The sequence below is a fragment of the Limnobacter humi genome (assembly GCF_024518835.1).
Taxonomy (GTDB): Bacteria; Pseudomonadota; Gammaproteobacteria; order Burkholderiales; family Burkholderiaceae_B; genus Limnobacter; species Limnobacter humi.
Map to the genome: position 1 here is coordinate 857626 of NZ_JANIGO010000001.1, position 57671 is coordinate 915296.

Below are 57671 nucleotides of genomic sequence, written 5' to 3' on the forward strand. Positions count from 1 at the left end.
GCGTTGCAATTTCTGAATGTGCTACTAACGCGATTTCCATAGGCATCCAATAAATAATCGGTTACCAAGCACTGCGAAGAGTCTCCGGGCTCAACGATTTCACGAGTCAGTAATCCGTCTAAATCGTAGACGAATGCACTGGACCTAATGATGGTTTCAGCCGATGCACTGGACGCATTTGCCAAACCAATGACCAACGTCAAGCCAATGGCCTTTAGGACATTTTTCATATGATAGTTCCCCGGCCTCAAGGTTTGGATTGCGTCACACTGCTGCGGATTAATCGGCCTTGCCGACTTCTCTCAGCATCTGGGTCATATAGGTTCTCGGTGGTTCTGCTGTATCCGCTTGCTGTGCCGTCTGCGTTTAAGATTTGCTCTGTAACTCGTAAAACGTTGCCATACGCGTCAACCGTGGTTTGAACTTGCTTACGGGGTAACTCCGTACCCTGCTGGGATGTTGTGGTTAACTCCCAGCGACGGATTATTTGCGACGTTGAAAACGGGATGGCAGTTTGACCGACAGGCAGGGGGGCTGTGCACGCAACAGAATTGGCATTAGATGGCGTGCGTGTCTTCCAAGTGGTATCAATTTGTTCAATCAGGACACCAGCAGGCGTTTTTCGCTGGGTTCTGTAGGGGTAACCAATACAGGGCCAATTTTGTAAATACTGCCCCTTCGAAATAACAGAACGTTCGGCACTTGCAGACAATTTTTGCTCGGTGCGCGATGCAAAACCAAGAAAACCCCGCCCATAGTATGCGTCGTAATATCCATCAGAAAATGAATAGTTTGTGGTGACAAAGCCACCCAAACCATCTGACTCCCTAACGGAAGTTGTAACGGGTGTGGCACTGGCCAATGGTCTATTGGGCCATGAGAAACCATAACGCCACGTATACCCAGCGGTTGCAGATAGCGGTTTGGACTCGGGAAATATTTGGTGGCCAGCAACAGAAATACTAGCCAGTGTCAGCCTATGGTCACTGGTTTGTAAAAAACAATTAAGCCCATTGCTGCGACGAAGACAAAAGTCAGGACGGCCGTCTCCATTCAAATCCACAAACCGCATGGTAGAGAAGGTCGATTCTTGATCGAGGTCGGAACCAAGTCCAAAAACAGGTCCATCGACCAAATTTTTTTTGCTTGTGATGGTTCCCAGATAGCATTTGATTCGATCGTCCTGTCGAAAACACAGATCAGGGAACTGATCATGATTGATATCTGCAAATCGTATTGTTGCAGATTTGGCCGGATTAGACCAACCCTCAGCATCAGTCAAACTGGGAAATCTTCCATACAGCTCATTTGAGTTTGACCAATTCACTCCAGATGCCAAAGTGCAATGAAAACCATTTGAAGCCCGGATACAAGCGTCTGTTGTGCCGTCGGTGTTCAAGTCGAGGTATTGCAGGGAGCCCATATAGAGGCCACTTGCAATCGGCCACGTAGGCCCGACTACTGAAGAGCCAAAAACCTTGATTGTTACGTTGCCCGCCGAATCAACATTTTTCTGAAAGTTTGCAGCAATTCCAAGATAGCAAACAGAATTAGATTGTATGGCGCAAAGATCCGGGATACCGTCGCCATTGATATCGGCGAATCGTATGGAACTGTAAGCTGAAATAGCACCCCAACCAGCAGCGTCTGAAAGCGCAGGCCCATCAATACGGTTGAAATCAAACCCACTTCCATTACCGTACCAACAAACAATTCCTGCAGTATCCCTCCCACAGACGTCGGCAAAACCATCTTGATTTAAATCCAGAAATGAAATGGTTGAATACCTGGATTCGAGATTCCACCCCGCAGAATCTGGCATTGAGGGTCCACGGATCTCCGATGTAAAACTGCTACCGTTACTTAGCCAACAAACAATTCCCTGTGCATCCTTGGCGCAAATGTCAGCTTTTCCATCTCTATTAATATCTACGTAGGTTATGGTCGCGTAGCGAAATTTTTGATCCCAGCCTGCCGCATCACTCAACAAGGGTCCGTCTATCGGAGCTAAGAAACCTGCACCGTCAAATAAACTGCATTTGATACCTTGCGCTGTGCGGTAACAAACATCTAATCGACCATCGCCATTAATATCTGGATATGCAATTGAATTGTAATATTTGGCGTTTGTAAAACCTGCTGTGTCAGAAAGATTTGCAAGAGCCCCCTGAGCCAGTCCTACATATTGGGCGTTTTGCGTTGCGTTACTCGAGTTCCAAGAAAAACTCAATGATGGCAAACAACTCGTGGCGGTACATTCTGTAACTGACGCTAAGAAGTAGTTATCGGTCGGTCGGTTCTGCGCATAACTTAATTTGTACTCTTGCAACTGTTGACCCGTAACAGACCAGTCAGGTAATCGCGCGGTGCCAACCGATGTGATGGTCGCATTTTGAACGATTCGGATCGCTCGAAGCAATGCATTGCCTGTGTATAGGCGCCCAAAATAGTTATAAAAGCGAATGCTATTGGGCTGGTATTCAATGCTGCTGTACGGACCAGTCAAGGGACCATAACCAAATTCAATACAGGTTGAGGGTTTTAATGCCAGTTTCGAATTTCCGGTATAACAAATCACTCTAGGCAGACGCGCCTCGACATAGGGGGCATAGTAAACCTGCCAAAAATTCCCCTTCGAATCAGACACGCTCTCAAGATCGAACGACCAAATGTAAGAAATCAACGTACCGCTAGGACCACCGGGAAATAATGCAATTCGCTTTTTATATCGGCGAATTTCACCTGTTTTGGTTTGCACTTCGAAATATTTCGATTCATCTATTGAGTCAAGCGAAACACCAATGACTTTGGTCCCATCATAGACTTCAGGTTCATAGATAGCGCCGTCTTGCCCTTGTGAACCAGAACGAAGCATCAATCTTGCACCGTCCAAGCAAAGAGGATCCGTGTTATCAAACGACACCCAACCTTTCACCCCATCGGTTGCAGGTGTTTTGGGGCAACGTGTTATTGAGCTCAAGCCAGTCAACGCAAAGCCCTGGCCCAAGGTACTAACGCCAGCGTTACTGTTGAAAGTTAGTGCGATATTGGGTTGAACTCCAGCGACGCCCGGTGGAATTCGAAGATCGTATCGATAGTTGAATGCACCAGACTGGTCAACGCTCCAACTACCACGTCGATCAATCGGCTCCGAATGCAATGCGCCGCTCATTGTAGCCAGTCCAAGACATAGCATGAAATATTTAATCAATTTGAAAAGTCCACGATTCGGAATAAGTGACCTCCCATCACAAATATTTGTTTGGGTGGGCTCATCGATTTAAATGGTCGATTCTCGTTTGGTGAAATTCAGTCCCTAAAAAGTTCACATATCGATCCGGGCTCACCTTTTAGAGAAGTTAGAGAACTCATTTTTAAAACTCAGACGTGACACCCAACCTTCTGAGGGTTGATTTCAAAATGAACCAAACCCCACTACAAGACACTCAACGGGTTCACAGCCTATCAATCTGCCATGCACCATGATTACTCCCGCTTCGTCGAATACCCGTGGTTTCACTTTGCTGGAGCTGTTGGTGGTATTGGTCATTCTCGGCTTGCTGGCGGCCTATGTTGGTCCACGCTATTTCAGCCAATTGGGCAAAGCGGAATCGAAGTCGGCACAAACACAAATTGCGGCTTTTGCCAAAGCACTCGATGCATATCGATTGGATACAGGTAGCTACCCAAGCACGGCCCAAGGCTTGAACGCCTTGTTCCAAAAGCCGCAGGAAACCAATCCGTGGTATGGCCCTTACCTCGACAAACCACCACCCGCTGACCCTTGGGGCAAGGCCTATGAATATCGCTTCCCCGGGCAGCACGGGGAATACGATTTGTTCACTCTAGGGAAGGACGCCAGTCCGGGTGGGGAAGCGGAAAATGCCGACATCACCAGTTGGGCGCCCGCAAGTCGTCGGTAATCGCCATGCCTCAATTTGTTGTGACTGCAATCGATTCAGCAGGTGGATTACACGTGCACCACTTCACTGCAGCGACACCACAACAGGCCCGAGAGCTTTGCAGTGAGCTGGGCTTGGAGGCCATCAAGATCAAATCTCCGTTGCTGCAAATTTCAATCCAGTCATCATCAAAATTCAAACTGATTCCATTTGCTCAAGAACTGCTCGCGCTTCAAAAAGCAGGCCTGTCAATCACTGAAAGCCTGCGGGGTTTACATAGCAAAGCCAATCCGTCTCAAAAGCCCGTCTTGCAGGGTTTGTTGCAAGCAATTCATGAAGGGCAATCACTTTCAAATGCATTGGCCGGATACCCAAAAGAATTTCCAAACTTAATGCGGACCTTGGTTCGCGCGGCAGAAAAAACATCTAACCTGCCGCAAGCGCTTGAAAAGTACCTGGAGTATGCGCAACAAGCCGAGTTGATTAAACGAAAAATTTCCAATGCTGCCCTGTACCCAAGTCTGCTACTCGTGGTGGGCGGCGGTGTTTTAGTGTTCTTACTGATGTATGTTGTTCCGCGCTTCGCCGGTGTATACGAGGGTTTGCAGGGTGATCTGCCATGGTTATCAAAAGTACTGCTGTGGTGGGGCCTTACCATGCGCGATCACGCGGCGTGGGTTTTATTGGGCTTGGCCGGATTAACTGGCTTTATCTTCGTCACCACTCGCAGTGCCAACAACCAACGCAGGGTGGGCCAGTTACTGTTGCGCAATGCTCATTTGGCCAATCTGTGGAAAAGCTACCGCTTAAGTCGGCTCTACCGTGCATTGGGGCTGCTACTGACTGGCGGCATACCCGTAAACGCTGCGTTGGTTCAGGTCGAAGAATTGTTGGGGCCTGATGAAATGCAGCAGCTCAGGCATGCGCGTCAAAAAATTTCTGAAGGCGAATCTCTGTCGTCTGCATTGTTCTCTTGCAATTTGACCACCGAAATCGCTTTTCAAATGCTCGCCGTGGGTGAACGAACTGGCTCAGTTGGAGACATGCTCACGAAAGCTGCTCAATTTTTAGAAAGCGACACGAGCAAAGCAGTAGAGGTGTTTTCAAGAATTTTCGAGCCAGCACTCATGGCCTTGATTGGCATCATCATTGGTACGGTGGTTGTGCTGATGTACATGCCCATCTTTGAACTGGCCAACAGTTTGCAATCGTGACGCCGTGGCTACCAAAGACATCACCATGAACAATCCTTTTGCATGGCCAATATTGAAAGCAGACTGTTTGCAAGCGCTAACGCCCGACTTCGATGCTTTGCCGATAGCTTTGGCACGGCAGTGGAATTGCGCTTTGGCTTTTTGCAAAAAGTCAGAGCGGCTTCTGTGGGTTGTTTGCAAGACGACTCAAGCTCATTTATTTGATTGGGCAATTGAATACATTCCGTTCGATGCACTGCACAGCCCGCGATTGGTTGATCCAGACAGCTTTTCAAGTTGGCTTAACTCTCATGAATCCACGATGCGGGCACTGGAGCAGACCAATCAATCCAACCAAAGAGAACTTAACATTTCAGAGGAAGGACTTGACCTTTCCATCGCGGGTATTTCACAGACAACCAATCCGGTGGTTCGGCTTGTGGACTCCACGTTGTTTGATGCACTTCAAGCAGGTACATCGGACATTCATTTGGAAACCACTTCAACTGGGCTACAAGTGAAATACCGGCTGGACGGCGCACTCACTCAAGTAGCAAACATTGATGGATTGGCCATGGCCGATCAAATGATTTCAAGAGTTAAGGTGCTTGCTGAGTTGGACATTGGCGAGCGGCGAATTCCCCAAGATGGTCGCTTCAAAGTGAACTGCCTGGGCAAAGCCATTGATTTGCGAGTGTCGATCATGCCCAGCGTCTACGGTGAGGATGCGGTGCTGCGTTTGCTGGATCGAAGCACTTTGGCTGGACATTCACAGCAACTCACTTTGGATGCCTTGGGCTTTGACAGGCAGACACTTCAGCATATTCGCAGATTGGCCAATGCACCCTATGGGATGTTGTTAGTGACGGGCCCGACAGGTTCAGGAAAAACAACCACCTTGTATGCTGCACTCACCGAATCTCGTACCGCCGAAGAAAAGGTAATCACGATTGAAGACCCGGTGGAATACAAACTGGAAGGTGTGTTGCAAATTCCGGTGAACGAAAAAAAGGGTCTTACATTTGCAAAAGGTTTGCGATCCATTCTTCGACACGACCCGGACAAAATCATGATTGGCGAAATACGCGACACAGAAACCGCGCAGGTTGCTGTTCAATCAGCGCTTACAGGGCACCTGGTGTTTACCTCGGTTCATGCCAATAACGCCTTTGATGTGGTGGGGCGTTTTTTGCACATGGGGTTGGACCCTTACACGTTTGTTTCCGCATTAAATGGTGTAGTGGCTCAGCGCTTGGTTCGGCGCCTATGTAATGACTGCAAGCAAACAATCCACATAGATGAATTGAGGCAAATTGTGCATCAGTGCGCAATTTTGGAGTTGGACGAATCGAACGCGCCAACAATATTTAAGCCTGTGGGTTGCCCGAATTGTCGAGGGACCGGTTTTAAAGGCAGAAAGGCCATCGCAGAGGTGTTACTAATCGACGATGAACTACGCGACAAAATTACCAATCGGGAATCAATTCAAGCCATTAAAACCCATGCCTGGAGCAACGGTACGGTGCCGCTCATCAACAACGCTATACAACTGATGAAAGCAGGCGAAACAAGCTGGGATGAGGTGCGCCGTGTGGCCTTTTTCAACTAAACAATTGTCGGCCTATTTGGGAAGCCATGGCTTGAGTGCATGGGAAATAGACCAAAAGAAAACAGTCGTAATAAACCGTCGTTTGGCGAATGAAGAAATTCAGGCCCTGAATGCATCCATTCGTGATGAAAGTAGGCTCCCGGACCCACTAAAAAGATCCCGATCAGTACTCCGCTTGTCACCCAGTTTGGGGCGCTTTTACATGCTGCCCGCAGTGCACATCAAGCTGGGATCCCTTGAACTGAATGCGCTAGCAACACACTGGGCCAAAACATTCATGGGTTCGAAACAAAGTTTGTGGCAATGGCAGGCTGTCCAAAGCTGCACCAGTGATCCGATCCTGTTGTGCGCTTGTAAAGTAGATATTGAGTATCGGCAAGCATTTAAGACGGTTACGCCTGAGGTAATCCATATTCTGTCAACGTTGGCTCATCATGATTCCGCTTGGGTGATTTGCCGTGATGACCTGCTTATACAAAGTGCGCTTGTCTTGAAAGGTAAAGTGGCTTCCGCACATGCATGGCCTGCTATGTACTCAGGCGGTTTCGTTGATGTCATCGAGAAGCATCTTCTTCTATCCGATCAGTTGTTAAAAGCAGAGGTTCCGCAGGTAATCGACTCACGATATGGGGAGGTGGAGACTCATGTCTGGCGACCGCATTAATTTCTCCAGTAATCAAGACATTTCGCAACGAGATCAGAAAGTCTTGGTTGCTCTGCTGTTTTTAACGATTTGTCTTCTTGGTGGTTTGTACGTCAGTCATCAAGCTTTAAATGAAGAGGTATCGCGACAGCTTGATTTACAGCGTTCATCCAATTCTCAACCGTATGAAGCAACAGTATTGGATAAAAAGCTTGATCGCTTTTTGATGGAATCCAAGGCCAACTGGGCAGGGCTATTTTCGAGTTTTGAAAATACCAAGACGTCGAATATTACCCTGCTGGGTATTGAGCCACAGCTTACTGAGCAACAGGTGCGTTTTTCAGGGCTTGCCAAAGACCAAGAGGCGTTGAATCTGTATTTAACCCGATTGGAAGCAACGCCAGCCCTAAAGCAAGTCGAATTGCAACGCTACCGAAACACGACACTCAGCCCGAATGGCCTGGAGTTCTTTGCAGTCGCGAAGTGGAGCATTTATGAATAATGTGCAGCGCCAATTGTATGGCCTGTTGCTTGCATCGCTGGTCAATTCAAAAAGACGTATGACTGCAATCGCACTAATCATTCTGCTGGACATGATTTTGATAGCAGCCATTGGGTTGAATATCAAACAAACCAGGGGGCTTCATCATACAAATATTCGGGCGCAGACAAACCTGCAAATTGAAATGGATGCTCAGCAGTCTAGCGAGGCCAATCAATCGGCTCGAGAAGAAAATATTCGAAACAGACTGGCCAATCGCAGTGACTTAAACGGTTTGATATTGGCTCTCGAAAGCACTGCTCGAGCTCATTCTGTGAGCCTTTCAGACGCGAATCAACAATTTGTAGGCAGCAATCATGACACCTTACCTCATTCAGTTATTGAATACACCGTTCAAGGAAGCTATCCGAATGTGCTTCAATTTGTTGCTGAAGCCATGAACCGGCACGACGCCTTGGTGCTCAGCAATCTCAGTTTTCGTCGCACAGACCCTTTGGTCAACACCCTTCAGACTCATCTTGAATGGGTGTATTACTACCGATGAGAAACCCGTTGATTCAGTCCAAGCTTCGTTTGACAGCATTATTTATTTTGCTGGGTGGTTTGTTGTTGCTTCATCTTCTAGCACCGAAGCTGACCAGCAATGATAGACCTCATCATGAGGTTGCTTCATCTATGGCTGTTACTCCAGAAAGCATCAATCAAAAAGGGTCTGCAATAGACCCCTATGCAATTTACGCCAGTCGACTCAAATGGGAACCCTCTGGCGAAGACGTGTTTGTTGATGAACCGTTAACAGCACCACCTGAACCATTGCAGAATTTGCCAGTAACAAACAATCCTATTTTGCCATCAATTCCAAAAGCAGAGATTCAACCTGTTCTTCCACCCTTGCCATATGTCGCCATGGCGAGGTTCAAGCAAGGTCAGCAATCCGTGCTCTATTTGCGTAGTGGTACACAGTCCATTCCTGTTTCTGAAGGTGATGTACTCGGTCAGGGCGACTACAGAATTGAACACATCTCCGAAACCATGGTGTCGATTCGATACCTACCCATGAACCATTTGTACGAATTGAGCTTGAGTGGTCTAGAGTGAGAAAAATATATCTGCTGATATTGGCCTTTCTTGTCGTCGCGCTAAGCAGTTGCGCTGCATCGAAAGCCTATCGTGAAGGCAATCAGTTACTCAAATCCGGTGATTCCATCTCTGGCTTGGGCAAACTTGAGGAGGCCATGTTGAAAGACCCGATGAATGCCGAGTACCGGGCGACGTATTTTCGGCAAAAGGAAGGTTTGATCAACCGGATATTGGCACGAGCAGAAAACAAAGCCAGCCTTGGCGCATTGGACGATGCACGAATAGACTTCAAGAAGGTACTGATCATCGACTCCGGAAATGTGAGGGCAAGCCGAGGTCTGGAGCAGCTGGACAGCGCGGTAAAGGCGGAACGCCTGGCTGACGAAACTACCGAATATTTACAACAAAAAAAATTTGCGGATGCCTTGTCGAGCTTGTCGCAAGCCATTGCACTGCAACCTGGCAATTCACGTCTTATGGCCTTGAAAGACGAGGTGGAGCAGCATATGGGTATTAAGCCCAAAAATGCAGCCACTGAGCTGGGGGCCCAGTTCAAAAAAGAGATTTCATTCAGCTTCCGGGATGCTCCGATCTCGGCTGTTTTTGACGCACTGGTGCATGCTACAGGCATCAACTTTATTTTCGACAAGGATGTTCGGGTAGATACTCACATCTCCATGAGTATTAAGCAAAAACCCATGCAGGATGTATTAAGGGTGGTTTTGTCAATGAATCAGCTCAATCACCGCGTGTTGGATGAAAGCACCATATTGATCTATCCAAATACCGTCGCGAAGGCTGATGAATATCAAGAGCTGATTATTCGAAATTTTTACCTGAGCCACTCAAATGTTCAACAAACAGCCAACATGCTGAAAGCCATGGTGAAAGCCAAGGATCTTTTTGTTGACGAGCGGTTGAACCTGATTGTGATGAAAGATACCCGTGACACCATTAATCTTGCTGAGCAGTTGATTGCTACTCAGGATCTACCTGAACCAGAAGTGATGCTGGAATTGGAGGTGTTGGAAATTGCAAGCAATAAGATGCGCGACTTGGGCATTCGTTGGCCAGACCAAATCTCTGGTTCAGTCACAGGTTCAGCGGGTGTTCGCGGTGAGTTAACCTACGATGAATTTAGAAATCCATCCAAGGGATTGGTCACAGTTCAAGTAAACAACCCTCTTATTACGGCTACTTTACGCCAACTGGATGGTGACGCAAGCTTGCTGGCCAACCCTCGTATTCGCATTAAAAACAGAGCCAAGGCAAACATTCTGATTGGGGAACGAGTCCCAGTAGTCACCACAACCACCACAGCCAACGTTGGTACCAGTGAATCTGTGAATTATCTGGATGTGGGCTTGAAGTTAAACCTTGAGCCTGTAATTTCTCTGGACCAGCAAGTGTCCATGAATGTGAATTTGGAAGTATCCAATATTCTGGAAACCATTACTCGTACATCTGGGTTACAAACATACCGTTTGGGTACCCGCAACGCATCTACTGTATTGAGGGTGAAAGATGGTGAAACACAAATCCTCGCTGGCCTCATTCAACAGGATGAGCGAAATTCTGCACAACGTGTACCCTTTTTGGGCGATTTTCCACTTTTGGGTCGACTCTTTTCCAGCACTTCTGAAAATGGTGTGAAGACTGAAATTGTACTGTTGATCACACCCCGGATTATTCGAAATATTCCGCTTCCGACCAGTGGTAAAAGCGAGATTTTGTCGGGTACTCAGAATTCACTGGGGGCGGCACCCATACAGCTAAGATCCCTGTCTGCATCGACTTCCAACAGTCCTGAGACATCCGCTATTTCTCAATTCGGCCTAAACCCTGAGGTACAGCGAAGCGAAACTATTGACTCAATGTCGATGCCTAACTCAACGCAGCCTGGACCACCCGCTGTGGACCAAAGTATTTTTATTCCGCCAATGCCCGGAGTTAAACCGTGAATGTTGCGCATCAATCAGGTTTTACACTCATCGAATTGTTGGTTGTGGTCGTGATTATAGGTGTACTTGCATCTGTGGGTTTGCCATTGTCTGAGTTGGCTTCCAAACGCGCAAAAGAAGAGGAGCTTCGTGCCGCACTTCGCCAAATTCGTACAGCCTTGGATGCCTATAAAAAAGCTTCTGACGAAAACCGGATTGAACGTGCTGCAGATGCCACTGGATACCCAGGCGATTTAGCAAATCTTGTTGATGGTGTGGTATCCATCAATAACCCTGACAAACGTTTAATTTACTTTTTACGTCGAATTCCACGTGATCCCTTTGCGGATACCAAAACTTCAGCCATTGATTCATGGGCTTTACGGAGTTATGAAAGCCCGCCTGATGCACCCAAACCAGGCAGAGATGTATTTGATGTGTATTCGAAGTCAACCGGTATTGGTCTGAATGGAATTCCTTACAAGGACTGGTGATGGGAACTCAACGGTTGAATTGTGGATTCACATTGATTGAATTGTTGGTCGTGTTGGCGATTCTGGCAACACTGCTGACAATTGCTGTGCCGCGCTATTTCAACAGCATTGATCAATCCAAGGAAGCGGCACTCAAGCAAAATCTCTTGGTTATGCGAGATGCCATAGACAAGTTTCATTCCGATCATGGTCAATACCCCAATAGCCTTCAGTCACTGGCAAAAGGCCGCTATATCCGCTTTGTTCCTGAAGATCCATTGACCAAATCGAAAGACACTTGGGTATTGATCAAGCCAGCTGATGAAGACTCTGATGCGAATTCGATCTACGATGTTCGCAGCGGCGCACCCGGAAAATCGCGTGATGGGACATCGTATGCAACCTGGTGAAAAAAGTTTTGTTCAACAAACAGGTTTTACATACCTCATGTTGCTTTTTTCGTTGATTGCTTTCGGAATCGGCCTGGGTGCTACAGGCTTAATTTGGAGCACAGAATCCAGATTAGCAAAGGAGCGGGAACTGAATTTTATCGGCAACGCTTTTGTGGCGGCGATTGGAAGCTATTACAACGCTACGCCTGGTGAAGTGAAAAGCTTTCCATCTAGCCTAGACGAATTAACCGAAGACCGACGTTTTTTGTTCATCAAACGACACATTCGGAAAATGTATGCCAACCCGCTAACGGGATCTCAAGACTGGAAATTGATATTGACGCAGGACGGCAAAATTCAGGGTGTATCAACCGTCCTGCGCCGAGATGATTTTGAGAAGCAGATGACGTATGTGTTCACACCTCAGATCACACATCAATATTGCTCGCCTTCAATGCATTGCTCTCAATAAATGCCCTGCGCGGCTCCACTTCATCGCCCATCAGCGTCGTGAAAATCTGGTCAGCGGCAATCGCATCTTCAATTTGCACACGCAGCAAACGGCGCACAGTGGGGTCCATGGTGGTTTCCCACAACTGCGACGGGTTCATTTCACCCAAGCCTTTGTAGCGTTGTTTGCTCACAGAACGCTCTGCCTGTTCACGCAGCCATTTCATCGCTTCGCGGAAGCTTTGCACGGCCTGCACTTTCTGTTTGTCGCCATCCCCGCGCTGCATTTCAGCGCCTTCGGAAATGAGCCCTTTGAAGGTTTTGGCGGCATGCGCCAAGAGGGGATAATCAGCCCCATGAACAAAGTCAGGGTCGATGGTGGTCACGCGCACATTGCCATGGTGGCGGCGGTGCACCAACACACGGTGCTTGTCGCTTTGTTCATCAAACTGGGCAAACACACTCATGATGGCGGGGTCCAGCACAGCCTGCAGTTTTTCAGCAGTGGCCTTGGCGCTTTCAGCGTTATCCAAGTCAAGCTCAACACCTTCCACAATGGCATTGAGCACGTCAGCGTCGATGATGCGGCTTAAACGCCCCACCACCGATTCCACCAACACAAACTGGCGTGCCAATTCTTCCAAGGCCTCACCCGAAATGGCAGGCTTGCCTGCACCCGGTACCAGCGCTGCTTTTTCCAGGGCAATTTTTAGCATGTACTGCGCTTCTTCCTGATCGTCTTTCAGGTAGCGTTCGTCCTTGCCATGCTTCACCTTGTACAGCGGTGGCTGGGCAATGTAGACATGGCCTTTTTCAACCAGCTCGGGCATTTGGCGGTACAGCAATGTCAGCAGCAAGGTGCGAATGTGCGCACCGTCCACGTCCGCGTCGGTCATGATGATGATGCGGTGGTAACGCAGTTTTTCCAGGTTGAAATCGTCTTTGCCGATGCTGGTGCCCAAGGCGGTGATCAACGTGGTGATCTGTTCAGACGTCAGCAGCTTGTCAAACCTGGCTTTTTCAACGTTCAGCACCTTGCCGCGCAATGGCAAAATCGCCTGGAATTTTCGGTCACGGCCTTGTTTGGCCGACCCACCCGCCGAGTCACCCTCGACGATGTAGAGTTCGCATTTGGCAGGGTCCCGCTCCTGGCAGTCCGCCAGTTTACCGGGCAAGCCAACACCATCCAGCACACCCTTTCTGCGGGTCATTTCACGGGCTTTCCGCGCTGCTTCACGCGCACGCGCCGCTTCAACAATCTTTCCGCAAATCAGCTTGGCATCGTTGGGTTTTTCTTCCAGGAATTCACTGAGCACTTTGGCCACAATGTCTTCCACAGGGGCGCGCACTTCGCTCGACACCAGTTTGTCTTTGGTCTGGCTGGAAAACTTTGGCTCAGGCACTTTCACTGACAGCACGCAGCACAAGCCTTCGCGCATGTCGTCGCCCGTTACTTCCACTTTCTGTTTTTTGGCAATCTCATTGACTTCAATGTATTTGCCGATCACCCGGGTCATGGCGGCGCGCAAACCGGTCAGGTGGGTACCGCCATCCCGCTGGGGAATGTTGTTGGTAAAGCACAGCACCGATTCATTGAAGCCATCGTTCCATTGCATGGACACTTCAACGCCAATGCTGGTGCCGGGAATGCCACCATAGGTTTCGGCTGGGCGCTCGCCAGCCGCATAAAACGTATTGGGGTGCAGAATTTTTTTGTTGGCATTGATGAATTCCACAAAACCCATCACGCCACCGCTACCGGCGAAATCATCTTCCTTGCCGGTGCGTTCGTCTTTCAGGCGAATGCGCACACCGTTGTTCAGGAAGCTCAGTTCACGCAGGCGCTTGGCCAATATTTCATAATGAAAATCGTGGTTTTGCTGAAAAATATCGGTGTCGGGCAGGAAGTGCACTTCCGTACCCCGTTTGTCGGTAGTGCCCACCACTTTCATGGGCGATACTTCAAAACCGTCCACGGTTTCCAGAATTCGGTTTTGCACAAAGCCGCGGGAAAATTCCAGTTGGTGTACCTTCCCATCACGGCGTACAGTCAGCCTCAGCCAGACCGACAGGGCATTCACGCAACTGACGCCCACACCATGCAAACCACCGGAAACCTTGTAGCTGTTTTGGTTGAACTTGCCGCCAGCGTGCAATTCGGTGAGCGCAATTTCAGCCGCTGAGCGCTTGGGCTCGTGCTTGTCATCCATTTTGACGCCGGTCGGAATGCCCCGGCCGTTGTCGATCACACTGATGGAATTGTCGGCATGGATGGTGACCACAATGTCGTCACAATGCCCCGCCAAGGCCTCGTCAATCGAGTTGTCTACAACTTCAAACACAAGGTGGTGCAAACCGGTGCCATCGGATGTGTCACCAATGTACATCCCTGGCCGCTTGCGGACAGCCTCCAGGCCTTCCAGAATCTGAATGGCCCCTTCGCCGTAGTCAGCGCCATTGGAAGGTGCCATGGGTACTGGCGTTGCGCCGTTGTCTTGAGTGTCTGAAGTCATAGGTTCTTGTTGTGGTGTCCGGTTCAAATGCGCATGGGCATGACGACGTACTTGAAGTCGTCCTTGCCGGGGTTGGTCACCAGCGCACTGCTGTTGCCATCCTGCAAGGTGAATTGAACGGTTTCCGATTTCAGGTTGTTGAGCACATCCAACAGGTAGTTTACGTTAAAACCCACATCAATCTCGGGACCTTGGTAATCCACCTCCAGTTCATCCCGCGCTTCTTCCTGATCGCTGTTGTTGGCGACCACGGTTAACAAGCCTGCACCCAGCACCCAGCGAATGCCGCGGAATTTGTCGCTGGTCAAAATGGACGCCCGCTGCAATGAGTGCAGCAGTGTGTCACGGCTCATCACGACTTTGTGCTGGTGGTTTTTGGGAATCACGCGCTGATAATCGGGGAACTTGCCTTCAACCAGCTTGGTGATGAGGGTGATGTCTGAAAACGTGAACTTTGCCTGGTTGGCTGCCAGGTCAATGGTCACAGGGTCATCGGTTTCAGCCAGCAGGCGCGACAACTCCAGCACCGTTTTTCGGGGAATGATCACTTCATGCTTGCCTGCACCGCCCTGACCTGCGGCTTCCGCATAGGCCAGGCGATGCCCGTCGGTGGCCACGGCGCGCACATGCGCTGCATCAATCACCAGCAAAACGCCATTGAGGTAGTAGCGCAAATCTTGCTGCGCCATCGAGAAATGCACCATGCCCAACAGGTTTTTTAGCATTTTCTGGGGCAGGGTGATTTGCGTCAGCCACTCTTTGGGTTCTTGCACCAATGGGAAGTCTTCTGCAGGCAAGGTTTGCAAAGCAAAACGGCTTTTCTTGGCTTGAACGGTCATTTTTTTGCCGTCCAGCTTCACCACCACATCCGATTCATCGGGAAGCGAACGAAGAATGTCCAGAAACTTTCGGGCAGCCACAGTGGTTGCCGTGTCTCCGCCGCCTTCACCCACATCGGCCGAGGTTTGAATCTGCATTTCAATATCGGAAGACAGCAGGGTGAGCACACCGCCGTTCTTTTTCAGCAGGATGTTGGCCAGCACAGGCAAGGTGTTCCTGCGTTCCACAATATTGCTGACGATTTGCAGTTTTCGAACCAATGCATCGCGTGAGCTATGAATCAATTCCATTCAATATTTCCTTATAGGATTAGGTAATAGAGTGGATCACTTTTGGTGGATAACCCTATTTTCCCTTTTTATTTGAGTGTCTTAGGTTCTTTCAAAACGGGTGTAAAACTCAGCGGACTGGTTCTGCACACGGTGGATAACTTTTTGCGCTTCGTCGAGGTTCTTTTTTTTCTGTGGATAAGTCCGCTTGTTGTTCAAGGTTTTTACAGACTTATCCACAATTCTAAATCAACCGGCCGGGCTTGTTGCTCAACCCTTCAAGGTTTGGTCCAATACATGCAGTGCGTGGTTCAACTCGGCCGACTGGTTGCGCAGTTCGGTGATTTTGTTCACGGCATGCAGCACAGTGGTATGGTCCCGCCCACCAAACAGTTCGCCAATTTCCATGTAGCTTTTCTCGGTCAATTCCTTGGCCAGGTACATGGCCACTTGTCTGGGCAACACAATATTGGCTTGCCGGCGTTTGGAGAACATGTCGGCCACTTTGATCTTGTAGTAGTCGGCCACGGTTTTTTGAATGCTTTCTACCGACACTTGTCCATGGTGCACGGAAATCATGTCTCTCAGGGCTTCTCGCACCAGGTCCATGGTGACCGGCTTGTTGTGAAACGATGCGAAAGCCATGATGCGGCGCAATGCACCTTCCAGTTCGCGGATGTTCGACCGCATGTGCTTGGCAACAAAAAAGGCCACATCTTCTGAGAACAGGATTTTTTGCTGCTCGGCTTTTTTCAGCAAAATCGCGACCCGCATTTCGAGTTCCGGCGGCTCAATGGCCACTGTTAAGCCGCTGTTAAACCGGGAAATCAAGCGGTCATCCATGCCCTGAATGTCTTTGGGGTAGGTGTCGCTGGTGATGATGATTTGTTTTTTGGCGGCAATCAGTTGCTCAAATGCATAAAAGAATTCTTCCTGGGTTCGACTTTTCCCGGCAAAAAACTGGATATCGTCAATCAGCAGCAGGTCCAATGAATAGTACGAGCGCTTGAATTCTTCGAATGCTTTCTTTTGATAGGCTTTCACCACGTCACTGACGTACTGCTCCGCATGAATGTAGCGAATTTGCGCGTGCGGGTTGCTTTCCAGCAAACGATTGCCAATGGAGTGGATCAGGTGAGTTTTACCCAGGCCCACCCCGCCGTACAAAAACAAGGGGTTGTAGCTGACGCCTGGGTTGGCAGCCACCTGTTCCGCAGCAGCGCGGGCCAACTGGTTGGCGCGGCCCGACACAAAGTTGGAGAAACACAGGTCCCTGTTCAGCCGGCTGCGTTCGTACACTGAACTGGCCACCTCATCGCGCCGAAGGGTGTCCACCGCTGCGGTCTTGGCCGGCGTTGGGTTGGATGGCGGGCCGCCGGAATCGCGATGGCTGCCAGCCGGATTGTTGGGTGCTGTTCGGGCGGCCACTTGCCATTGGATGTCAATGTCGCAGCCGAAATATTCGCTGGCCAGCTCGGTAAAACGACCACCGTAGTTGTTCAGCACCCAGTCCAGCTTGAAGCGGTTGGGTGCCGCCATGGCGAGGCTGCCCGTGTCTTCGTCGTAGTTGACAACCGTGAGTGGCTCAATCCACAGTTTGACTTGTTGGGCTGGAATTTCTTTTTTCAGCGCCTCAACACAGTGGGTCCAGAATTGATCAATCACAGTCACAGCAGCCTTGTCGTGCCCTCATGGGCATAAAAATTGGATTCTTGTTCAGCGCTCCATTGTATCCAAACCCCCACGGATGATGAGGCTGCGTCGGTAAGTTCTTGTGTTTCGACAGATTTCCCTATCAATTTCCATAAAACCCCTCTATAATTTCGGGTTCTCTACACGCTAACACTTTGGGTTTGCCATGAAACGCACATACCAACCTTCGAAAGTACGCCGTCAACGCACTCACGGCTTCCTGGTTCGCCAACGCACCCGCGGTGGCCGCGCTGTTCTTCGCGCTCGTCGCGCCAAAGGCCGCGCCCGTCTGGCCGTATAAATGTGTTTGCTTGCGCAGCGGCTTGGTTTACTGAATGAGTAAGCCTGTTGTCCGCGCCAGCAATCCATCCGGATGCGCCCAATTGACCTGTCGGAATCGTTTTCTGACCTGCTGAAAACCCGGCCGGTTAACAAAACTGCCCGGCTGATGCTGCACGCCATTCCGGATGACGCCGACGCCCGCTTTGGTATTTTGGTTCCAAAGCGGCTTGCCAAGCGAGCCGTTGACCGGAACACACTCAAGCGCCTGGTTCGAGAAGCCTGTCGCGCTCATCTGGTGAACTACCGAGGGCAAGTCCTTGTCAGGCTCACCAAACCCGTTGGTCAAATCGGTCATTCTCAGAGGGCGGACTGGTGGAAGGAACTTCATCAACTCCTCGATTGTCTCTCGCAGCACGCGCCATAAGTGGTTTGGTGCGCGGGTACCAGATCGGCATCAGCCCGATGTTTGCGCCATCCTGTCGTTTTTACCCCAGTTGTTCAGCCTACGCGCTCGAAGCAGTTAGAATGCATGGCGCATGGCGGGGTACGGCACTGGCTTTGGGTCGAGTTTGCCGTTGCAACCCCTGGAGTGCCGGGGGAATAGACCTGGTGCCCGGGTCTACGGAAACAGACACGCACCCAGCACCCACCACGCACCGTCACAATGCCTAGTTGCTAAAGGATTTCAATGGAAACGCGCCGGCTCATCTTGCTGATGATTTTTACACTGTCTCTCATCATGTTGTGGGACAACTATCAGGCTTCTCAAGGCCACCCCACCTTGTTTGGCATGCCGACCGGCGCTGCGTCGGATTCCAAGCAGGCCAATGCCAAGCCGGCGGTGACTGTCCAAGCGGCCAATGATTTGCCCCAGGCTGCTGCCCCCGTGGGCGGTGTCGGTGACACGCCGTCAGCCGAACCGGTCAAGGTGGCAGCTGCTGAAACGCTGACTGTTCGCACCGATGTGTTGGAATTGCAGTTTTCAACCCAAGGCGGCCAGCTCATTTCTTCCAAGTTGCTTCAGCACCCGAAGGCTGGCGACCCCACCCTGCCTGTTCAATTGTTTGAACAATCGGACAAACGCACGTATGTGGCGCAAGCTGGCTTGGTGGGCGTTGCAGGTGCCCCCAATCACCGCACCCTGTTCGAGGTGGTTCAAAAGCCGGGTGAACCAACCGCTGAAAAACCCACACAGCAACTCAAGCTGCGTGCTGTGTCTGGCAATCTCGAAACCCTGTATGTGTACACCTTCACCAAGGGCAGCTATCAAATCGGTTTCGAGATGGACGTGAAAAACCTGGGTGAGCAAGCGGTAACGCCGAGCGCTTATGTCCAGATCACCCGCGATGGTAACCCACTGTCCACCGACTCCAAGTTTTACTCCACCTTCACTGGTCCGGCTGTTTACAGTCCGGAGGGCAAATATCAAAAGGTGAAGTTCGAGTCCATCAACAAAAATGCGGCTGAATACACCAAGAATACCGATGCCGGTTGGGTGGCCATGGTGCAGCATTATTTTGTGTCGGCCATTGTGGCTCAAGCAGGTCCGCGTGAAAACTTCGTCCGCAAAGTGGAAGACAACCTGTATTCTTTTGGTGTGGTCAGTCCACTCGGCGCGGTTGCCCCTGGGCAAACGGCCAAATACACCAGTGTGGTGTACACCGGCCCGCAAGACCAGCGTGTGCTGGAGAAAGTTGCCCCTGGTCTGGAGCTGGTGGTGGACTACGGTTGGTTGACCGTGATTGCACAACCCATTTACTGGTTGCTGGAAAAAATCCACTCGGTGGTTGGCAACTGGGGTTGGGCGATTGTACTGCTGACGCTCCTGATCAAATTGGCTTTCTTCCCCTTGTCGGCGGCCAGTTACAGGTCCATGGCGAAAATGCGAAAAATCGGTCCCCGCATGCAAGCCCTGAAAGAACAGTATGGCGATGACAAAATGGGTTTCCAACGCGCCATGATGGACATGTACAAGCGCGAGAAGATCAACCCGCTGGGTGGCTGTATGCCCATCGTGGTTCAAATTCCGGTGTTCATTTCACTGTACTGGGTGTTGTTGGCCAGCGTGGAAATGCGCAATGCGCCCTGGTACTGGGTGGCTGATCTGGCCTCGCCCGATGACCTCATTACACGCTTTCTACCCATTGCATTGGGCTTCAAGCTGGGCATCTTGCCGATCGTCATGGCCATTACCATGTTCATCCAGACCAAGCTGAACCCCACACCACCCGATCCTGTTCAGGCCAAGGTGATGATGGTCATGCCGCTGGTGTTTTCGGTGATGTTTGTGTTTTTCCCGGCCGGCTTGGTGCTGTACTGGGTGGTGAACAACATTCTGTCGATTACACAGCAGTGGGTCATCACCCGCAAAATTGAATCAGGTGCTGAGCAGTAACTCAGACCCGATCGTGGCCATTGCCACTCCACCCGGCAAGGGTGGGGTGGGGGTGCTGCGGTTCTCGTTCCCGCAGGCGGCGCACTGCGAATTGTTCTGCCAGGCGTTTCTTCAAAAAATTCCAACTGTTCGATTGGCCACGCTGGTGACCCTTCGGGATGCCAGTGGCCATGCCATTGACGAAGGCATCGCGTTGCGATTCGCCGGCCCTGCGTCATTCACTGGCGAGCATGTGCTGGAGTTCCAGGGGCATGGTGGGCCTGCGGTATTGCAGGCCGTGTTGAACCACGCGCTTGAGCAGGCTCAGCGCTTGAGCCTGCCCCTGCGTCATGCCTTGCCAGGTGAGTTTACCCAGCGTGCCTTTTTGAATGACAAGCTGGATTTGGCGCAGGCCGAGGCGGTGGCGGACTTGATTGATGCCCAATCGGTGGGTGCAGCCAAGGCTGCAGCGGCATCATTAACTGGTGTATTTTCTCAGCAGGTTACCGATCTTGCTGACCGCATCACCCACCTCCGTTTGCTATTGGAAGCCACACTGGATTTTCCCGAAGAAGAAATTGAATTTCTGGAAAAAGCCGATGCCAAGGGCCAATTACAGTCCATTTTGACTCAGCAATCGGAATTGATGGCACTGGCTCAGGAAGGTGTCAAATTTCGCGAAGGGCTGCGCATTGTTCTGGTTGGACCACCCAACGTTGGCAAGTCCTCTTTGTTGAACGCACTGGCCGGTGAAGAGGTGGCGATTGTGTCGCCCGTGGCTGGCACCACCCGTGATCGCATTGTGCAGGAGCTGAATATCCGGGGGGTTCCCTTGGTATTGGTGGATACCGCCGGGTTGCGCGTCACAGATGACACGGTTGAAAAGATCGGTATTGACCGGACGTTCAAGTCAATTCAAGAAGCCGATTTGCTCATGCTGTTAATGGATGCGGCACATCCTGATCAACTGGACATGCCGCTTCCCGATGTTGCTTTGAGGATTCCGCGCATTCAGGTCTGGAACAAATCGGATTTGCTGGACAGCCTGCCGGACAACCTGGGGGAAGATCAATGCTGGGTGTCTGCAAAAACCGGTGCAGGCCTGGAGACTTTGAAGGATGCCATTCTTCACAAAGTGGGTTTTAATCATGCGCCGGAGCACGGCTTCATGGCCAGGCAGCGGCATGTGGATGCGCTGAAGGTTTGTCGTTCACACTTGGAACTGGCGCATGCCTATGCCTTGCAGGATGACCGGATTCTGGATTTGTTTGCTGAAGAGTTGCGGCTTGCACACGACGCGCTGGGTGAAATCACGGGTCGATTGCTGCCCGATGATTTGCTGGGTTTGATCTTTAGCCGGTTTTGTATCGGCAAATAGGCAGCCATTGCTGCCCATTTGCGCTTAATGTTGGCTCATCAATTGGCCTTGCAGCCAGGCGTCTGTCACCTGATGGGCCGCCAGGTGGGTTTCCGATTCAAACACCAAGGCCAGAAAGCCCAAATGTTCAACCAAGGCGTTTAGCCGCATTTGCATGTCTTGATGAATCCGTAAGCCCGGGCTGTTGGCAATGACTTGGGCAATGCTGTCCAAATGGCCGGCCAACAGGGTTTCCACCGTGGGTTTGTCCGTGGCCCATTGGCGCAGTTGGAACAACACATCCATGGCACGCCCCGCTTGTTGTGTGTGAGACAAGCGGTGTGCGAAGCGGCTCAGCGCAGCGGCCACATCGCCCAGTTCATGCACGATCGGCGGGTCCATGACCTCGACAGGCATGGGGATGATGTGGTCCAGGTTGAACAGGCTGGTGTTGAGGACTGCGCTCATGGTGGTGGCCCCGGTTAATGCAATGGTTCAATCCTATGAAAGAATGGGCTGGTGTGGACCTCACAGAACGGGGGATACCCTGTCCGTGGCACCCCTCTTTTAGGCTGTACAGACCCTTGTCAGAAGAATTACGATAGAGGCCATAATTCATACAAAGATTGAAACATCGCCATGGCATCACACCAACATCTGGTTCTCATTCTGGAAGATCACCCAGTGGTCTCCATGGTGGTCGAAGACGCCTGCAAGGATCTGGTCACCGATGTGAACATACAGGTCGTCAATTCCGTCAAGGCGGCACGGGAATACACGCTGCAAAACCCATCGGTGTTGATTGCGGATTTAAATTTGCTGGATTCCAAGGGGCTGGATACCTTGACGTGGATTCAAAGCGCATTTTCATCCACACCAACGATGATTTACACCGGTGACGCAGACCCGGCGTTGCGCCAGCGGGCTGAGCAAGGCAACGCCTTGTGGTTGTCCAAAAACGCGCGGCAAAGTGAGTTGTTTGAAGGCATTGAGCAGTTGCTGCAGCGTTCTGGTGTCTTGGGCAAGGCATCACAGGAAGGGTTCAGTGCGCACAATGAACACCACTCGGACATTGTGGCCTACCCCGGTGCCAAGCCATTGACCTGGCGGCAAGTTGAAATCATGACGTTAACTGCCCAGGGCATGTCTGCCAAGCAGGTAGCCCAAAACATGGGGTTGAGCCCAGAGACGATTCGAGGCCACATCCGGGAAATATTCCGTCGCCTGGAGGCGGCCAACAAGGCGCAGGCTGTCAGTGTGTTTCTGAAGGCCCAGGCCCGTGTGCGGAAGAAATCTGGCGAGACCAGGTCTGCAACGGACATCACCGGCTGAGTTTATTCCGGGGTTATCCGGATTTCTTTGATGCGCCACTGGCGTGACAGTTCGGCGAATTCTTTCTTGCTCACGTAGCCCAGCGCATTGGATGAGTTGGCCACCATCTCCAGCATTTGCAGGCGTGTTCGGGCCACCTTGGGTGGGTTGTCGGGTTTTCCGATGTATTCCACCACACGCTGCACGGTGTGGAATTCTTCAGGGCTGAAACCGAGTGTTTTTGAGATGAATTGGCCGCGGTCCGGGGAGTCGTCGTTTCGATCAATCACGGTGACGGGCAACGCACCCAATTGCCGGGTGCGGCCTGTGTACAAGTCGCGAAGATTGGTGACGCTGATTTGCGAGATGGGCAACTGTGTGGACCCCACCACCACAACATCGGCGTGTCCCACCCTGGGAAACGCACTCAAGCTTGCGACGACCATGGCCACGCTGGCCAGATAGCGCATGTGCTTCACTACAAACCCTTGAAAAGACGACCATCAACGGCCCACGTTGGCTTGAAGCGGCCCCGTGCGCTCTATTGGTTGAACACCATGGATGCAGTGTAATTCATGGTGTTTCTCAAAACAATGACAAGAGCCTTTCAAAATACAAGGATTTTTCAGGTTTGTCCGATTTTCTGCATGCGGTCCAATGTTTCCCTGGCTTCCGCCAGAATGGCCGGCCACTGTTCATGAACTTCCCGCATCACCCGTTGGGTTTGCGCGGGATCTTCCAGATCGCGATCCATTTGTGAAAAAGCGGCCTTGATGTCGTCTTTGGCCAACATGCCCAGTACGCCACTGGTGGAATGAATTTCTCGACGAAACTCGGCATACGCCTGATCTTTGAGCAGTTGGTTCAGCCGCGGCACCAGGTCATGGCTGGTTTCTATGAACTTGCTCAAATACTTCGCCATCCGCTGGGGTTCGAACCGGTCTGTCTGGAAGATTTGCCGGCCAGCCTGCGACTTGGTCGAGGGGTTACCCGGGGCCTCGGCTGCACATTGCTCAAAGCCGGTCAACACGCCATCTTGACGTGCCAGGGCATTGCGCACGGCGTTGTATAGATCAGCCTCATGGAACGGCTTGGTGAGCACCATGTCGATGCCCAGTTGCGTGCAGCGCACCCGGGTTTGCTCAAATGCATGGGCAGTGAGTGCCATGATGGGGGTTTGGCCGTGGATGAGGTGGCTACGGATCCAAGCGGCCAACTGATATCCGTCAAGCAACGGCATTTCCAGATCCGTGATGATCATGTCAAATGGACGGTTGCGCTGTTTGAGCAGATCCATCGCTTCCTGTCCGTCACGCGCACATTGGATGTTGTATTTCCGGGGGGCCAGAAAATCAATCAACAGCTCCATGTTCAGCGGATGGTCTTCGACGAGCAACAAGTCGGCATGCCGGAATTGTCCGCCCGTTGGCAATTGCGTCAGCGCGGGGCTCACCTCGTGCGCTTCACCTTCCACAGTTTTTGGATCCAAGTCCAGCATCTGGATCACGTGCCGGGGCAGCAGTGGGGTGGTCAAAATTTTCTGCTCGGTCAGCATGGGGTGTGTTCTCAACACCTCGGCCGAGTCCTGCGTGGATAGCCACACCCATTGACTTGGGTGCGTTCTGGACAGGGATATCAGTTCGGCAAATGTTTCCATCCCGTGAGGTGTGACATCGCAGTCCACCACAATGAGGTCGTTGTCAGTGGTGTGAATGTCTTGCCAAATGATTTGCTGGGCGGTCACTGCGGTCAGTTGTACGCCAAATTCCACAAACAGGCTGCGCATGGATTTCAGCAACTTGCCGTCTTCTGAACACAGATATACGTGGGTATCGGTGTTGACCATGGGGCTTCGCAGGGTTAGCGGCACACCTTCCTGCAGGCGCAATTTCAGTGTGAAATTGAACACGGAGCCTTTGCCCAATGTGGATTGAACATGGATGTCACCACCCATGAGGTGCACCAGTTCCTTGGCAATGCTCAAGCCCAGGCCGCTTCCACCGTACATGCGCGTGGTGCTGCTGTCGGCTTGCGTAAATTTGTCAAACACGTTTTGAAGTTTGTCCTTGCTCATGCCGATGCCTGTGTCACTGACACTGAACTGCAAGGTGACCTGGTCGTCCTGTCGCTCCAGAATTTTTGCACTAACGCTCACGTAGCCGCGCTGCGTGAATTTGATGGCATTGCCCACCAAATTCTTGAAGATTTGCCCAATCCGCAGCGGGTCGCCCACCAAGTTGTTCAACATGCTCTGCATGTTGCGGCTTTTCAGGGTGTAATGCAGGCGAATGTTTTTGTGGCTTGCCGTATTGCCCAGAGTCCCAAACACTTCTTCCAGCACATCGTCAAAGCGAAACGGGCTTTGTTCCAGTTTGAACATGTCGGATTCGAGTTTGGACAGGTCAAGAATACTGTTGATCAAAGCCAGCAAATTGTTCCCGGACAATTGGATTTTCTTGAGATAGTCTCGCTGCTTTTCGCTCAGATTGGTTTTCAGTGTCAGTGCAGTCATCCCGAGAATTGCATTCATCGGTGTTCGAATTTCATGGCTCATGTTGGCCAGGAATGAACTCTTGATCCGCGATTCGTTCTTGGCCCGTTCTTTTTCCAGATTGGCCAGATTCACTTCTTCAAGTGCCCGCTTGACCCGTTCGCTTTTCTCCAAGTCCCGTTGAAAAGATCGGATCATTCGGTTGAATGCACGGGTGAGCAGAATGATTTCCTGGGTGCCCTGATGGTTTGTGACACGGACGGTGTAGTCCCCTTTCATGATTTCTTCGCTGGCGGAATACAACGAGTTGATGGGGTCAATCACTCGGCGTTTGATGGCCAGTAAACCCGCACACAGTCCGACGATAAACAGCAGTGTCAGGACTGCGTCGACTACCACACTGGTTTTGAGCTCACTGCGTGAGCTTTCAATTTGTGTCAGATACCTGCGCTTTTCTCGAGCGATGAGTGCCGAGATTTCAAAGGTAAGGGCATGTGTTAGTTCAATGTGTTTGCGGTCAAAAAGCACGCCGAAGGTGTCCTTGACATCTTCTCCGGTGAGGTCGTGTTTCCCGTCCTTGCCGACATATCGGTTCATGCCTTGTGCAAACGCATTCAACTCGCTTTTCTCAAGCTGGTGTTTCAGGTCCAGAATGCGCTCGATGGCGGGTTCTTCCGGCTGAACAAACTTGAGGGAATACAGGCGTTCATTGAGGTTGTCGCCCACGCCCCAGGTGACTGCTGAGACCTTGCGTTGCCCGGTGATCACGTCAATCCAGTAGTCATTGCCCACGGGTTCGGAATACACCCGGCTGCCATTGTGAATGCCGACCAGGTCCAGGTAGTGGTTGATGTATTTTGGATCTCGGGTTGCCGCGTACAGCGACACCAGTTTGCGCATGGCCTCAAACTCAGCCAGCGTTCGCGTCAGGATGGCTTCATCCGAAGCCCAGGCTTGATACTGGGCTTCCTGAACGGATTGCTGATGTATGGACGCAACTTTGGTGCCCAAGCTGATCAGGGAAAATAATGCAACGATCAGTGCAGTGATCCGGATCAGCAGGGCCAGCTTCATGTGAAGTGTCGGTGAATGTGTGTGGGCAAGGTGGGCAGTTTAACTGGCCGATGTCTCTTCCAGCAGGCGCGATTGCCGTTCCGCTTTCGTGAAAATTGACACCGCATGGGCACGGTTTTGAGCACCCAGCCGCACCAACACTTCACGCATGTGGGCCCGAACCGTCTCGGGGCTGAGGTTCAAATCCCTGGCTGCTTCTTTGGCGGTCATGCCCACGGCAATGCGCTGCATGATTTCGACCTGCCGCCAGGTCAGTGGTTTTCGGGAACCTGGGGCGATGATGTTGGACTGATACTCGTTTTTGCTTTTGGTTGAATTGGCAGCAGCCATGCCCACCGCTTGCAATGCCCGCATCACTGCATTGAGCAGTTCATGGTAGTCGGCAGACTTGTTCACCACGGGGATGTCGAGATCTTCCAGGTGTGCCTCAATGTCCGGGCTGGACAGGCCAGTGAATGCCAACAACTGGGCATGCGGAAACAGGGCTCGCACTTTGGTGGCTGTTGAAACACCCTGGGTGTCTGGCAGGTTCAGATCAAAAATCACCAAGCGGTGTGCTTCGTGCACCATGGCTTCACAGGCCGACAGCTGGCTGGCCTTGGTGACTGACACGTCTGGAACATGTTCCTCCAGCATGTCGGCCAACATCATGGCGACCACTGGGTGATCCTCTACCAACAGCACTTTGTTCAAACTCATTGCATTCTCCTGTGGAAACGGGCTTTTGCCTGCAACAGTGCAAAAACCGACACGGTGAACAAATGTTAAGTGCGCATCCCCCGTGCGGTCTCCCTTCAATTGGAGGGGGGGTGCATTTGCGCCCTTGGGTTTTTCCTGCCTCGAATCCCCCTGCAATCAGGGGGGGGTCTGTTTGGGAGGCCGTGTTGGGGCATCAATTGGTTTAAGGTACGCGTAGAGGGGTTGCTTGTGTTGAAAAAGGTGCGCTATGCGAGTGAATTGCGGGGACAAGCTGGAAGTGTGGGTCGCCGAGGATTCGCCCTTCTATCGGCTGGTGGTTGAAGAAGCCTTGGAAGAAATTGCCCGAGTGACTGATCTTCAACTGGAGCTTCGGATTTTCGAACGTCTGTCCGATATTCAGCTGGCGTTGAAGCTGGCCCAACGCGGTGAATGTGAATGCCCGGCAGCGGTGCTGTCCGATTTGCATTTCCCGGACAGTGCACCCAGCGAGCTACCCGCTTTGTTTGAATTTTTCTCGCGGTATTGTGCCGACATTCCACTGTCTTACATGTCTTGCAACAGCGATAGTCTCCTGCAAGCGCAGCGTTGGTTTGATCAATCGCACGCGGAACATCGGCCTATCCGGTTTTTGCGGAAAGACACGGATCAAACCACCCATTTGCTGGTGAAAGCGTTGCATGCCATGGTCTTTGAACCACGCTGTGCGGCGCTCCACACCGCGCACCACTAAACGGTGATCAATTCAGGCTCAGCCGGCTGTCGGTGAGCCGGAAGATCACCAGAAAGCGCGCTTCCTGACGAATTGAATCCATGTATGGCGACACCATGATTTCCGTTGGAATCCAGTCGCCGGCGCGTGTGAGGTAGCTGGTTTTCAAGGTGAGCTTTTGCCGACTCAGGAAGGCCACCAGCAGTTTTCGTACATCCGCAGTCGGCAGTCGGTGGTCAATCAAGCTGTAAGGGTTGCGCCCCACCCATCGGTCCCGTGTGGAGTCCATGTTCTGCTCGAATGCACGGTTCACAAACAACACCTTGAACCCTTCTTTGGCGGTTCTCAGGTCGTTTGTAACCACCACGAGATCTCGAATCTGCTCGATGGCTTCGCTGAGCATGCCGAGTTCGGCGCTCTCGTTTTTTTGTTGGGTGACGTCTCGCAAGGTGAGGGTGTATTCTTCGGCGCATCGGAACAGCTGAAGCATGACCCACTTGTTTGTGCTGTTAACCCGTTGCTCAACCGGGTGCGACAGTCCGCTGCTTCGCGCCGATTCCATCAGGCCTGCAAACAGCACCAGGTCCATGTCGGGCAGCCAGTCTGCAATGCTTTTCGGGCTTGCGCAGGGATCAAACTTGCCGTTGAGTAAGCACTCGGCCTTTCGATTGGCATGGGTAATCCGGAATTGATCATCCATCTCGATCAGCCCGTCGGTGAGCTGATCGACCATGGTGGCGTATTCCGGAATAATCTGGGATACATTGTCATGAAGCCGTCGGTGGGTGTGTGGTGCATCTTCCTTGATCAAACATTCGAAGTGCACCACTGCCTGGCCCGGGTTAAAAAACCCTTTGTGGACCGGGGCCTGCATGAACAACTCAAAAAACCGTGTTTTGTTGCGCCGAAGATTGATCTTGATGACCAAGCGTTGCTCGGTGCCTGTTTTGAAGCAGCGCCGCAGTGCCGATTCCAGCGCGTGGCGATAGTCCTCATCGCACAAATCAACCAAGTTGAGTCGTCGGTTTTGAGGGGTGAACTGGTCTTCGTTTCCCAAGGCAACTGCCCGGATGCCGCCCTTGTTGTCCAATTGCAGGCGGCCCGACTGTACATCCCTCAGGAATAGTGCAGGGTAGGTTTTGATGGTGGACCACGGTGAGCGGTCTTGGCTTGGCTCGTGGCCGGGCGCTGCAGGAACACGCCTGCTCAGCGCTGCTTTGCTTAATGTTCTCTCGTGTGCATCAACCAGAATCTGGTCAATTGTTTCATCCAGTATTTGGGACTTCATATGCCATCGCGTCTCTAACTGCCACGCCCTCCCTTCAGAACAGGCTACAGGGATGTGTGAGCGTCGGGGTTACCCATTTTAAGGGTACCCCCTTCCTGATCACGACGCTTTGGACAGCGCGGTGCGAATCGCTTCCACCCGATTGCGGTTGGTGCCGAAGTCCGCATAGCCAACGCGGGAGGAGGAACGAATTTGCAGGACTTTGTTGGCTGTGTCCAGGCGGATTTCAACATCGTCAACAAACCCGAAAACTGCACTGGTGAAGGTGACTGCCAGGTAATTGTCTTCCGTGGCCACCACGTCAGCACCCATGTCAGCCAAGACCTCTTGTACAAACAGCAATGGCTCTTCGCCCATCTTGTCATGAATCTGGATCGGGACCACGGCATGGGCAGAGTCGGCACCCTGTTCGCTGACCACGCAGTGTGGTGCGCTTGGGCATGGTTTGAGTTGCCCATTGACCAATCCGGGCGGAGATCCAGACTGCGAATACACGCCAAAACCGAACATTGCCAGTACCACGGCGACTGCAATCATGACCACTCCTGCTGCGACTCGTTTCACGCGCTGTATTCCCATCGAATATACTTTGACCTCCAATGTAACCCAAAGCAGCAGTGAACCTCTACCCCTCCCTGTCCAAACGCGATGGCAGCCAATGGCTGGTGTGGTTGGCCAGTGCCTCTCGCCACCTGCCTGAACTGGGTCGTGCCTTGCAGTTTTTGCAGTCGGCTTCCGAATCCATGGATGCAGCGCACACAGTGGATGCCCGGCAGTTGGCTCAGCGGCTTCGACAGGCCGGCGGCAAATACATCGGCCAGGCCCGGTGTCCGTCTGCCGCTTCTTGCGACAAAATCGCCTGCCGCTTGGACACGCTCGGCGCCTGGCTGGGGCAGGAGTTACAGCATGGTCGGTGGTCGGTCGAGGCGGGAGAGGCCTTGCTGGGGCTTGGCTCACACGTGTTGCTGCGGGTGTTTGGCCAATGCGAGGGCGCCGATGATCGTGCTGGTGTGTTGGTGCGGTCTGTTCGGCAGTTTGCACGTGACTGGCTGCAGTGGTTGGACCGGTTGCCACAGTCGTCATCAGAACGTGCGCTCACGGTGTACCCGGTTGCGATGCAGGACCAGTTGGGTATTGTAGAGCCGGTGGTGTGGTGGAAAGCATTGGCCACCACAGACCGGGTGGTGTTAACGGGGCTGGTTGAGGAAGACATTCGTGGCATGGCGGAAACCCAGCCGTCGGCCGCGGTCAACTGGCGTTCTTTTGACAAGCGCTGGCGGCGACTGCGCCTGAAGGGTTTGTTGGAATATCTGGACGAGCCAGTCCTGTTGGCCGAGTTGTTGCGCAAGTCGGCGGTGGATGATTTTGAGGCTGCGCAAGCGATTGCCCACCTGCGACGTGCCGGTCGGGCCCGCGAGGCGATTGTTCAGGCAGAACAGTGGATGCGCGCCTTGCCAAAAAGCCCGGTGTTGGCCGCAGCGCTGTTTGACCTCTACATGGCTGACGGGTGGGACGATGAGGCCCTGGCCTTGGCCGTTCAGCAGTACGCGTATGACCCGCATCCCGACTGGATTGATCGTTTGGCCTGTTTGAACACCCCGGCAGCCCGTGCCCAGACTGCCATTTGGCGGCAGCAGGTCTAGTCTTCCAGCAAGTCCATCTGCCCCTTTCGCGTCAGGAATCTGAACTGCTCTAGGATGGTTTTTCCGCGGGGGTTGGCATGGTGAATCATCGAATCCCCAGCTTTCAGTGTGCCGGTTTGCACGACCCGCAAGTACCAGCCGCAGTTGCCTTGTTGCACCATGTCTTTGGGCGCGTTGCTGTAGCCCATGCGAATGGCAAATTTGAAGCAAGGTTCCCGAGGGTCTGTCACTCGCAGTCGGACACCGCTGATTTCCAGTTCGTCGCCCATGCGGACTTCGTTTTCCAGTAAACCCTCCACCACCAGATTTTCGCCTAGCATGCCCCACGGCAAATTGGAATCCAGGTTGTGTGTTTGCCGACGCAATTGCCAAAAGGAATAGTGCTCTGCTGGCATCATGTACACCGCTTTGTCCAAGCCGCCATGCACACTCAGGTTGCATTGCTCATCGCCCTGAAGGCCCAGCTTTTTGAGCTCCACCAGGTTGGGTTCATGCAGGGTGCTTACAGCTTTCTTGTTGATGCCGGAGGCCACGGTTTTGACATCGCCAGCAGCGGTTCGATACAAGAGGGGGGCAACGTTGCCAGTGCAGATGGCCAATAGTTTCATCGTGGTGGGTTTGCAACAAAATACCCCACTTTAACCGGCCTTTTGCAGAAAGCAAACACCCACGTCCACGACTTCATCAACGCCATAGAAAAATATTATTTCCGTTTGGCGACAACATGTTAAACTCAAAGGCTATGCTGATGGCGGGCAAAACTTGCCCTCTTGGTGTAATCCCGATTCCAGATGGATGAGTGTTCGCGAACGGGGGGTTGTATCCCGGTTTGCTCGAGCGCTCCACTGTTGAGTCGCTGCCTTGCGCCGGCAATTCCGCCTCACACACAGAATTACATTTGTCGATCTGGAGGTTTTACATGAGTGCAGTACTGTCTATGGTCAACTCGACCGTGCCAGCATACGTGAAGCACAAAAAACTGGTGGCGTGGGTGCAGGAAATTGCTGCGCTAACCGAGCCAGCCCACATCGTGTGGTGTGACGGCTCAGAGGCCGAATACAACCGCCTGTGCGATGACATGGTCAACGCGGGCACCCTCAAGCGCCTGAACCCCGAACTGCGTCCCAATTCCTACCTGGCCTGGTCAGACCCTTCCGACGTGGCCCGTGTTGAAGATCGAACATTCATTTGTTCCGAGCGCAAGGAAGACGCTGGCCCCACCAACAACTGGGAAGAACCAGCCAAAATGCGCGCCACCTTGAACGGACTGTTCAAAGGCTCCATGCGTGGACGTACCCTGTACGTCATCCCGTTCTCCATGGGCCCGCTGGGTAGCCCAATCGCCCAGATCGGTGTTGAGCTGTCCGATTCCGCTTACGTGGTGGTCAACATGCGCATGATGACGCGCATGGGCAAAGCCGTGTATGACGTACTGGGCGAGAATGGCGAGTTTGTGCCTTGCGTACACACCGTGGGCGCACCGTTGCAAGCGGGCCAGAAAGATGTGGCCTGGCCTTGCAACCCTGACACCAAGTACATTGTTCACTATCCAGAAACCCGCGAGATCTGGTCTTACGGTTCAGGTTACGGTGGCAACGCACTGCTGGGCAAGAAGTGCCTGGCCCTGCGCATTGCATCGACCATGGGCCGCGATCAGGGCTGGTTGGCCGAGCACATGCTGATCCTGGGTGTTACTTCACCCGAAGGCAAGAAGTACCACGTGGCCGCCGCTTTCCCATCGGCTTGCGGTAAAACCAACTTTGCCATGTTGATTCCACCCGCATCCATGAATGGATGGAAAGTGACCACCATTGGCGACGACATTGCCTGGATCAAGCCAGATGCGAACGGCAAGCTGCGGGCCATTAACCCGGAGGCTGGTTATTTTGGTGTTGCCCCCGGTACCAACACCAAGACCAACTCCAACTGCATGGCCTCGTTGAATGAAAATGTGATTTTCACCAACGTGGCGCTGACGGATGAAGGCGATGTGTGGTGGGAAGGTTTGACCAAAGAGGCACCTGCGCATTTGGTGGACTGGACGGGCCAGGACTGGACGCCCGACTGTGGCCGCAAGGCTTCTCACCCCAACGCCCGTTTCACCGTGGCCGCGCAACAAAACCCCGTGATCGACAACAACTGGGACAATCCAGCGGGTGTTGAAATCGACGCTTTCATCTTCGGTGGTCGCCGTTCCACAACCGTGCCCTTGGTGACCGAAGCCCGCAATTGGGTCGAGGGTGTTTACATGGCCGCGACCATGGGTTCTGAAACCACCGCCGCGGCTTTCGGCCAGCAGGGTGTGGTTCGTCGTGACCCGTTTGCCATGTTGCCGTTTTGCGGCTACAACATGTCCGACTATTTCCAGCATTGGCTGAACCTCGGTGCGAAGCTGCAGAGCACCGGTGCGAAGTTGCCCAGCATCTTCTGCGTGAACTGGTTCCGCACGGACGAACATGGCAAGTTCATTTGGCCAGGCTTTGGCGACAACATGCGCGTGTTGAAGTGGATGCTGGAGCGGGTGGAAGGCAAAGGCCAAGGCGTTGAGCATGTGTTTGGTACTTCGCCCCGCTACGAAGACCTGACCTGGGATGGCTTGGATTTCACTGAAGCGCAGTTTAACGCCATCACGTCAATTGACAAGGCTGCATGGACGAAAGAGCTGGAACTGCATGCCGAGTTGTTCGACAAGTTGAAGCACAACTTGCCCAAGCAGCTGGAAGACACCAAAGCAGTCATTGCCGGTCGTTTGGCAGCTTGATTGTTCTGATTTGTTTTTGATGCGGCTCACACCAGAGCCGTGACGTAGCGGGCGCCCACAAGGCGCCCGTTTTTATTGGATCATCGGTTTGTCAGTCTGCGGGTTTGATCCGATGGACGACAACATGGCCTTCGGGTCTAATCAACACTCTCGGCGACGCTGCGGATTAAATTCAGCCGTGTTTCGCACCACACACCTCACATCGCGCACATGTTTCCCGAACACCTTGATCTATTAACTTTGATTGCATTGTGTATGGCATCTTTCGGTGCAGGCTTGATCGACGCCATGGTGGGTGGGGGCGGGCTCATTCAAGTGCCTGCATTGTTTGGTTTGTTGCCAGGGCAGGGGCACGCCACGTTGTTGGGTACCAATAAAATTTCCAGTGTGGTGGGTACATCCTTTGCAGCCTACCGTTATTCGAAAGCCATTCAAGTGCCCTGGAATGCGGTGTTGCCTGCCACGGTGATGGCGCTTTTCGGTGCTTACGCCGGGGCCTATGTGGTGACACAAATATCCACCGAGGTTTTGCGTTTGCTGTTGCCCGTCCTGCTGGTTGCGGTCGCGCTGTACACCTTTGTACGAAAGGACTTGGGCTCGGTTCATGCACCCAAATACACCCGTGAGCACGAGCGGTTGTTTGGTGCGCTGTTGGGTTTGGCGATCGGTTTTTATGATGGGTTTTTCGGACCTGGCACCGGGTCATTCTTGATGGTGGCATTTGTGGTGTTTTTTGGGTTCGACTTTTTGGCGGCCACCGCCGGCGCCAAAATGGTGAATGTGGCCTGTAACTTGGCGTCCTTGGCTTGGTTTGCGCCGTCCGGGCATGTGCTGGTGGGTTTGGGGTTGGTGATGGCGGTGTTCAACTTGGCCGGTGCCAGGGTTGGGGCTGGTTTGGCTATTCGCAAGGGCGCAGGATTTGTTCGCAAGGCGCTGTTATTGGTGGTTTGTTTGTTGATCATCAAAACTGGTCATGACAGTTATGGCCCTTATTTGCTAAAACTCTTTTAATGTTCCACGTGAAACAAACCGCTCGCAGGCTGAATTGTTTCTCGTGAAACACATCGAACCCTTGCTCCAGATTGAGCGCTTGGGTATTCCAAGGTCGACAACGTATAATCCCAACTCCATCGGGGTTCGCCCCTTGGGTCGAACATGGTGAGGTTGACGAATGATTTATCCCGACGAATTTGATGTGATTGTGGTGGGTGGCGGCCATGCCGGCACGGAGGCTGCGTTGGCCTCGGCGCGCACGGGATGTAAAACCCTGCTGCTCACACACAGCATTGAAACACTCGGGCAAATGTCCTGTAACCCGTCTATTGGGGGCATTGGGAAAGGTCATTTGGTTAAAGAAGTGGATGCTTTGGGTGGCGCCATGGCCATTGCTACCGACGAAGCAGGTATCCAGTTTCGAATTCTCAATAGTTCTAAAGGCCCGGCAGTGCGTGCTACGCGCGCTCAGGCAGACCGTGTGTTGTACCGCCAGGCCATTCGAACACGCCTGGAGAATCAGTCCAATCTCAAAATTTTCCAGCAGGCGGTCGAAGACCTGATGCTGGAGGGTGACCGGGTTTGTGGCGCGGTTACCCAGGTCGGCATCAAGTTCCGATCACGGGCTGTGGTACTGACTGCCGGGACTTTCCTGAACGGCAAAATCCACGTGGGTTTGCAAAATTACTCGGGTGGCAGGGCTGGCGATCCACCAGCCATTACCTTGGGGGAGCGTCTGAAAGAGATGAAGTTGCCCCAGGGGAGATTAAAAACCGGAACGCCCCCACGCATTGACGGCCGAAGCATCGACTTTTCTGTCATGCAAGAACAGCCGGGTGACTTGAACCCGGTCCCCGTGTTTTCCTACCTGGGACATGCCGGTTTGCATCCGCGTCAGTTGCCGTGCTGGATCACGCACACCAACCAACAAACGCACGACATTATTCGAGGTGGCTTGGACAGAAGCCCGATGTACACCGGCGTGATTGAAGGTGTTGGCCCTCGGTATTGCCCGTCGATTGAAGACAAAATCCACCGTTTTGCCGACAAAGAATCCCATCAGGTGTTTTTGGAGCCGGAGGGCCTGACCACACATGAGTACTATCCCAACGGTGTTTCCACCTCGTTGCCGTTTGATGTTCAGCTCAACCTGCTGCACTCCATTCGAGGCTTGGAAAACTGTTACGTGACCCGGCCTGGTTATGCGATTGAGTACGATTACTTCGATCCCCGGGGTTTGAAAACCACCCTGGAGACGCGCACCATCCAGGGCTTGTTTTTCGCCGGGCAAATCAATGGCACCACCGGCTACGAAGAGGCTGCGGCACAGGGTTTGTTGGCGGGCGCCAATGCGGCCTTGTACACCCAAGGCAAAGATCAGTGGACACCCCGCCGTGATGAGGCCTATCTGGGTGTGTTGGTGGATGACTTGACCAGCAAGGGTGTGGCTGAGCCTTACCGCATGTTCACCAGTCGTGCTGAGTACCGCTTGAGTCTTCGGGAGGACAATGCCGATCAGCGATTGACTGCCATCGGTCGCAACTTGGGTTTGGTGGACGATGTGCGTTGGGCCGCTTTCAATCAAAAGCGTGACGCCGTGGAGCTTGAGAAACAGCGGTTGCGCAGCACATGGGTGAACCCCAAGGTGGTTGCACAAGCTGAAGCAGAGCGGGTTCTGGGCAAAGGCATGGACCGTGAGTACAACCTGTATGACCTGTTGAAGCGCCCTGATGTGGACTATCGAGCCTTGTCAACCTTCACAAAACTGGATGGTGCGCCAGCGATCGCCGAACCATTGCAAAGCGCCGAATTGATTCAGCAAATTGAAATCGAGGTGAAGTATGCCGGCTATGTGGCTCGCCAACAGGCCGAGGTTGAGCGGGGGGCCGGCAATGAGTCCATTCGCCTACCCATGGACCTGGATTACACCCAGGTCTTGGGTTTGAGCAAAGAAGTGCAGCAGAAGCTGAATGCCGCCAAACCAGATACCGTGGGCCAGGCCGGGCGTATCCAGGGTATTACCCCAGCGGCCATTTCATTGTTGCTGGTGCATTTAAAAAAACGCAGTTTATTGACCAAGGCGCAGAATAAAGTGCCGGATGAGGTGTCAGTGACTGCTGACAAGGCAGCCTCAGCGTGAGATCAAGGTCGAGCGTGCGGCGCCCGCCATCCGTCCTCGGGTCGGTTGAGCAGGGGGTGTTGGAGCAGGGCATTGCCGCGCTGGGGGTTGATGTCTCTTTGGCCCAAACCCAGCAATTGTTTGACTATGCAAAACTGCTGCAGAAGTGGAATCAGGTCATCAACTTGACAGCGATTCGCCAGCCGCAAGACATTGTGACCCACCATTTGCTGGACTCGCTGGCTGTCTTGCCTGCGTTGTCTGATACGCTTCAATGTCAATCAGCCCCTGCCATTCTGGATGTCGGTGCTGGCGCAGGTTTGCCTGGTTTGGTTTTGGCAATTGCACAGCCAAGCTGGCAAATTACCTTGGTAGACACTGTACAAAAAAAAGTGGCCTTCATGCAGCAAGCCATCGGAGTGTTGGGTTTGACCAATGCCAGGGCCGTCCACGCGCGGGTTGAAGAACTGCAGCTCCCGCCTTTTGACATGATTTGCTCTCGCGCATTTTCAAGCATGGCGCTGTTCATTTCCTTAAGCCGACACCTGTTGGCGCCCAATGGCGTGTTTGCAGCCCTCAAAGGCCGTGTAGAAGTGGACCATGAGGTGCCTGAGGGCTGGCAGCTTAGCGCTTTGCATGCCATCCATGTGCCGTTCCTCGACGAGGACAGGCACTTGTTCATGATTAAACGATAAAATCAAACCATTCAACGACAGGGTCTCGACATGGCGAAAGTCTTTTGCATTGCCAACCAGAAGGGTGGGGTGGGCAAAACCACCACAGCAGTCAACCTGGCTGCAGGCTTGGCCATGGCCAAGCAACGGGTGTTGCTGGTTGACCTTGATCCTCAAGGCAATGCCACCATGGGCTGCGGTGTTGACAAGCGGGCCTTGAAGTCGTCGGTGTATCAGGTGCTGGTGGGCATGGCCTCCGTGCAAGAGGCCACTGTTCATGCGGAAGGTTTTGATGTGTTGCCAGCCAACCGAGAGTTGGCCGGTGCCGAAGTAGAAATGGTGGAGTTTGAGTCCCGTGAAGTTCGCCTGCGTGAAGCCCTGGCGGACGTGGATGGGCAATACGATTTTATTTTGATTGACTGTCCGCCGGCGTTGTCGCTGCTAACCTTGAACGCACTGTGCTGCGCGCATGGCGTGGTCATTCCCATGCAGTGTGAATACTACGCACTGGAAGGCCTGAGTGACTTGGTGAACACCATCAAGCAGGTCTGTAAAAACCTCAACCCCAATTTGACCATCATCGGTTTGCTGCGGGTGATGTTTGACCCTCGGATGACACTGGCCCAGCAGGTGTCGGATCAACTCGAAAAGCACTTTGGCAACAAAGTGTTCAAGACCATCATTCCGCGAAATGTTCGTTTGGCCGAAGCACCCAGTTATGGCATCCCAGGTGTCATGTTCGACAAAACCAGCAAGGGTGCAAGGGCCTATCTCAGCTTTGCCAATGAAATGGTTGCCCGGGTCAATGCCACTGCAGCCGTTGCCGCTTAAATCCAATCATCCAATACGCCATGAACGCATTAAAAAGATCCAAAGGTTTGGGCAGAGGCCTGGAAGCACTGCTGGGCCCATCCTCCGACGCACCCGAGGGCAGTGAGGCCGGCGAGCAGGTCATGTCTGTCTCCGTGGAAAAGTTGCAGGCCGGTAAATACCAGCCGCGCTCACGCATGGACGAAAGCTCGCTGATGGAATTGTCGGAATCCATCAAGAGTCAGGGGGTGATGCAGCCCATACTGGTACGACCAGTTGGGGCGGGCAAATACGAAATCATCGCCGGTGAGCGCCGTTTCCGCGCCTCCAAATTGGCGGGTCTTAAAGAAGTGCCGGTGCTGGTCAAGTCCGTGCCCGACGAATCGGCGCTGGCCATGGCCTTGATCGAGAACATCCAGCGAGAAGACCTCAACCCACTTGAAGAGGCCATCGGTGTTCAGCGGTTGATCAACGAATTCAAGCTCACGCATGAGGATGCTGCACAGGCCATCGGGCGTTCCCGCAGTGCAACAAGTAACATGTTGCGCCTGTTAAACTTGGCCGAGCCGGTGCAGACCATGTTGCTGGCTGGTGACATAGAAATGGGCCATGCGCGAGCCCTCTTGAGTTTGCCTGCCGGCGAGCAAATTGCCTGCGCCACGGAAGTGTTGAACAAACGCTTGTCGGTCCGAGAAACTGAAAAGCTGGTTGCGACTTGGGCCGAGGAGCCCCTCAAGAAACCAGATTCGCCCAATTCGTCGGCCGATGTTCGCCGTCTGGAAGAGGGTTTGGCCGACTGGATGGCTTGCGCTGTTCAGTTGAAAACCAATGCGCGTGGTAAGGGTAGTGTAACCATTCGGTTCAATAATCTCGACGAGCTCGATGGATTGTTGGAACGCATTGGATTTCCAAAAAACGACCTGTAACAATGGTTGTCAAAAACGGCCGAAACTATTTATAAAACAAGCTGTTTTTGTTTGACGAAGTCTGGGGCAAACCCCTATAATCTGCGGGTTTGTCAAAAACACATGCACCGAACGGGGGAGACATCATCCCGCAGGTTCAGTGTGGCGGTGCAGCAAAGTCATGTGGAAAATTGTCGGGCTCCAATGGGTCGTCGGGTCACTGGTGTGCCTGCTCATGCTGATGGTGTCCGTGCACCATGCACAGTCCGCGTTGTGGGGCCTTGCGTCCGTTGCAGTGCCCAGCACGCTCTTTGCGGTTCGCTTGGCTTTGGGCAGTAAAACGCCCATGGGTGGCACCTTTGTGTTTTTGGCTGGTGAATTTCTGAAGGTTGCTGCAACGGTCTTGATCATGTTTGTGGCCAGCCGGATTGACCCGCACCTGGTGTGGTGGTCTCTGGTGCTCACAGCAGTGGCAACCCTTAAAAGCTATTTTTTGGCATTTTTCTTGAGATAAGTATGGCAACCACTGGTACAGGGACAACTCCCTCGGAATACATCGTCCATCACTTGCAACACTTTCAATCCGTGAAGCAAGGGTTCATCGTCGATTTCTCCGTTCTCAATTACGACACCATTTTCTTCTCGGTTCTGTCTGGCCTCATCACCATTTTCCTGTTGAGCCTGGCTGCACGCAAAGCCACTGCCGGTGTGCCTGGCCGCCTTCAGGGTTTTGTTGAAATGCTGGTTGAGATGGTTGAGAACCAGTCCAAATCCATCGTTCATGGCAACCGTGAGTTCATCGCGCCCCTGGCCCTCACCGTGTTTGTTTGGGTGGTGGTCATGAACAGCTTTGACTTCTTGCCCGTTGACCTGTTGCCTAAAATTTGGGAACACGTTGGCACAGCGCTGGGCGTGGTTCACGATCCGCACCACGCTTACCTGCGTGTGGTGGCCACGGCCGACCTGAACGGCACACTGGGCATGTCTTTGGGTGTGCTCTGCCTGATGTTGTATTACTCGGTGAAGATCAAGGGTGCTGGTGGTTTCGTGCACGAATTGTTTTGCGCGCCGTTTGGCTCCAACCCGCTGTTGTGGTTGCCCAACTTCCTGTTGAACCTGATTGAATTTGCTGCCAAAACCGTGTCGCTGGGTATGCGACTGTTCGGCAACATGTACGCCGGTGAGTTGGTGTTCATGCTGATTGCATTGCTTGGAAGCGCTGCTGCATTGTCCATGGGGGGTGCGTTTGCTTTCCTCGGCCACGTGATCGCCGGCTCTATCTGGGCAATTTTCCACATTCTGATTGTTCTGCTGCAAGGCTTCATTTTCATGATGCTGACCTTGATCTACATCGGTCAAGCGCACACGGCGCACTAAGCCGCATGGCAATTTGAATACACCGGTTTTGGTTTTTGGTTTTTTTGATTTTTCACTTTTCTTAAATTGAAGGAGTTGTCGTCATGACTAACGTTGCTCTCGTAGCTCTCGCTTGTGGCCTGATCATTGGTTTGGGTGCGATTGGTGCCTGTATTGGTATCGCGATCATGGGTGGTAAGTACCTGGAAGCTTCTGCTCGCCAGCCAGAACTGATGAACGAACTGCAAACAAAAATGTTCGTGTTGGCTGGTCTGATCGACGCTGCGTTCCTGATCGGTGTTGGTATTGCGATGATGTTCGCGTTTGCCAACCCATTCGTTGGTTAATTTACAGCCACTTCCTTCGAACAACACCGCACGGACGTTTTAAGTTTGTCCGTGCGTTTTAGAGGAAACATGCCGTGAACTTAAACGCAACGCTGTTTGCACAGCTCGTCGTTTTCTTCATTTTGGCGGTGTTCACGATGAAATTCGTGTGGCCCCCCTTGATCAAGAGCATTGACGAGCGTGCGAAAAAAATCGCAGACGGCCTGGCCGCTGCTGAACGGGGCAAGCAAGCTCTGGCCGATGCCGGTCGCAAGGTTGAACAGGAGCTCGCGCAAGTGCGTTCTGAAAACCAGCAGCGCCTGGCGGATGCCGAAAAGCGTGCCCAGCAGATCATTGATGAGGCGAAACAACAAGCCGAAGTTGAGCGCAAGCGAATTCTTGCGCAAGCTGAAGCCGAAGCGGCCAACGAAGCACAACGTGCGCGTGACCAGCTGCGTGCTGAGCTGGCAACACTGGTGGTGAAAGGTGCTGAACAAATCCTGAAAAAGGAAATCAACGCCCAGGCCCACGCGGACTTGCTGAATCAACTCAAAGCTGAGCTGTAAGCCCTACGCTGAAGGATATTAAACATGGTCGAACTATCCACCATCGCCCGTCCCTACGCTGAAGCGGCATTCGAAGTTGCCAAAACTTCCAATGTGGCCCAGTGGAATGATTGGCTTGAGTCATGGTCGGCGGTTGCGAGCAATTCAGACATTTCTCTGTTGGCCAACAATCCAAAGTTGTCGGCCCAGCAGGTGCTGGACCTGTTCGTTGAACTGACCAAGACACCGGCGGAAGCGCAAGCCCGTAACTTTTTGGCTGCGCTTGTGGAAAATGGCCGTTTGCTGGCCCTGCCAGAAATCGCTCGACAGTTCGCTGAACTGAAAAATGCGCACGAAGGTGTGGCCGATGCGGTCATTGCATCAGCCTTCCCGATGTCGGACGCAGACATTCAGAACATTCGTGGCGCATTGGAAAAGAAATTTGGTTCCAAGTTGAACGTCGCCGTTCAGGTGGACGCGTCTCTCATCGGTGGCGTTAGCATCACCGTGGGCGACCAGATTTTGGATAGTTCGGTGCGCGGCAAACTCAACGCGATGAAGGCGGCTTTGACAGCCTGACTTGGCCTCAAACGAAATTGGAGCAATCAATATGCAGATCAATCCCTCTGAGATCAGTGAACTGATCAAGAGCCGGATCGAAGGCCTCGGATCATCGGCCGACATCCGGACACAAGGTACTGTGGTGTCCGTGAGCGACGGTATTTGCCGCGTTCATGGTTTGTCGGATGTAATGCAGGGTGAAATGTTGGAATTCCCCGGCAACACATTCGGCCTGGCGCTTAACCTGGAACGCGATTCCGTGGGTGCCGTTATTTTGGGTGAATATGAGCACATTTCTGAAGGCGACCTGGTGAAGTGTACCGGTCGTATTCTGGAAGTGCCTGTTGGCCGTGAACTGCTGGGCCGTGTAGTGAACGCACTGGGGCAGCCCATCGATGGCAAAGGCCCGATCAACGCGAAAATGACTGACGTGATCGAAAAGGTTGCGCCGGGCGTGATCGACCGTAAATCGGTTTCCCAGCCTGTGCAAACCGGTATTAAGGCGATTGACTCCATGGTGCCGATTGGCCGTGGTCAGCGTGAGCTGATCATTGGCGACCGTCAGACAGGTAAAACCGCTGTGGCCATCGACGCCATCATCAACCAGAAGGGCAAAGGCGTTTACTGCGTATACGTGGCTGTGGGTCAAAAGGCCTCTTCCATTCAGAACGTGGTTCGCAAGCTGGAAGAGTGCGGTGCCATGGACTACACCATTGTGGTGGCCGCTTCTGCGTCCGAATCCGCCGCGATGCAATACCTGGCGCCTTACGCCGGTTGCACCATGGGCGAATACTTCCGTGACCGCGGCGAAGACGCCCTGATCGTGTATGACGACCTGTCCAAGCAGGCCGTGGCCTACCGTCAGATTTCCCTGTTGCTGCGTCGCCCACCTGGCCGTGAAGCCTATCCCGGTGACGTGTTCTACCTGCACAGCCGCTTGCTGGAACGCGCAGCCCGCGTGAACGAAGAGTACGTTGAAAAATTCACCAAGGGTGAAGTGAAAGGCAAGACCGGTTCTTTGACCGCGTTGCCCATCATTGAAACCCAGGCTGGTGACGTAACCGCGTTCGTTCCAACCAACGTGATTTCGATTACCGACGGTCAAATCTTCCTGGAAACCGACTTGTTCAACGCCGGTGTTCGTCCAGCGATCAACGCGGGTATTTCCGTGTCTCGCGTGGGCGGTGCCGCACAGACCAAGGTGGTGAAGAAGCTGTCCGGTGGTATTCGTACCGACTTGGCCCAGTATCGTGAATTGGCCGCGTTTGCCCAGTTCGCTTCCGACCTTGACGACGCAACACGCCGTCAGTTGGAGCGCGGCAAGCGCGTGGTCGAACTGTTGAAGCAGCCTCAGTTTGCACCGTTGCAAACCTGGGAAATGGCTTTGGCCCTGTTCGCCATCAACAACGGTTACCTGGATGATGTGGATGTGAAGAATGTACTGCCTTTCGAAAACGGATTGCGCCAGTTCATGCAGACCAGCCACAAGGACCTGATTGACCGCATCGAGCAGACTCAGGAGTTGTCGAAAGACGACGAGCCCAAGCTGCACGAGGCTGTCAAGTCATTCAAGAAAACTGGCGCGTATTAATCAGAGCAATCTGGTTGTACCACCGCATAACTGAGAGGGGCTCACGAAGCCTCTCTCGGGGACTGGAGGAAATACGATGTCAGGAATGAAGGAAATCCGAAGCAAGATCAAGAGCGTTCAAAACACGCGCAAGATCACCAAGGCGATGGAAATGGTGGCCGCATCCAAGATGCGCAAGGCCCAGGACCGGATGCGTGCGGCTCGTCCGTATGCAGACAAGGTGCGCAACATTTGCGCCAACCTGGCCAAAGCCAACCCTGAATATCGCCACGAGTACATGGTTGCCCGCGACACCATCAAGAATGTGGCAGCAATCGTTGTCACGACTGATAAAGGTCTGTGCGGCGGTTTGAACACCAACGTTCTGCGTTTGGTCACCAACAAGTTTCAAGAGTTTGAAGCGGCAGGTGCCAAGGTGCGTGCAACGGCAATCGGATCCAAAGGTGCAGGTTTCTTCGGCCGCGTTGGCGTGGAACTGAGTTCAAAAGTTGTGGCGATGGGCGACACCCCTCACCTCGACACGTTGATCGGCGCCATCAAGGTCCAGCTCGACGCCTATGTGGCTGGTGAAGTGGATGCGGTGTATTTGGCTTACACGCGTTTCGTGAACACCATGAAGCAGGAGGCTGTGTTTGAACAGCTACTGCCACTGGGTGGCGACCGCTTGCAGGCTGACGAAGGCTCCATGTCTTGGGACTACATCTACGAGCCCGATGCCAAGGCAGTGATCGATGATCTGCTGCTGCGTTATGTCGAGGCGCTGGTGTACCAAGCTGTGGCCGAGAACATGGCGTCTGAGCAATCGGCTCGTATGGTTGCGATGAAAGCCGCGTCCGACAATGCCAAGAATGTGATCAGCGAACTGCAATTGACCTACAACAAAGCCCGTCAGGCTGCCATCACGAAAGAGTTGGCAGAAATCGTGGGCGGCGCTGCTGCGGTTTGAGTGTGAGTTCAGAACGATTTTGAATTAAGGAAAAAACGATGAGTACTGCGACTAACGAAGGAAAGATCGTACAGTGTATCGGCGCGGTGATTGACGTGGAGTTTCCTCGCAACCAGATGCCGAAAGTGTACGACGCACTGACCATGGAAGGTTCCGAGCTCACACTCGAAGTTCAGCAGCAGCTGGGCGACGGCGTGGTTCGCACCATCTGTTTGGGTGCATCAGACGGCCTGCGCCGTGGCATGGTGGTGAAGAACACCGGCAAGCCCATCAACGTACCCGTGGGTCAAGCCACGCTGGGCCGTATCATGGACGTGCTGGGTCGCCCCATCGACGAGGCTGGCCCTGTGAACGCCGAGCAAACTCGCGCGATTCACCAGAAAGCCCCCGCTTTTGATGAACTGTCCCCCTCCCAAGAACTGTTGGAAACCGGTATCAAGGTGATTGACCTTGTTTGCCCGTTCGCCAAGGGCGGTAAGGTGGGCCTGTTCGGTGGTGCCGGTGTGGGTAAAACCGTGAACATGATGGAACTGATCAACAACATCGCCAAACAGCACGGTGGTTACTCCGTGTTTGCGGGTGTGGGTGAGCGTACTCGTGAGGGTAACGACTTCTACCACGAGATGAAAGATTCCAACGTGTTGGACAAGGTTGCGCTGGTGTACGGCCAGATGAACGAGCCGCCCGGTAACCGTCTGCGTGTTGCGCTGACTGGTCTGACCATGGCCGAATACTTCCGTGACGAAGGCCGTGACGTTCTGCTGTTCGTGGACAACATTTACCGTTTCACCCTGGCGGGTACCGAAGTGTCCGCGCTACTGGGTCGTATGCCTTCTGCGGTGGGTTACCAGCCGACACTGGCTGAAGAAATGGGCCGTCTGCAAGAGCGGATTACATCCACCAAGAAAGGTTCGATTACATCGGTTCAGGCCGTGTACGTACCTGCGGACGACTTGACCGATCCGTCTCCTGCCACAACGTTCGCCCACTTGGACGCGACCGTGGTGCTGTCCCGTGACATCGCTGCGTTGGGTATTTACCCCGCTGTGGATCCACTGGACTCCACCTCACGCCAGGTTGATCCCAACGTGATTGGTGAAGAGCACTACAACACCACCCGTGCCGTGCAGCAAACACTGCAGCGCTACAAAGAACTGCGTGACATTATCGCGATTCTGGGTATGGACGAACTGAGCCCCGACGACAAACTCGTTGTGGCCCGCGCTCGTAAGATCCAGCGTTTCCTGTCTCAGCCGTTCACAGTGGCCGAAGTGTTTACCGGCTCGCCTGGTAAATATGTGCCTCTGAAGGAAACCATCCGCGGCTTCAAGATGATCGTGGCTGGTGAGTGTGACCACTTGCCCGAGCAGGCTTTCTACATGGTGGGAACCATCGACGAAGCCTTCGAGAAAGCCAAGAAGATTCAGTAATCCGATGCCGTGAACAAGTTGGCCGGGCCACAAGGCCCGGCTCAACCGGATCACAAAGGAAACGAGTATGTCGACCATTCACGTGGACGTTGTCAGTGCGGAAGAATCCATCTTCGAAGGTGAAGTGGAATTCGTTGCCCTGCCCGGTGAACAAGGTGAGTTGGGGATTTATCCTCGCCACACCCCGCTGATCACCCGGATCAAGGCTGGCACTGTGCGCATGAAAGTGCCCGGTCAGGCTGAAGATGAAGTGGTGTTCGTCAACGGTGGTATTTTGGAAGTGCAGCCCAACGGTGTCACCGTTTTGGCTGACACTGCCGTCCGCGGAAAAGACTTGGACGAGGCCAAAGCGGCCGAGGCCAAGCGCTTGGCCGAGGAAGCCATGGCCAACAAGGCGGGTGATGTGGATTACGCTCAGGCGCAGGCCGAACTGGCGTCCGCCATTGCCCAGCTGGCAGCCATCAAGCGGTTGCGCAAAACACGCTGATTTTTTCAGTCAGTCCAAAGCAGTGCCGAAAAGCCGCAGCGCAATCTGCGGCTTTTTTATTGCGCTTGAAAAAGCTGAGCGGATCCTTCGGGAACTGAATGTCAGCCCGGCTCACTCAACAGTATTCCTGTTGAAGTGGGTGACGCATGTACGAACAATTTGACCAACTCCTGAATGATTTTGGTGCCAAACGCCCCAGTGAAAAAACACCGGTTGGGCCGGTGTTCTACATCAATGACCATCCAGTGCGTTTGATACCCGGCGAGATGGAGGGCATTCACTGGATGGACATTCAGATTGGCATGCCAAGGTTTCGGCTGGAGAACTTTGAAAGTGCGAAAAAAGTGCTGCATGCCAATCGTGAAATGGGCGCCGCAACACCCATTCCGACCTGGTTTGGTCTAAGTGATCAGCAGGACCATTTGGTGTTCATCAACCGACTGGACTGGCGCCATGTTGACGCCCGGGTGCTGGAGGACCACATTTTGCGTTGTATTGAACAGATGAGCCAGGCGTTGATGACTGAAGGCGTGTGATTCATCCAATGTGGCCGCAAATGCGTCCACAAAGGCAGGTTAGAATACAGTCATGGACATCGCGCTGTACTCTGACCTGCACCTTGAAACGCTCAGAAATTTTCCGGCGTTCTCAAACATTCCCCGCCCCAAGAAACCGGCTGACCGGATTGTGTTGGCCGGCGATATTCACCAGGGCGTGGCCGGGCTTCAGGCTTTGGCCAACCTCGGTGAAAAAGGCCATGTGTATGTGGCCGGCAATCATGAGTATTACCACCACGACATAGAAATTCTGGATGATCAACTGGCCGAATTGGCCGACAAGACCGGACTGCATTATTTGCAGCGACGAAGTGTCGTGCTGGATGGCGTCCGGTTTCTGGGTTGCACCTTGTGGACCGATTTCAACATTCAGCCCGGGTGGCGCTTGGGTGCGCAATTGGTCGCCAAAGCCTTTTTGCCGGACTACAAACTGATTCGCTACAAAGGCAAGCAGTTTACGCCCGCCATGGGCATGGACTTGCATGCGCAGAATGTGGATTGGTTGCGGGGCGAACTGGACAAGCCTTTCGACGGCACCACCGTCGTGATCACTCACCACGCACCCCACGCCCAAAGCATTCACCCCCGTTTTCACCTCAGTCCGATCAACGCCGCCTTCGTATCCGATTTGAGCGCATTGATGGGCAAGGCGCAAGTCTGGCTGCATGGGCACATGCATGACTCATTCGACTACACCGTTCATCAAAATGGCGGAGCAACCCGCGTATTGGTGAACCCCCGGGGCTATGTCCGTAAAAAGGGCAAGGCCAAACGCCTGGACAAAGAAGGCGTGGTAACCCCCCGTGTATTCGAGAATCCGTTTTTTGACCCCAACTTGGTGTTTAGCATCGAATGAAGCTGGCTGCAAACCTCAGCCTGATGTACTCCGAATGGGCATTTGAAGACCGAATTCAGGCCGCAGCAGAAGACGGTTTTGAATGGGTGGAGTGCATGTTTCCATACGAGGTGTCGGCTGACCGCCTGGCCCGTCGGGCACGGCAGCACCAAGTGCGCTGGGCCCTGATCAATGCGCCGGCAGGCAACTGGGCCGCCGGGGATCGTGGATTGGCTGTTTTTGCGAACCGAAGGGTTGAGTTCCGGCAGGCAATTCAGCAGGCCGTCGACTACGCGGAGTGTCTCGATGTTGGTCTGGTGCATGTGCTGGCCGGTGCCCTGCCTGCGCAGGCTTCCGATGCACAGTGGGCTGAGGCCCGGGCTTGTTACCGCGAGAACCTGGATTGGCTGCTGAAAAACACGGAGCACTGTCCCGACATCACCTGGCTGGTGGAGCCGATTAACACCCGTGACGTACCGGGTTACTTGCTGACCACACAGGAAGAAGCCCATGCACTGGTGCAGACATTCAACAGCCCGCGATTAAAGGTTCAAATGGATTTGTACCATTGCCAGATCATGCAGGGTGATGTCATTAAACGCCTGCAAGCGCACTTACCTTCGGGTCGGGTTGGCCACATCCAGATTGCGGGTGTGCCGGAACGCCACGAACCCAGTTTGAGTGAACTGGATTACACCCGCGTATTTGAAGTGCTGCATGCATTGGGTTACAGCGGCCGAATTGGATGCGAATATCGACCCATGGCTGGAACGCGGGCAGGGCTGGCCTGGATACAGCGCATGCCGTTTTCAGGCACAATGGGTGCCTTCCAGACACCACACGCCGAAGCACCAACACCGAGAGGTCCGCATGGATGATGCAACCCTGAAAAAACTGCTGGAGCAGACCAAAACCATTGCTGTTGTCGGGTTTTCATCCCAGGCACACAAGCCCAGTTTTTTTGTGGCGAAGTATCTTCAATCGGTGGGATATCGCATTTTGCCGATTAACCCATCACTGGATGGTCGCCCCAGCGGATTGATGAATGAAACCTGTTACCCGGACCTCAAGACGGCGGTTGAAAAAACCGGACTGAAAATTGACTTGGTGGATGTGTTTCGACGAGCAGAACACACGCCAGAGGTTTTAACTCAAGCGATGAATGTGGGTGCAGGGGCCGTTTGGCTGCAGCAGGGCATCCGGAACGACCTCGTGGAGGCAAAGGCGCACGCTGCCGGATTGCCTTTTGTCATGGACCGCTGCCTGAAGACAGAGCATCAACGCCTGTTTTTGGGCGTTTGAATACACCGAGGGCCAACCCATCGGCCCACACCACACAAGCCAGAGAAAAGAAATGACCCGTTTCGTTCCTGTACAGAATGACACTTTCCTGCGTGCGTTGCGTCGGGAAACGACCGATTACACGCCGGTGTGGCTGATGCGCCAAGCTGGCCGCTATTTGCCTGAATACCGCGCCACGCGCGCCCGTGCCGGCAATTTCATGGGCTTGTGCACCAACCCGGAGATGGCTTGTGAAGTGACACTTCAGCCCTTGGATCGGTATCCGCTGGATGCGGCCATTTTGTTTTCGGACATTCTCACCGTACCGGATGCAATGGGTTTGGGCTTGTACTTCGAAGAGGGTGAAGGCCCGAAGTTCGAACGTCCCATCCAGAACGAGGCTGACGTGGCCCAGTTGGCCGTGCCTGACATTGAAGAGAAGCTGGGCTACGTTACCGCCGCTGTGCGCACCATCCGCAGCGCCTTGAATGGCCGCGTGCCCTTGATCGGTTTTTCCGGCAGTCCTTGGACCTTGGCCTGTTACATGGTGGAAGGGGGGGGCAGCAGCGACTTCCGCAAAGTCAAAACCCTGATGTACAAACGCCCTGACCTGATGCACCGCATCTTGACGGTCACCACCGAAGCGGTGACCCAGTACCTGAAAGCCCAAGTGGAAGCGGGCGCGCAGGCTGTGATGATTTTTGACAGCTGGGGTGGTGCGCTGGCCGATGGCGCATTTCAGAAATTTAGTTTGCAGTACATGAAACAGATCGTTCAAGCCTTGCCGCTGGAGGCCAACCGGGGCGGGTTTGTTGAGTCTATTCCGTCGATCGTGTTTACCAAAGGCGGCGGTTTGTGGCTGGAGGATTTGGCCTCTACTGGCGCCTCGGCCCTGGGTGTGGACTGGACGGTCAACCTGGGCAATGCCCGCGCTCGGGTGGGAGACCGTTGTGCACTGCAGGGCAATATCGATCCCCACGTGTTGTTTGCAGATCCGCCACAGATTCAAGCCGAGGTGGCCAAGGCCCTGGAGAGCTTTGGCACGCCGCAGCCCGGCGTTGGCCATGTGTTCAATTTGGGGCACGGTATTTCACAATTTACCAATCCAGATGCGGTTTCTGTAATGATTGAGGCGGTCCATACCTACAGTCGGCGCCAAAGAAGTGCTTGACAGGCGGAGTTATGCACATTTTTACAGCCACCGATGTGAAGAACCGTTTTGCATCGCATCAGGGCTGCAAAGTGTATGTTGTGTAGTAAGTCATTGATTAGTAAATGTTAATCAGCATTGGAAAATAAACCCCTTTACAAGGTTCGGTGCATGGGGTATGCCCAATTCGGTGCTTTTCCGCGGATGTTCACAAAGTTATCCACAATGGGGCAATCGCTTTTGGGGATTTCATAGCGTTCAGAACGACTTGAGAAGAAACTTAAAGTAAGCTGTGAAGAAACCAACCCAAAAGGACGAATCAGACCAACCCAACCGGCTACCCCTCGACTTGGGGGAAAAAGCCGTGGAAGTGTTGATTGCAGTGCCCTTGCCACAAACATTCACCTACCACTGGCCCTTTGAACATGCGCCCCGATTTGGTCAGCGCGTGGTGGTCCCGTGGGGGCGACAAAAGCGCATTGGTTTGGTGCACGGCACTTGCGCAGCAGTTGTGACATCCGCCGGTGTGGATGCGTACAGTCTGAAGCCGGTGGAGCAGGTGCTGGATGATGGCAGTTTGCTCGACGGTGCCTGGCGCCAACTCATTGAATTTGCCGCCCGCTATTACCACCACCCGCTGGGCTTGATTGCGCTGGAAGCCTTGCCCAAGGCCCTGCGGGTGTTGAACGCCCGCGGCGAAGAACCGGTGATGGTCACCAAGGCACAGGCCCATGCAGACAAGCGATTGCAGGCGCGGCAAACGCCGGCCCGTGGGGCACGTACTTCCGCCGACCATGACCCCACCCAGGCAGACCCCGCGCCACCGCCCGTTTTAACGCTGGAGCAGCAAGCCGCTGTTCAAGCATGTTCAGTTGCAGCGGGGTTTACCCCCCTGCTGCTGTATGGGGTGACGGGTAGCGGCAAAACCGAAGTGTACCTGCACGCGGTGGAGGAACGCTTGACGCGCGGCGAGCAGGTGTTGGTACTGCTGCCAGAAATTAACCTCACACCCGCTGCACAAGCCTTGTACGAGACGCGCCTTGCCCCGTATCGGGTGGTGGTTCTGCACAGCAACCTGCCAGAACTGCAGCGCACCAAGCACTGGTTTGAAGCGGCCACTGGGGCGGCCGATGTGTTGATTGCCACGCGCCTGGGGGTGTTAACCCCCATGCCACGCCTGGGCTTGGTGATTGTGGACGAGGAGCACGACCCGTCGTACAAACAACAGGATGGCATGCGCTACCAGGCCCGGGATTTGGCCCTGATGCTGGGCAAGCAGCGTGGCGTGCCGGTGGTGCTGGGTTCAGCCACCCCGTCGCTGGAAACCTGGCAAAAAGCCGAGGGAGGCCAGTACAAGCGTTTAACCCTCACCCAACGCGCCGTGACCGGAGCCAGCCTGCCCAGGGTCGAATTGATCAACACCGCCAATTTTCCCGCCAAAGAAGGTTTGAGCGAGCCCGCCATGCAAGCGCTGGTCAGCACCTTTGAGGCGGGCAAACAGAGCATTGTGTTTTTGAACCGGCGTGGCTACTCGCCGCAGCTGGTGTGCGGGGGTTGTGGCTGGGTGTCCAACTGTGAACACTGCACTGCCCACATGGTGTGGCACAAAAGCGAGCGAAACCTGCGCTGCCACCATTGTGGGGCTGCCCAGCGCGTGCCGGTGCAGTGCCCCTGTTGCGGCAACCAGGACTTGACCGGTTTTGGCCGTGGCACCCAGCGCATTGAAGAAACCTTGGCGGGCCTGTTGCCCAAGGCCACCGTGCTGCGCATTGACGCCGACAGCACCCGCAACAAGGGGCAGATGGAGGCTTTGCTGGACGAGGCGCATTCCGGACGGGCCGATGTGCTGGTTGGCACCCAAATGATCGCCAAGGGGCATGACTTTGCCAATGTGAACCTGGTGTTGGCCCTGAATGTGGATGCATCCCTGTTTTCGCATGCGTACCGTGCGCCTGAGCGCCTGTTTGCCCAACTGATGCAGGTGGCTGGCCGGGCAGGCCGCCGCGGTGGCGAAGCAACCATGCTGGTGCAGACCCGCTACCCGCAACACCCCTTGTTTGAAGCATTGAAGGCCCACGACTATGAGCGCTTTGCCAGCCATGAAATGCAGGCAAGGCGTGAAGCGCGGATGCCGCCGTTCTCCTACCAGGCCACCATCCGTGCAGACCATCGCACCCTGGGCAATTGCCTGGCTTTTTTGAAAACAGCCCGTGAGCTGGGTGACCCGCTCATCCAGCCGGATGAACCTGTGTACCTGTGCGACCCGGTGCCATTGACGGTGGTCCGGGTCGGCGGCATTGAGCGTGCACAAATGCTGATTGAGAGTGAGTCCCGACCTGCATTGCACCGTTTCCTGTCCGCGTGGTTGCCCCTTCTGTACGAGCACGCAGGCAGCGTACGGTGGTTTTTGGAGGTGGATCCGGTCGAACTCTAAGTGCCCCCGAAGCGGCTCTGTTAAAATTCTGACCATGACCATCGGCCTGAACAAAGCCCAAAGTGAGGCAGTGAATTACGTGGACGGCCCCTGCTTGGTGCTGGCCGGTGCCGGCTCGGGCAAAACCCGTGTGATTACCCAAAAAATTGCCCACCTGATTCAAAACCAGGGTGTGCAGGCCCGCAATATCGCGGCAGTCACCTTCACCAACAAAGCCGCCAAGGAAATGGAAGAGCGTGCGGCCAAGCTGTTGAAAGACGGTGAGGGCAAGGGCCTTCTGGTGTGTACATTCCACAGCTTGGGCATGCGCATACTGCGTGAAGAACATGCCCACGCCGGGCTGAAAAACCGCTTCTCCATTCTCGATTCCACCGACACCTTTGGCTTGGTGCAGCAGCTCTACAGCACCACCGACAAGCAACTCATCCGCAAGGCTCAAAGCACCATTTCCCTTTGGAAAAACGGACTGAAGGACCCGGACACCGCACTGGTTGAGGCCACCGACGATGATGAAGCCCAATTGGCCCGCCTGTACAAAAGCTATGAGGCCACGCTGGCCGCTTACCAGGCGGTGGATTTTGATGACCTGATTTTGAAACCCACCCGGCTGCTGGCCAGCAATGAGGAGGTGCGCAACAAATGGCAAAACCGTTTGCGCTACCTGTTGGTGGATGAGGTGCAGGACACCAATGCTTGCCAATACGATCTGCTGCGTTTGATTGCCGGGCCGCGCGCCATGTTCACCGCGGTGGGTGATGATGACCAGGCGATTTACGCTTGGCGGGGCGCCACGCTGGAAAACCTGCGCCAGCTCACGGAAGACTATCCGCAGTTGAAAGTCATCAAGCTGGAACAGAACTACCGGTCCACCTTGCGCATTTTGCAGGCGGCCAACCGCTTGATTGAGCACAACCCCAAGTTGTTCAAGAAAACCCTGTGGAGCGACCACGGCCCGGGTGAGCCGATTGTGATCACGGCCATGAACGATGACGAGCATGAGGCTGAACAAGTGGCCATGATGCTCAGTGGGCACCGCTTCGAGCGCCGCTCGAAATACGGCGATTATGCGGTGCTGTACCGCAGTAACTTCCAGGCACGTATTCTGGAGCAGGCGCTGCGGCGGCAAAAAATCCCGTATATCCTGAGCGGCGGGCAAAGCTTTTTTGAGCGGGCCGAAATCAAGGATGTGCTGGCCTATTTGCGTTTGCTGGTGAATTCCGATGATGACCCGGCATTCATCCGCGCCATCACCACACCGAAGCGCGGCATTGGCCAGAAAACCCTGGAAACCTTGGGCACCTATGCTGGCAACCGGGGCGTGTCGCTGTTTGAAGCCCTGTTTGAAACCGGGCTGGAAAGCCAGTTGAATGAGGGCATGGTGCAGGCCTTGCGCACCTTTGGCACTTTCATCAACAACCTGGAATATCGCGCTCAGCGTGAGCCGGCTGGTGAGTTGCTCAATGAACTCATCAAGGCCATCAACTATGAAGAATGGCTGTATGAACAGCACGATGAACGGGGTGCGCAAGCCAAATGGCAGAACGTGCTCGACTTTGTGAAGTGGATGGGCGAGAAAGGCGAGGAGGACGGGCAGAACCTGCTCGACCTGACCCAGAAAGTGGCGCTGATCACCATGCTGGACCGACAGGAAGATGGCACCCGCCCGGATGCAGTCCAGCTGTCCACGCTGCATGCAGCCAAGGGGCTGGAGTTTCCCCATGTGTTTTTGATTGGCTGTGAAGAGGCAATTTTGCCCAGCTTTGGTGAGGGGGAAGGCCGCGAACTGACCGATGACCGTCTGGAAGAAGAACGCCGCCTGATGTATGTGGGGGTGACGCGGGCCCAGCGCAGCCTCAACATCACCTGGTGCCGCAAGCGCAAAAAGGCCCGCGAGTTGGTGACGTGTTTTCCGTCACGCTTTATTAAAGAACTTCAATTGGATGAAGACAAAGACTTGCCCGATGACACGCCCAAGATGAGCCCCAAAGACCGTTTAAGCGCGCTGAAGGGTTTGTTGACCAAGATGGGTTGAAAGCCTAAAAACCCCGAGCCATGCATTGGTGGGGCATTAGTCTGCCTGAAATTTTTCCGATTCCAGAATGGTGTGGTTGGGATTGTTGCGCAGGGCTTCAGCCAACATCACCGCCGCCAAACGCTCCACTTTCACACTGCGCAGCCGCTTGGGCAGCAGAGGGTTCAACAGTCGGGAGGCTTTTACCCCAATTTCTTCACCCAGACGGAATTCCTCGCGATCCCCGTCCAGCAAACCAGGGCGGGCAATCACCACGCGCTGAAAGCCGGCCTTCAGCACCGCCTGCTCCGCTTCGCCTTTGGTGCGCAGGTAAAGTCCACGGGCTTTGGGGTTGGCCATGCTGGATGAATTGAGCACAGCCGTGTGGGTGCCATGGCGCGCAGCCAGTGTGGCCACATTGTTCACCAAATGCAGGTCCACTTCCCGAAACTTTTCGGGGGTGCCTGCTTGTTTGATGGTGGTGCCCAGCGTGCATATGATTGCATCAGCCTTCCACCACGGGGCGTCGCTGGGCAAGTTCGCCATGTCGACCACCGGGTTGCAGAGCTTGGGGTGTTGGGCCAGCAGGCTCGCCGCCAAGGGGCGGCGAGTGACAGCGGTCACCTGGTGCACATCGGGGTGTTTGAGCGCAAGGTTCAGTACCGCGCGCCCCACCACCCCAGTGGCACCGAATAACAACAGCGACGCCAAATCAGGCCTTCTGGGTTTCTTTGGCTGCAGCGGTGTTTTTCTTTTTGCGCGCCAGTTGCTTGTCGCGCATTTTCTTCATCTGCCCCACGATGATGGCCTGATAGCTTTCGGGCAGTGCACGCACCATGGCGTCCATGGCCACGGCGTCTGGTCCGACCAGTACGCGACGCTTGTTGCCCTTCACAGCTTTCAGAATGATGTCAGCGGCTTTTTCAGCGCTGGTGATGAAGAATTTTTCGAAAAACGCTTTGCCAGATTCAGCATCCGTTCCCGTGAACTTTTCAATGGCGGGAGAAGCCACGCTCTTGCGGGCAATCGCTGTCTTGATGCCACCGGGGTGAACGCTGGTGGCGGACACGCCACAGTTCATGAAATCCAGTTCCTGACGCAGGCTTTCGGTGAAGCCGCGCACCGCAAACTTGGTGGCGTTGTAAGTGGACTGGGTGGGCTGTGCGCACAGGCCAAACAGGCTGGAGGTGTTGATGATGTGACCTTCGCCGGATGCCTTCAGGTAGGGCAGGAACGCCTTGGTGCCGTACACCACGCCCCAAAAATTGATGCCCATGATCCAGTCGAACTTGTCATAGTCAATGTCTTCAATCGGGGTGGCATAGGCCACACCGGCGTTGTTGAAAATCAGATTGACTTTGCCATGGTCCTTGGCGGTTTTGTCGGCCCAGGCGTACATGTCTGCACGGCTAGAGACATCCAGCTCCTGGCTGGTGATCTTGATGTCATGGCCAGCTTCGTCTGCAGCCGATTTGGCCAGTTTGACGGTCTCGGTCAGGCCTTTGGTGTCCACGTCGGAGATGGACAGGGAAGCGCCTTCACGCGCCAATTGAACCGCCAGTGTGCGGCCCATGCCGGATGCTGCGCCGGTGATGGCGGCCACTTTGCCTTTGAATGATTTCATGTTGTGTCTCCGCAGATGTGGTTATTGCTTGGGTATTGGATGATCGACAATTTGACAATCGTGGTTGTCAATTTAATGAGGGTGCCTCATACTGTCAATGGCTATTTTTTGAGTATGTCTTCCAATATGAGTTTGACCAAGACGGAAACAGCGGTGAAAGCAGAAGGGCGACGTTACCGGGGGGTGTCCAATGAAGTACGGACCGCCGAGCGGCGAATGAAGCTGATTGAAGCGGGCATCAAGATTTTTGGTTCTAGCGGTTATCACGCAGCCACGGTCAAGGGCTTGTGCCAGGAAGCCGGGCTGACGGAACGGTATTTCTACGAAAGCTTCCCCAATGCCGAGGCCTTGTTTACCGCCTGCTATTTGCACATCACCGACACCTTGCGGGGCCGCTTGCAGCAGGTGCTGCTGGGCATGGGTGATGAAGGGTTGGAAGAGGCCACCACCACAGGTCTGACCGTGTTTTTTACGCAGTTCAAGGAACAACCCGAAGCGGCGCGCATTCTGCTGGTGGAGGTGTTGACCGTGAACCGGCACCTGGAAGAACTGTCATTGAGAACCCTTTACAGCTTTGTGGAAATGCTGGAGGCGCTGGCCAAACCGCTGATTGAACAGCGCGCCAAGGGCGACCCAGATGTACACCTGGATTCCACACTGTTGGCATCGGGCCTGGTGGGCTCGGTGTTGTACATGGCTGCCCGCTGGGCGCTGGAAGGGTGCCGTCAGCCAGTGGAGCATGTGGTTGAAAACGCCATGCTGATTTTCCGGGGAGTGGGTTTCAGTTTGGTGGGTGGGATGCCACGGGGTTAGTGGTGCTACTACACAGATGGTATGCCCTGCGCGGTCACACCCCTTGGCGACGGCCAATCTGTAGTTCAAAACCTGAGCCTCGCGATCGCTGAGGTCGCCCCTCCAAAAAGCGAGTCGGGATCGACCTCTGAACTGACCGTTGGTCAGTTCACCGCGCTTGCTTGGCACGGTTTTGCAGATTGTCCTGAATGTCGCTGCAGGGGAGATGAACCGCGCAGGCCAACAAACCGGTGCAGCCTACATGCTCGGTGCCATAAGCCCCGGCAATACCGGTATGCCCGGCGCCGAACAGTCAGCCACCCGATCGGCTTGACCCGCACAGCATTCGAACAGACGGACCGAGATGTTTGAGCCACGTAGTGGCGAGTTCTCGGTCCGGTTTGAAGGCGCGGGGCAACCTTTACATTGGGGGGCGTTCGGCACGGGCGGCCGGTGTTGCTGGGAGCAATAAACTGGCACAAGTTGCCGGTGTTGCAAACAGGAAATAAAAAAACCCCGGCATCAAACCGGGGTTTTCAACATCACCAGGCTCAGTGACTGAGCCCGATCGACATTACTTTGCAGCGGGGACAGCCGGTGCAGCAGCACCATCCGCGGCGGGCGCAGCAGCGGGTGCTGCAGGCTCAGGCGCTTTGAAGTTGGCACCGGCTTCGTTGGCCATATAGGCCACCGCGCGGCCTACTTCAACATCGTCCAGGTCGGGGTTGCCACCCTTGGCTGGCATGGCGCGAATGCC

At 53.7% G+C, this 57671-nt stretch carries 57 protein-coding genes (2 of these 57 only partly in view); 42 read left to right on the top strand and 15 right to left on the bottom strand.

Going from position 1 to position 57671, the window contains the following annotated elements; genetic code table 11:
- On the bottom strand, positions 1-230 hold the 5' portion of the coding sequence (locus NQT62_RS04060) for an RHS repeat domain-containing protein (protein WP_256763307.1). Its footprint begins 3565 nt before the window's first position; the window shows 230 of its 3795 coding nt (coding positions 1-230); the start codon lies at positions 228-230; the stop codon falls past the left edge of the window.
- A 17-nt stretch (positions 231-247) separates the two neighbouring features.
- On the bottom strand, positions 248-3172 hold the full coding sequence (locus NQT62_RS04065) for an FG-GAP-like repeat-containing protein (protein WP_256763308.1): 2925 nt from the start codon (positions 3170-3172) through the stop codon (positions 248-250).
- Positions 3173-3482: 310 nt separating this feature from the next.
- Here NQT62_RS04065 and gspG point away from each other — a divergent pair, with 310 nt between their 5' ends.
- From gspG to NQT62_RS04120, 11 genes are read left to right on the top strand one after another with little or no spacing between them, the layout of a single operon-like run.
- Positions 3483-3923, top strand: coding sequence for a type II secretion system major pseudopilin GspG (gspG, locus tag NQT62_RS04070; protein ID WP_256763309.1), 441 nt, complete (start codon positions 3483-3485; stop codon positions 3921-3923).
- A gap of 5 nt (positions 3924-3928) precedes the next feature.
- A complete protein-coding gene (locus tag NQT62_RS04075) occupies positions 3929-5116 on the top strand; it encodes a type II secretion system F family protein (protein WP_256763311.1) in 1188 nt (395 codons plus the stop codon).
- Between the two features lie 25 nt (positions 5117-5141).
- On the top strand, positions 5142-6704 hold the full coding sequence (locus NQT62_RS04080) for a GspE/PulE family protein (protein WP_256763312.1): 1563 nt from the start codon (positions 5142-5144) through the stop codon (positions 6702-6704).
- 31 nt (positions 6705-6735) lie between these two features.
- Entirely contained in the window at positions 6736-7368 is a 633-nt protein-coding gene (locus NQT62_RS04085; protein WP_256763313.1) for a hypothetical protein, read from the top strand.
- On the top strand, positions 7349-7849 hold the full coding sequence (locus tag NQT62_RS04090; RefSeq protein WP_256763314.1) for a PilN domain-containing protein: 501 nt from the start codon (positions 7349-7351) through the stop codon (positions 7847-7849). The genes NQT62_RS04085 and NQT62_RS04090 overlap by 20 nt, the downstream gene beginning before the upstream one ends.
- Entirely contained in the window at positions 7842-8393 is a 552-nt protein-coding gene (locus NQT62_RS04095) for a hypothetical protein (protein ID WP_256763316.1), read from the top strand. The genes NQT62_RS04090 and NQT62_RS04095 overlap by 8 nt, the downstream gene beginning before the upstream one ends.
- 8 nt (positions 8394-8401) lie before the next feature.
- On the top strand, positions 8402-8947 hold the full coding sequence (locus NQT62_RS04100) for a hypothetical protein (protein ID WP_256763317.1): 546 nt from the start codon (positions 8402-8404) through the stop codon (positions 8945-8947).
- Entirely contained in the window at positions 8944-10890 is a 1947-nt protein-coding gene (locus tag NQT62_RS15480; RefSeq protein ID WP_256763318.1) for a secretin GspD/PilQ domain-containing protein, read from the top strand. Before NQT62_RS04100 ends, NQT62_RS15480 begins: the two co-directional genes overlap by 4 nt.
- Positions 10887-11363: a type II secretion system protein gene (locus NQT62_RS04110; RefSeq protein WP_256763319.1), complete on the top strand. Its 477-nt coding sequence runs from the start codon at positions 10887-10889 to the stop codon at positions 11361-11363. Before NQT62_RS15480 ends, NQT62_RS04110 begins: the two co-directional genes overlap by 4 nt.
- Positions 11363-11752 (top strand): type II secretion system protein, encoded by a 390-nt coding sequence (locus NQT62_RS04115; RefSeq protein ID WP_256763546.1) that lies wholly within the window; start codon positions 11363-11365, stop codon positions 11750-11752. Before NQT62_RS04110 ends, NQT62_RS04115 begins: the two co-directional genes overlap by 1 nt.
- Complete coding sequence (locus NQT62_RS04120) at positions 11724-12206, top strand: type II secretion system protein (protein ID WP_256763321.1); 483 nt, start codon at positions 11724-11726, stop codon at positions 12204-12206. The genes NQT62_RS04115 and NQT62_RS04120 overlap by 29 nt, the downstream gene beginning before the upstream one ends.
- Here the strand turns inward: NQT62_RS04120 and gyrB are convergent.
- The 3 genes from gyrB to dnaA all read right to left on the bottom strand — a co-directional run bounded on the left by gyrB (position 12163) and on the right by dnaA (position 17468).
- On the bottom strand, positions 12163-14697 hold the full coding sequence (gene gyrB / locus NQT62_RS04125; protein WP_370569123.1) for a DNA topoisomerase (ATP-hydrolyzing) subunit B: 2535 nt from the start codon (positions 14695-14697) through the stop codon (positions 12163-12165). The genes NQT62_RS04120 and gyrB overlap by 44 nt on opposite strands.
- A gap of 23 nt (positions 14698-14720) precedes the next feature.
- Positions 14721-15827 carry a DNA polymerase III subunit beta gene (gene dnaN / locus NQT62_RS04130; RefSeq protein WP_256763322.1) on the bottom strand — a complete coding sequence of 369 codons (1107 nt, stop codon included), beginning with the start codon at positions 15825-15827 and terminating at the stop codon, positions 14721-14723.
- Positions 15828-16076: 249 nt separating this feature from the next.
- On the bottom strand, positions 16077-17468 hold the full coding sequence (gene dnaA, locus NQT62_RS04135; protein WP_256763549.1) for a chromosomal replication initiator protein DnaA: 1392 nt from the start codon (positions 17466-17468) through the stop codon (positions 16077-16079).
- A gap of 196 nt (positions 17469-17664) precedes the next feature.
- Between dnaA and rpmH the strand changes: the two genes are divergently transcribed.
- From rpmH to mnmE, 5 genes are all read left to right on the top strand, one after another.
- Positions 17665-17799, top strand: coding sequence for a 50S ribosomal protein L34 (rpmH, locus tag NQT62_RS04140; protein ID WP_256763323.1), 135 nt, complete (start codon positions 17665-17667; stop codon positions 17797-17799).
- Between the two features lie 147 nt (positions 17800-17946).
- A complete protein-coding gene (locus NQT62_RS15485) occupies positions 17947-18204 on the top strand; it encodes a ribonuclease P protein component (RefSeq protein WP_370569137.1) in 258 nt (85 codons plus the stop codon).
- A complete protein-coding gene (gene yidD / locus NQT62_RS04150; RefSeq protein WP_256763326.1) occupies positions 18153-18452 on the top strand; it encodes a membrane protein insertion efficiency factor YidD in 300 nt (99 codons plus the stop codon). The genes NQT62_RS15485 and yidD overlap by 52 nt, the downstream gene beginning before the upstream one ends.
- 16 nt (positions 18453-18468) lie before the next feature.
- The gene (gene yidC, locus NQT62_RS04155) at positions 18469-20175 is read left to right on the top strand and encodes a membrane protein insertase YidC (protein WP_256763327.1); all 1707 of its coding nucleotides are present in this window, start codon (positions 18469-18471) and stop codon (positions 20173-20175) included.
- A 13-nt stretch (positions 20176-20188) separates the two neighbouring features.
- Complete coding sequence (mnmE, locus tag NQT62_RS04160) at positions 20189-21532, top strand: tRNA uridine-5-carboxymethylaminomethyl(34) synthesis GTPase MnmE (RefSeq protein WP_256763328.1); 1344 nt, start codon at positions 20189-20191, stop codon at positions 21530-21532.
- Positions 21533-21556: 24 nt separating this feature from the next.
- Here mnmE and NQT62_RS04165 read toward each other — a convergent pair whose 3' ends face one another.
- A complete protein-coding gene (locus NQT62_RS04165; protein WP_256763329.1) occupies positions 21557-21979 on the bottom strand; it encodes a hypothetical protein in 423 nt (140 codons plus the stop codon).
- A 171-nt stretch (positions 21980-22150) separates the two neighbouring features.
- On the opposite strand from NQT62_RS04165, the gene NQT62_RS04170 reads away from it, so the two are divergent.
- A complete protein-coding gene (locus NQT62_RS04170) occupies positions 22151-22843 on the top strand; it encodes a response regulator transcription factor (RefSeq protein WP_256763330.1) in 693 nt (230 codons plus the stop codon).
- A gap of 2 nt (positions 22844-22845) precedes the next feature.
- Here the strand turns inward: NQT62_RS04170 and NQT62_RS04175 are convergent, their stop codons facing one another.
- From NQT62_RS04175 to NQT62_RS04185, 3 genes are all read right to left on the bottom strand, one after another.
- A complete protein-coding gene (locus NQT62_RS04175; protein ID WP_256763331.1) occupies positions 22846-23292 on the bottom strand; it encodes a type 2 periplasmic-binding domain-containing protein in 447 nt (148 codons plus the stop codon).
- A 155-nt stretch (positions 23293-23447) separates the two neighbouring features.
- Positions 23448-26387, bottom strand: a complete 2940-nt coding sequence (locus NQT62_RS04180; protein ID WP_256763332.1) for a hybrid sensor histidine kinase/response regulator — start codon at positions 26385-26387, stop codon at positions 23448-23450.
- Positions 26388-26426: 39 nt separating this feature from the next.
- Positions 26427-27086 (bottom strand): response regulator transcription factor, encoded by a 660-nt coding sequence (locus NQT62_RS04185; protein WP_256763333.1) that lies wholly within the window; start codon positions 27084-27086, stop codon positions 26427-26429.
- 247 nt (positions 27087-27333) lie between these two features.
- Between NQT62_RS04185 and NQT62_RS04190 the strand changes: the two genes are divergently transcribed.
- On the top strand, positions 27334-27816 hold the full coding sequence (locus NQT62_RS04190; RefSeq protein ID WP_256763334.1) for a hypothetical protein: 483 nt from the start codon (positions 27334-27336) through the stop codon (positions 27814-27816).
- Positions 27817-27823: 7 nt separating this feature from the next.
- Here the strand turns inward: NQT62_RS04190 and NQT62_RS04195 are convergent, their stop codons facing one another.
- Together NQT62_RS04195 and NQT62_RS04200 are read right to left on the bottom strand one after the other, a co-directional pair.
- On the bottom strand, positions 27824-29083 hold the full coding sequence (locus tag NQT62_RS04195; protein WP_256763336.1) for a PAS domain-containing protein: 1260 nt from the start codon (positions 29081-29083) through the stop codon (positions 27824-27826).
- Between the two features lie 99 nt (positions 29084-29182).
- Positions 29183-29620 (bottom strand): DUF1499 domain-containing protein, encoded by a 438-nt coding sequence (locus NQT62_RS04200; protein WP_256763337.1) that lies wholly within the window; start codon positions 29618-29620, stop codon positions 29183-29185.
- An 80-nt stretch (positions 29621-29700) separates the two neighbouring features.
- Here NQT62_RS04200 and NQT62_RS04205 point away from each other — a divergent pair, with 80 nt between their 5' ends.
- Positions 29701-30726, top strand: a complete 1026-nt coding sequence (locus NQT62_RS04205) for a tetratricopeptide repeat protein (protein WP_256763338.1) — start codon at positions 29701-29703, stop codon at positions 30724-30726.
- Here the strand turns inward: NQT62_RS04205 and NQT62_RS04210 are convergent.
- A complete protein-coding gene (locus tag NQT62_RS04210; RefSeq protein ID WP_256763340.1) occupies positions 30723-31334 on the bottom strand; it encodes an MOSC domain-containing protein in 612 nt (203 codons plus the stop codon). The two genes, NQT62_RS04205 and NQT62_RS04210, sit on opposite strands and share 4 nt — an antisense overlap.
- 311 nt (positions 31335-31645) lie before the next feature.
- On the opposite strand from NQT62_RS04210, the gene NQT62_RS04215 reads away from it, so the two are divergent.
- The 22 genes from NQT62_RS04215 (at position 31646) to NQT62_RS04320 (ending at position 54519) form a co-directional block, all read left to right on the top strand.
- Complete coding sequence (locus NQT62_RS04215; RefSeq protein ID WP_256763341.1) at positions 31646-33487, top strand: phosphoenolpyruvate carboxykinase (GTP); 1842 nt, start codon at positions 31646-31648, stop codon at positions 33485-33487.
- A gap of 255 nt (positions 33488-33742) precedes the next feature.
- Positions 33743-34498 carry a sulfite exporter TauE/SafE family protein gene (locus tag NQT62_RS04220; protein WP_256763342.1) on the top strand — a complete coding sequence of 252 codons (756 nt, stop codon included), beginning with the start codon at positions 33743-33745 and terminating at the stop codon, positions 34496-34498.
- 160 nt (positions 34499-34658) lie between these two features.
- Entirely contained in the window at positions 34659-36620 is a 1962-nt protein-coding gene (gene mnmG, locus NQT62_RS04225) for a tRNA uridine-5-carboxymethylaminomethyl(34) synthesis enzyme MnmG (protein ID WP_256763343.1), read from the top strand.
- Positions 36617-37294, top strand: a complete 678-nt coding sequence (gene rsmG / locus NQT62_RS04230) for a 16S rRNA (guanine(527)-N(7))-methyltransferase RsmG (RefSeq protein WP_256763345.1) — start codon at positions 36617-36619, stop codon at positions 37292-37294. The genes mnmG and rsmG overlap by 4 nt, the downstream gene beginning before the upstream one ends.
- A gap of 30 nt (positions 37295-37324) precedes the next feature.
- Positions 37325-38104 carry a ParA family protein gene (locus tag NQT62_RS04235; protein ID WP_256763346.1) on the top strand — a complete coding sequence of 260 codons (780 nt, stop codon included), beginning with the start codon at positions 37325-37327 and terminating at the stop codon, positions 38102-38104.
- A 20-nt stretch (positions 38105-38124) separates the two neighbouring features.
- Positions 38125-39009 carry a ParB/RepB/Spo0J family partition protein gene (locus NQT62_RS04240; protein WP_256763347.1) on the top strand — a complete coding sequence of 295 codons (885 nt, stop codon included), beginning with the start codon at positions 38125-38127 and terminating at the stop codon, positions 39007-39009.
- A gap of 160 nt (positions 39010-39169) precedes the next feature.
- Positions 39170-39502 (top strand): ATP synthase subunit I, encoded by a 333-nt coding sequence (locus tag NQT62_RS04245; RefSeq protein ID WP_256763348.1) that lies wholly within the window; start codon positions 39170-39172, stop codon positions 39500-39502.
- A 2-nt stretch (positions 39503-39504) separates the two neighbouring features.
- Positions 39505-40365, top strand: coding sequence for a F0F1 ATP synthase subunit A (atpB, locus tag NQT62_RS04250; RefSeq protein ID WP_256763349.1), 861 nt, complete (start codon positions 39505-39507; stop codon positions 40363-40365).
- Positions 40366-40448: 83 nt separating this feature from the next.
- The gene (gene atpE, locus NQT62_RS04255) at positions 40449-40691 is read left to right on the top strand and encodes a F0F1 ATP synthase subunit C (RefSeq protein WP_256763350.1); all 243 of its coding nucleotides are present in this window, start codon (positions 40449-40451) and stop codon (positions 40689-40691) included.
- 74 nt (positions 40692-40765) lie between these two features.
- Positions 40766-41236, top strand: a complete 471-nt coding sequence (locus tag NQT62_RS04260) for a F0F1 ATP synthase subunit B (protein WP_256763351.1) — start codon at positions 40766-40768, stop codon at positions 41234-41236.
- Positions 41237-41260: 24 nt separating this feature from the next.
- The gene (locus NQT62_RS04265; protein WP_256763352.1) at positions 41261-41794 is read left to right on the top strand and encodes a F0F1 ATP synthase subunit delta; all 534 of its coding nucleotides are present in this window, start codon (positions 41261-41263) and stop codon (positions 41792-41794) included.
- 31 nt (positions 41795-41825) lie between these two features.
- Positions 41826-43367 carry a F0F1 ATP synthase subunit alpha gene (gene atpA / locus NQT62_RS04270; RefSeq protein WP_256763354.1) on the top strand — a complete coding sequence of 514 codons (1542 nt, stop codon included), beginning with the start codon at positions 41826-41828 and terminating at the stop codon, positions 43365-43367.
- 76 nt (positions 43368-43443) lie between these two features.
- On the top strand, positions 43444-44313 hold the full coding sequence (gene atpG / locus NQT62_RS04275) for a F0F1 ATP synthase subunit gamma (RefSeq protein WP_256763355.1): 870 nt from the start codon (positions 43444-43446) through the stop codon (positions 44311-44313).
- Positions 44314-44351: 38 nt separating this feature from the next.
- Positions 44352-45743 (top strand): F0F1 ATP synthase subunit beta, encoded by a 1392-nt coding sequence (gene atpD / locus NQT62_RS04280; protein WP_256763356.1) that lies wholly within the window; start codon positions 44352-44354, stop codon positions 45741-45743.
- A gap of 67 nt (positions 45744-45810) precedes the next feature.
- On the top strand, positions 45811-46230 hold the full coding sequence (locus tag NQT62_RS04285; RefSeq protein ID WP_256763357.1) for a F0F1 ATP synthase subunit epsilon: 420 nt from the start codon (positions 45811-45813) through the stop codon (positions 46228-46230).
- A 146-nt stretch (positions 46231-46376) separates the two neighbouring features.
- Complete coding sequence (locus NQT62_RS04290; RefSeq protein ID WP_256763358.1) at positions 46377-46766, top strand: type III secretion system chaperone family protein; 390 nt, start codon at positions 46377-46379, stop codon at positions 46764-46766.
- A 52-nt stretch (positions 46767-46818) separates the two neighbouring features.
- Entirely contained in the window at positions 46819-47643 is an 825-nt protein-coding gene (locus NQT62_RS04295; protein WP_256763359.1) for a metallophosphoesterase, read from the top strand.
- The gene (locus NQT62_RS04300) at positions 47640-48500 is read left to right on the top strand and encodes a hydroxypyruvate isomerase family protein (RefSeq protein ID WP_256763360.1); all 861 of its coding nucleotides are present in this window, start codon (positions 47640-47642) and stop codon (positions 48498-48500) included. The genes NQT62_RS04295 and NQT62_RS04300 overlap by 4 nt, the downstream gene beginning before the upstream one ends.
- Positions 48493-48924: a CoA-binding protein gene (locus NQT62_RS04305; protein WP_256763361.1), complete on the top strand. Its 432-nt coding sequence runs from the start codon at positions 48493-48495 to the stop codon at positions 48922-48924. The genes NQT62_RS04300 and NQT62_RS04305 overlap by 8 nt, the downstream gene beginning before the upstream one ends.
- Before the next feature lie 52 nt (positions 48925-48976).
- The gene (gene hemE / locus NQT62_RS04310; protein ID WP_256763362.1) at positions 48977-50074 is read left to right on the top strand and encodes a uroporphyrinogen decarboxylase; all 1098 of its coding nucleotides are present in this window, start codon (positions 48977-48979) and stop codon (positions 50072-50074) included.
- A gap of 271 nt (positions 50075-50345) precedes the next feature.
- The gene (locus NQT62_RS04315) at positions 50346-52487 is read left to right on the top strand and encodes a primosomal protein N' (protein WP_256763363.1); all 2142 of its coding nucleotides are present in this window, start codon (positions 50346-50348) and stop codon (positions 52485-52487) included.
- Between the two features lie 34 nt (positions 52488-52521).
- On the top strand, positions 52522-54519 hold the full coding sequence (locus NQT62_RS04320; RefSeq protein ID WP_256763365.1) for a UvrD-helicase domain-containing protein: 1998 nt from the start codon (positions 52522-52524) through the stop codon (positions 54517-54519).
- 36 nt (positions 54520-54555) lie between these two features.
- Here the strand turns inward: NQT62_RS04320 and NQT62_RS04325 are convergent, their stop codons facing one another.
- Positions 54556-55209, bottom strand: coding sequence for an NAD(P)H-binding protein (locus tag NQT62_RS04325; protein WP_256763366.1), 654 nt, complete (start codon positions 55207-55209; stop codon positions 54556-54558).
- 1 nt (position 55210) lies between these two features.
- Positions 55211-56122, bottom strand: a complete 912-nt coding sequence (locus NQT62_RS04330; protein WP_256763367.1) for an SDR family NAD(P)-dependent oxidoreductase — start codon at positions 56120-56122, stop codon at positions 55211-55213.
- Positions 56123-56248: 126 nt separating this feature from the next.
- Between NQT62_RS04330 and NQT62_RS04335 the strand changes: the two genes are divergently transcribed.
- Positions 56249-56935, top strand: a complete 687-nt coding sequence (locus NQT62_RS04335) for a TetR/AcrR family transcriptional regulator (RefSeq protein ID WP_256763368.1) — start codon at positions 56249-56251, stop codon at positions 56933-56935.
- Positions 56936-57488: 553 nt separating this feature from the next.
- On the opposite strand, the gene NQT62_RS04340 is transcribed toward NQT62_RS04335, so the two are convergent.
- Positions 57489-57671, bottom strand: the end of a protein-coding gene (locus NQT62_RS04340; RefSeq protein WP_256763369.1) for a c-type cytochrome. The gene runs 378 nt beyond the window's last position; the window shows 183 of its 561 coding nt (coding positions 379-561); its start codon lies beyond the right edge, outside the window — the gene reads right to left on this strand; its stop codon occupies positions 57489-57491.

Excerpts from the sequence above, each read along its gene's own strand:
- NQT62_RS04090 (WP_256763314.1), top strand. The coding sequence starts at position 7,349 with ATGTCTGGCGACCGCATTAATTTCTCCAGTAATCAAGACATTTCGCAA.
- gyrB (WP_370569123.1), bottom strand. The coding sequence starts at position 14,697 with ATGACTTCAGACACTCAAGACAACGGCGCAACGCCAGTACCCATGGCA.
- dnaN (WP_256763322.1), bottom strand. The coding sequence starts at position 15,827 with ATGGAATTGATTCATAGCTCACGCGATGCATTGGTTCGAAAACTGCAA.
- NQT62_RS04240 (WP_256763347.1), top strand. The coding sequence starts at position 38,125 with ATGAACGCATTAAAAAGATCCAAAGGTTTGGGCAGAGGCCTGGAAGCA.
- NQT62_RS04200 (WP_256763337.1), bottom strand. The coding sequence starts at position 29,620 with ATGATTGCAGTCGCCGTGGTACTGGCAATGTTCGGTTTTGGCGTGTAT.
- NQT62_RS04335 (WP_256763368.1), top strand. The coding sequence starts at position 56,249 with ATGAGTTTGACCAAGACGGAAACAGCGGTGAAAGCAGAAGGGCGACGT.
- atpD (WP_256763356.1), top strand. The coding sequence starts at position 44,352 with ATGAGTACTGCGACTAACGAAGGAAAGATCGTACAGTGTATCGGCGCG.
- atpG (WP_256763355.1), top strand. The coding sequence starts at position 43,444 with ATGTCAGGAATGAAGGAAATCCGAAGCAAGATCAAGAGCGTTCAAAAC.
- NQT62_RS04210 (WP_256763340.1), bottom strand. The coding sequence starts at position 31,334 with ATGAAACTATTGGCCATCTGCACTGGCAACGTTGCCCCCCTCTTGTAT.
- NQT62_RS04080 (WP_256763312.1), top strand. The coding sequence starts at position 5,142 with ATGAACAATCCTTTTGCATGGCCAATATTGAAAGCAGACTGTTTGCAA.
- NQT62_RS04305 (WP_256763361.1), top strand. The coding sequence starts at position 48,493 with ATGGATGATGCAACCCTGAAAAAACTGCTGGAGCAGACCAAAACCATT.
- atpA (WP_256763354.1), top strand. The coding sequence starts at position 41,826 with ATGCAGATCAATCCCTCTGAGATCAGTGAACTGATCAAGAGCCGGATC.
- NQT62_RS04290 (WP_256763358.1), top strand. The coding sequence starts at position 46,377 with ATGTACGAACAATTTGACCAACTCCTGAATGATTTTGGTGCCAAACGC.
- atpE (WP_256763350.1), top strand. The coding sequence starts at position 40,449 with ATGACTAACGTTGCTCTCGTAGCTCTCGCTTGTGGCCTGATCATTGGT.
- NQT62_RS04170 (WP_256763330.1), top strand. The coding sequence starts at position 22,151 with ATGGCATCACACCAACATCTGGTTCTCATTCTGGAAGATCACCCAGTG.
- gspG (WP_256763309.1), top strand. The coding sequence starts at position 3,483 with ATGATTACTCCCGCTTCGTCGAATACCCGTGGTTTCACTTTGCTGGAG.
- NQT62_RS04195 (WP_256763336.1), bottom strand. The coding sequence starts at position 29,083 with ATGAAGTCCCAAATACTGGATGAAACAATTGACCAGATTCTGGTTGAT.
- NQT62_RS15485 (WP_370569137.1), top strand. The coding sequence starts at position 17,947 with ATGCTGCACGCCATTCCGGATGACGCCGACGCCCGCTTTGGTATTTTG.
- NQT62_RS04180 (WP_256763332.1), bottom strand. The coding sequence starts at position 26,387 with ATGAAGCTGGCCCTGCTGATCCGGATCACTGCACTGATCGTTGCATTA.
- NQT62_RS04235 (WP_256763346.1), top strand. The coding sequence starts at position 37,325 with ATGGCGAAAGTCTTTTGCATTGCCAACCAGAAGGGTGGGGTGGGCAAA.
- NQT62_RS04115 (WP_256763546.1), top strand. The coding sequence starts at position 11,363 with ATGGGAACTCAACGGTTGAATTGTGGATTCACATTGATTGAATTGTTG.
- NQT62_RS04095 (WP_256763316.1), top strand. The coding sequence starts at position 7,842 with ATGAATAATGTGCAGCGCCAATTGTATGGCCTGTTGCTTGCATCGCTG.
- hemE (WP_256763362.1), top strand. The coding sequence starts at position 48,977 with ATGACCCGTTTCGTTCCTGTACAGAATGACACTTTCCTGCGTGCGTTG.
- mnmG (WP_256763343.1), top strand. The coding sequence starts at position 34,659 with ATGATTTATCCCGACGAATTTGATGTGATTGTGGTGGGTGGCGGCCAT.
- NQT62_RS04190 (WP_256763334.1), top strand. The coding sequence starts at position 27,334 with ATGCGAGTGAATTGCGGGGACAAGCTGGAAGTGTGGGTCGCCGAGGAT.
- NQT62_RS04245 (WP_256763348.1), top strand. The coding sequence starts at position 39,170 with ATGTGGAAAATTGTCGGGCTCCAATGGGTCGTCGGGTCACTGGTGTGC.
- NQT62_RS04215 (WP_256763341.1), top strand. The coding sequence starts at position 31,646 with ATGAGTGCAGTACTGTCTATGGTCAACTCGACCGTGCCAGCATACGTG.
- NQT62_RS04185 (WP_256763333.1), bottom strand. The coding sequence starts at position 27,086 with ATGAGTTTGAACAAAGTGCTGTTGGTAGAGGATCACCCAGTGGTCGCC.
- NQT62_RS04265 (WP_256763352.1), top strand. The coding sequence starts at position 41,261 with ATGGTCGAACTATCCACCATCGCCCGTCCCTACGCTGAAGCGGCATTC.
- NQT62_RS04065 (WP_256763308.1), bottom strand. The coding sequence starts at position 3,172 with ATGAGCGGCGCATTGCATTCGGAGCCGATTGATCGACGTGGTAGTTGG.
- NQT62_RS04295 (WP_256763359.1), top strand. The coding sequence starts at position 46,819 with ATGGACATCGCGCTGTACTCTGACCTGCACCTTGAAACGCTCAGAAAT.
- NQT62_RS04075 (WP_256763311.1), top strand. The coding sequence starts at position 3,929 with ATGCCTCAATTTGTTGTGACTGCAATCGATTCAGCAGGTGGATTACAC.
- atpB (WP_256763349.1), top strand. The coding sequence starts at position 39,505 with ATGGCAACCACTGGTACAGGGACAACTCCCTCGGAATACATCGTCCAT.
- NQT62_RS04300 (WP_256763360.1), top strand. The coding sequence starts at position 47,640 with ATGAAGCTGGCTGCAAACCTCAGCCTGATGTACTCCGAATGGGCATTT.
- NQT62_RS04285 (WP_256763357.1), top strand. The coding sequence starts at position 45,811 with ATGTCGACCATTCACGTGGACGTTGTCAGTGCGGAAGAATCCATCTTC.
- yidC (WP_256763327.1), top strand. The coding sequence starts at position 18,469 with ATGGAAACGCGCCGGCTCATCTTGCTGATGATTTTTACACTGTCTCTC.
- NQT62_RS04220 (WP_256763342.1), top strand. The coding sequence starts at position 33,743 with ATGGCATCTTTCGGTGCAGGCTTGATCGACGCCATGGTGGGTGGGGGC.
- NQT62_RS04320 (WP_256763365.1), top strand. The coding sequence starts at position 52,522 with ATGACCATCGGCCTGAACAAAGCCCAAAGTGAGGCAGTGAATTACGTG.
- NQT62_RS04175 (WP_256763331.1), bottom strand. The coding sequence starts at position 23,292 with ATGCGCTATCTGGCCAGCGTGGCCATGGTCGTCGCAAGCTTGAGTGCG.
- NQT62_RS04165 (WP_256763329.1), bottom strand. The coding sequence starts at position 21,979 with ATGAGCGCAGTCCTCAACACCAGCCTGTTCAACCTGGACCACATCATC.
- NQT62_RS04330 (WP_256763367.1), bottom strand. The coding sequence starts at position 56,122 with ATGAAATCATTCAAAGGCAAAGTGGCCGCCATCACCGGCGCAGCATCC.
- rpmH (WP_256763323.1), top strand. The coding sequence starts at position 17,665 with ATGAAACGCACATACCAACCTTCGAAAGTACGCCGTCAACGCACTCAC.